Source organism: Veillonella sp. CHU110 (assembly GCF_003992255.1).
Lineage (GTDB): Bacteria > Bacillota > Negativicutes > Veillonellales > Veillonellaceae > F0422.
Map to the genome: position 1 here is coordinate 57,672 of NZ_RQVA01000004.1, position 57,671 is coordinate 115,342.

A 57,671-nucleotide genomic window follows, 5' to 3' on the forward strand; every position below is an offset into this window, starting at 1 on the left:
ATTACCAAAAATATCTTCAAATCCGCCACCACCGCCAAATCCACCAAAGCCACCGCCACCGAAGCCACCATTAAATCCACCAGCGGAGTTTCCTCCGCCAGCAGTAAAGGCATCATGACCGTATTGGTCATATTGTGCTTTTTTAGTGTCATCAGACAATACTTCATAGGCTTCATTCACTTCTTTAAAGTTCTTTTCTGCCTCTTCTGGATTGTCTCGATTTACATCTGGATGGTATTGACGTGCTTTCTTACGAAAGGCTTTCTTAATTTCATCTTGGGATGCATTTTTGTCGACGCCAAGGACGTCATAATAATCACGAGCCATTATCTATGTCCCTTCTTATTATTTTTTCTCTTCGTCAACTACTGTGTAGTCAGCGTCTACTACATTATCATCTTGTTTAGGAGCTTCTTGTCCACCTTGTTCGCCTTGAGCTTGCGCTTGTTCGTACATTTTAGAGGACAATTCGTATAAAGGAGCTGTCAATGCTTCGCTATCAGCTTTAATTTTTTCAATATCGCCAGACTCAATAGATGCTTTTAACGTTTCTGTCGCTTTTTTAACAGCTTCTAATTGTGCTGCATCAGCTTTACCTTCAAAGTCTTTCACTGCTTTTTCAGCTTGGTATACCAAGTTATCAGCATTGTTTTTCACTTCTACTTCTTCTTTTTTAGCTTTATCTTCAGCTGCATGTGTTTCAGCTTCTTTTACCATGCGGTCGATTTCTTCATCGCTTAAACCGGAAGATGATGTAATTGTGATTGCTTGCTCTTTACCAGTACCAAGATCTTTTGCTTTTACATTAACGATACCGTTAGCATCGATGTTGAATGTAACTTCGATTTTAGGTACTCCACGAGGAGCTGCTGGGATGCCGGACAATTCGAAACGGCCCAATGTTTTGTTAGCTGAAGCCATGTCGCGTTCCCCTTGCAATACATGGATATCAACGGAAGGTTGGTTATCTGCTGCTGTGGAGAATACTTGAGATTTAGATGTAGGGATTGTTGTGTTGCGGTCGATAATTCGAGTGAAGATACCACCCATAGTTTCGATACCTAAAGACAATGGAGTTACGTCAAGTAACAATACGTCTTTTACTTCACCTACTAATACACCACCTTGAATCGCAGCACCGATAGCTACACATTCGTCAGGGTTGATGTTTTTAGTTGGTTCTTTACCTAATTCGCGTTTGATCGCATCTTGTACTGCAGGAATACGAGTAGATCCGCCTACTAACAATACTTTGTCAATTTCAGAAGCAGATAAACCAGCATCTTTCATTGCTTTACGAGTAGGCTCGATAGTTGCTTCTACTAAGTCACGAGTTAATTCATCAAATTTAGCACGAGTTAAGGTTACGTCTAAATGTTTAGGGCCTGTTGCATCAGCTGTAATGAATGGCAAGTTGATTTGTGTGCTTGCTACGCCAGACAACTCAATTTTAGCTTTTTCAGCAGCTTCTTTTAAACGTTGATCAGCTAATTTATCGTTGGACAAATCAATACCAGTTTCTTTTTTAAATTCACTGATTAAATAATCCATAATGCGTTGGTCAAAGTCGTCACCACCTAAATGGTTGTTACCAGATGTTGCCAATACTTCAAATACGCCTTCACCTAATTCAAGGATGGATACGTCGAATGTACCACCACCAAGGTCGAATACAAGGATTTTACCGTCTTCACCTTTGTCTACACCATATGCTAACGCAGCTGCTGTAGGTTCGTTGATGATACGTAATACTTCTAAGCCTGCTACTGTACCAGCGTCTTTTGTTGCTTGACGTTGAGAGTCAGTGAAATATGCAGGAACAGTGATAACTGCTTGTTTTACAGGTTCCCCTAAATGAGCTTCAGCATCAGCTTTAATTTTTTGTAGAATCATAGCAGAGATTTCTTGTGGTGTATAGGATTTACCTTCTACATTCACTTTGTAATCTGTGCCCATATGACGTTTAATAGAAATGATTGTGTTTTCAGGGTTGGAAACCGCTTGACGTTTAGCCAATTGACCTACTAAACGTTCGCCATTTTTTGCAAAACCTACTACGGAAGGAGTCGTTCTAGCTCCCTCTTGGTTTGTAATAACAGTTGGTTCGCCGCCTTCCATTACTGCGAAACAAGAATTTGTTGTACCTAAGTCAATACCAATTACTTTTGCCATTTAACATGACCTCCTAATACTTCTTCTAATATGTTTATTATAATAATTAATTATCCGTTATGGACTACTTTCACCATGGCTGGACGTACCACGCGGCCTTCTACAGTATAGCCTGTTTGTAATACTTCACACACAGTGTCATCTTCCATATCTTCAGCTGGAACACGCATGATAGCTTGATGGAAATTTGGATCAAATGGTTGTCCCACAGCTTCAATGACTGCTAAACCTTGTTTTGATAGGCTTGCCATCAAGCTTTGTTGAATCATTACAAATCCTTCCATGAAAGCCTTCGTTTCTGGCGTTTCAGGTGCTGAAAGTGCTCTTTCAAAATTATCTAATACTGGGAGTAAATCTTCAATAACATGAGATTTAACAAATACCCCTAATTGTTCTTTTTCTTGGTTCGTACGACGTCTGAAGTTTTCAAAATCTGCTTGCAAACGCATGTATCGTTGCTCCCATTCTTTCGTAGGGTCTACTGCTTCAGGAGCTTCCTCTTCCAAAACTTCCACTTCAGGAGTGACTGTTTCTTCTTGTTTATTTTCTTCCATACTTCACCTCTTTACAGCTTCTTTTTCTGTTCTTGTAATTCTTCCATGCACTTATTAATATAGGCTAGGATGCCCATAATACGGCCATATTCCATTCGTGTAGGACCTACAATAGCGAGGGTACCTACTTGATGAGGAACATTGAAACTTGCTTGGATAACACTGATATCTTTCACCAGTTCGTTGGAGTGACCTATTTTTACATCGATAGGACTACTAGAGTTTGGCGTTAATAATTGGGTTAACTCATCTTGTTGTTCTAATAAGGCTAACAGTGGTTGGGCCCGTTTAATATCGTTAAACTCTGGTTGTTCTAATAAGGATGTAGTTCCTATTGTATAGAAGAGTTTTCGCTTAGCAATGGCTCGATATAATGTGTCACAAAAAACTACATACGTTGTATCTTGTAAATCTAAAGTTACCCGCATTTTGTCTAAGTTTTCTTGCGTGATATCCTGGATGGATACATCATGGAGCACACTATTAAAGCGATGTGCATGCATAGCTAAGTCTTCTGTATTAATAGGTTCTGTAAAATAGATTGGTTCATTATCCAAGGCGCCTGTATTCGTTACCACCACCATGACCGCTCGATGTTCATCAATAGGAAGAACATGAATATAGGTTATGGTAGATGAATCATGGGCGGGAGCTAAAAACATACTCACATTATGACTGATTCTAGAAATTAGCTTTGCTATCTCTACGAAGAAATCATCTAGTTCTTGTTGATGAGCCTGCCATAACTCTTGAATTACAGGAATATCTTCAGCTGCATCATCTTCAAATCCTTGTAAGGTATCTACATAGTATTGATAACCTTTAGCCGAAGGTATGCGACCCGCTGATGTATGAGGTTGTTCAAGAAAGCCAAGATCTTCTAAATCAGCCATCTCATTTCGTACCGTCGCAGGACTGATACCTAAATCATAATTCTTTGCGATTGTACGAGAACCAACAGGTTCGGCTGTTTTAATGTAATCTTGAATGATAGCACGCAGAATGCGTTCTTTCCTTTCATCCATAGTATCACCTCGTTATTATTAGCACTCACTAAGGTTGAGTGCTAACTACAAGATATATAGTATCACATTTACAACATATGTCAAGTGAAAAATTGGTGAAAGTTCAGTAAATACCGTATTAGTCAAAAAAACAAACTTTTTGATTGTTTGGTTTGGTGAGGTATGTCATAGTGTGATTTTAGCAAAGGGAAGAGCACGGCACATTCCTCCGCAAACTGATCCTACGGTAGGTTTGCTCCGGAACATGCCGTGTTCTTCTGGGTTCTCATCAATTAGTATATTAACTTGACATACCTCACCAACGCATCCACTCGGGTGGAAGTTTGGGCGCGAGCGTTGTATTGATCTTCTGGTAGTTCTTACATAGTTCGTTAAATCGGCATACTCAACCAACACATCTAATCTGGTGGAAGTTTGAGGGCGAGCGTTGCTGTGATTCTCTGCATTAGCTCTTACATAGTGCTTTATATAGACATACCTCACTAACGCATCTACTCGGTGTGAGATTTAATCGATGTATACTCCCTTTTAAAATTGTATCGTCATAGAATTGATAGTATAATGATATTACGATTATATATTGGCATCTATTAACATATTAGGCTTTGTAAGATGCCAGGCCTTAGCTTAGCCTTGTTTTAGATTAATGATTTCTATAAAGGAAAGGTAGTATATGAAATTTATTGTATTACAACGTGATGACATTGAAAATTTTATACATGTCGAGCAAGCACAAATTCATGATTTAATAAACGAAGATCATCAGAACGAATTAGCACACATATTGGACTACACCAATCACATGGAGCAATTACAGTTCATAAAAAAAAGTAGTACACTCCTACCTAAAGGACTACGACTGCTGTATATCCCACCATTGAAAGAACTTGGTATCACTACAGGTGAAACTTCAGTTACACTTGAGTGGACTGGACTTGAAGAAGATACGTTATACATCATACAAGATGAAGAACCACTTAAACTACGTATTACGAATCCAAAAGCTGGGGTGTTTTATAAAACCCTCGCATAAAATACTTCTTCGTTACTATTCAATGCATCATTCAAAATAAATACAAAAGACCAGTACAAGACATCAAGCATGTAACTTGTACTGGTCTTTTTATGTATTATGATACTCATAATTTCCTGAGGAACGACATTACGCGTAGCAGATCTTGTGGCTCTCGTTATTACCTAAATCACAGAAACATAAGAAAAGCGCGACATGTTCCGGAACAAACCTACCGTAGGATCAGTTTGTGGAGGAATATGTCGCGCTCTTCCCTTTGCTTAGTTAACCACTAGCCACAAGATTGCATAGTATCACAAGTGACGTTTTACTGGAATGGATTCCCCAATCGTTGTAATACATGCTCGAACTTCTCTTTTGGCTTCGCATTAGTGCTATACCATTCTAAGAGCTCCGAGATTTTTTGTTCTGCTTCTTCTGGGGATAATCCTTCTAGCAAGGTAATTGCTTTTCGAGGTAAGGCACCGCTTGTACCACCTGCTACTAAGGTAAAGCCATTTGGTTTTCCCACTAGGCCGATATCTTTAATCATGGATTCAGCACAGCATCGTGGGCAACCGCTGATGCCGATGCGAATTTTGTTCGGCATATCTTTGCCGTAATGTTTTTGGTCTACCATGGTCGCCATCGGAATGGTTTCTATAAAGGCATGGCTACATCCATCTGTACCTCGGCATGCCACAATGGAGTTCACCGATTTATGTTGTACTTGCACCACTCCATCTGGTAAGTGCTCCAAGATGGATTCTTTTTGTTCTTTTGTAATATCATAAATTTGAATGCCTGTAGGAACGATACGGAACTTTCCATTATGTTCTTTCGCTAGGCTAAAAATTGCCTCCATTTGTTCGTACGTGAACTCACTAAATAAGGCATGTAAAATAACTGCTGTTTTCATAAAACTCTCCTAAATTAACTGTATGGGCGTACATTCCTACTTAGGACGTAAGGAACTGACTAAACACATAATTGCCGTGCTTGGCCCCTTCCTTAGTGAGACGATATGCATCATCTTCATAAACAAGCAATTGTTTACGTATTAGATCTGTTACAACAGATCCATATATATTGTGAAAGTCTAGATTAAATCGACTTTCAAACAAACTAGGTACCAATCCCCACTTCGTACGCAACGCAAGAAAGCAAAAATCTTCATAGTCACGAGGGCTGGTGATGATTTCTTCCTCTATGCTAGGACTTTCACCCATTTCAATTTTATGGATGTAAGGCACCACGTAAGGGGTATTCTGAAAGCGCCGATTCCCCACGAAGGAATGAGCACCGGCACCAAAGCCGATGTAATCAGCGCCATGCCAATATTTGATATTATGACGACTGAAAGCCCCATCTTTACCAAAACTAGCAATTTCATATCTATCGAACATCTGTTTTTCTAACCCTTCTACAAGGTAGTCGTACATCTGTTCGCATATATCTTCAGATGGTAAAGTGACCGAATGGTCCATAACTTGGCGATGCAATAATGTACTAGGTTCCACTTGCAGGCCATAGATAGAGATATGATTTATGGGCAAAGACTGAATGACTTCTAGATTATAAGAAACGTCATCCAATGTTTGTTCCGGTAATCCATAAATCTGATCAATACTAATATTGCGGAAGCCTACCTCATGGGCATCTAGAACAGCTTGCTGTGCCATCTTTGCCGTATGAGTACGGTGCAATACACGCAAATGGTCATCACGAAATGTTTGCACACCAAAGCTGATGCGGTTAATTCCTAGTTCATGCAATTGTTTCAGGTATTGTGCATCCACCTCACCTGGATTTGCTTCTATAGTAATTTCTACATCGTTGTCGATGGTGTAATATTTGTACACCGTTTCTAAAATACGACTTAGTTCCTTGATAGACAACACTGTCGGTGTACCACCACCGAAGTAAATCGTATCGAAGGGCTCTGTCCCCAACAGGGATTGACTAAACTCAATTTCTTGGCGTAACGCATAGGCGTACACATCAAAATAGTCTTCTAATCCTTGGTACGATGGGAAATCACAGTAGGTACACTTTTGACGGCAAAAGGGAATGTGGATATACATTCCCCTATGACCTACTGGAATACGAGTTGTATGCATTAGTTTTCTACTTTCAAAATCGCCATGAACGCCTCTTGTGGAATCTCTACAGACCCTACGGCTTTCATACGTTTTTTACCTTCTTTTTGTTTTTCTAGCAATTTACGTTTACGGGAAATATCGCCACCGTAACATTTTGCCAATACGTCTTTTCGCCAGGCTTTTACCGTTTCACGAGCTACAATTTTTGTACCTACTGCCGCTTGGATTGGAATTTCAAAGTTTTGACGAGGAATCAATTCTTTCAATTTCTCAGCTAGGGCACGGCCACGTAATTGAGCGCGATCTTTGTGAACGATAATACTCAAGGCATCGACAGGATCTCCATTTAATAAGATATCCATTTTCACCATTGGAGATTGTTGGTAGCCAATCAATTCGTAATCCAAGGATGCGTAGCCTTTCGTAGCAGATTTCAATTTATCGAAATAATCGTAAATGATTTCCCCTAGTGGCAAATGATACACGATGGATACACGGCTTTCATCAATGTATTCCATGCTGATGTATTCCCCGCGTTTGTCTTGTGAAAGTTCCATAATAGCCCCTACATAATCCTTAGGGACGATAGTGGTTGCCTTTACGTATGGCTCTTCTACATAATCAATTTCAGTTGGCGGTGGTAATTTAGCAGGGTTGTCCACTTCGATGACTTCTCCATTTGTTTTGTATACCTTATAGTTTACACTTGGAGCCGTCGTAATCAAGGATAGATTATACTCCCGTTCCAAACGTTCTTGAATGACATCCATGTGTAATAGTCCAAGGAAACCGCAACGGAATCCAAATCCTAGTGCCAAGGATGTTTCTGCTTCGTATTCTAAAGCAGCGTCGTTTAGGTTTAATTTTTCTAAGGCATCACGTAAGTTTTCGTAATCTTTGGAATCTGTTGGGTAAAGACCACAATATACCATGGACACAGCTTTACGGTAACCTGGTAATGGTTCTTCCGCTGGATTATCGGCTTTTGTGATGGTATCCCCTACACGGCAGTCACGAACGTTTTTAATACTTGCTGCTACACAGCCTACAGAGCCACATGGTAATTCTTGGACTGGTAATAAATGCGGTGTAAATACGCCTAATTCAGTGACCTCAAAATCCTTAGAACTGTGCATCATACGGATGGTATCTTTTACTTTCAAAGACCCTTCTTGCACACGCACGTATGCAATGGCACCTTTGTAGGAGTCAAAGCGAGAGTCAAAAATTAAGGCACGTGCTGGTTTATCAGAATGATCTGGTGGAGCAGGAATTTTTTCTACAATCGCTTCTAAGATATCCTGAATACCAATGCCAGACTTAGCACTGGCCAAAATTGCGTCAGATGCATCTAAGCCGATAACGTCTTCGATTTCACGTTTTACACGTTCAGGATCTGCGCTTGGCAAATCAATTTTATTAATGACAGGAATGATTTCCAAATCATGTTCCAATGCTAAATACACATTGGCCAAAGTTTGCGCCTCTACACCTTGTGCAGCATCCACCACCAACAAAGCCCCTTCACAAGCTGCCAAGGAACGGGATACTTCATAACTGAAGTCCACATGACCCGGTGTGTCGATTAAATTTAATGTGTATTCTTGTCCATCTTTTGCAGTGTGCAATAAACGAACGGATTGGGCTTTAATCGTAATGCCCCGTTCCCGTTCTAGGTCCATGGAATCTAAGACTTGGGCTTGCATTTCTCGTTTCGTCAAAGATCCAGTTTCTTCGATTAAACGATCCGCTAGCGTGGACTTACCATGGTCAATATGAGCAATGATACAAAAATTACGAATATGTGATGTACTCATGACTTCCCTTTCTAACAAACAATATCTATTACACCACCACCAAGAACTCGACTACCTTCGTAGAATACGACAGATTGCCCCGGTGTAATGGCGCGTTGTGGTTCCGTAAATTCAACTTTCATAGTACCGTCCTCTGTGAAAGTAACAGTACATGGTGATGGTTTCGCGGCATATCGAATCTTACCTTCTGCTTGTAATGATGTGGGCACAACTCCGTCTAGGAAGTTATAGTTTTTACACAACATTGTGCGAGAAAATAAACTTTCATTAGGACCAACGATAACCTCATTCGTTTCGCCATCTAATTTTACAACATAGAGAGGGTATGCATAGGCAATGCCCAAGCCTTTACGTTGTCCAATTGTATAATTGTATAATCCATTATGCGTACCTAACACCTCACCATTTTCATGGACAATGCGCCCTGATTTAGGTTTCGATTTCGATGTTTTTTCGATGAACCCTTGGTAATTGTGATTCGGCAAGAAACAGATATCTAAGCTATCTGGTTTATCCCATACAGGCAATTCTTTTTCATGAGCCATTTCGCGAGTTTTCGTTTTTGGTTGATTCCCCAAAGGAAAGACTAAATGTTTTAAAATATCTTGGGTTAACGTATACAATACATAACTTTGATCCTTCGTTGGATCGTCACCTTTATGTAATTCATACCGCTGTGCTGCTTCATTGTACATAACCTGCGCATAATGACCTGTCACCATGTGTGTAGCCCCTAAGGATAGGGCACGTTGTAATAACAAATCGAATTTAATATTGCGATTACAGAACACACATGGGTTCGGAGTACGACCGTTAGAATATTCTGTGATGAAATAATCTACCACATTGTCTTTAAAGATGTCTTTCGCATCCACCACATGATGTTCAATACCAAGAAAATCGCACATTTTCTTCGCATCCACCACAGCTTGGGGAATTTCATCTTCCTCCGTGTCGCTTACCCATAAACGCAAGGTAATACCAAATACCTTATACCCTTGTTCTAATAACATTGAAGCGGTTAAAGAACTATCTACGCCACCGCTCATAGCTACTGCATATACTTTGTCCATATTATCTCCTACCATCAAATTGATACATCAAAACAGATTGAAAGTCTGAAGATGTATAATTGAACAAAAAATTATACTTATACATATCACTATATTATACCGTATTTTAAGGAACTATGACAATATTATAAACCTATAATTGGCTTAATTATCCGTTTCTCATAATAAAAAACCACCTACATAAGTAGGTGGTTTTAATGCTTCTCGGTGGGTGTCGCTTACCCCACATCTCAATCCTATTTCTAGTTGTGTAGAGGCCACAAATTTTCTACCTCGAGAAGTTCTTGTAGCTATTCTACCAAAATGTTAGTGATTGGTAAAGCTTTTTTAATACACTATACAGAAAATATCGGTACAATTTTTATCAATAAAACTCAAAGTTAAATTAATCAATACCATATAATGCTTGCTTCATCCTTGCAATCATTATTTGCAATCATTTCTTTGACTTTTATTAAAGCTTTGAAAAAAAATAATTCCGGATAGATTGGATCTAAGCATTCAACCGTAAAGTTGAGAGTTGTTTTATCTACTGAAAATGTCCCATAATCTGTTCCATTATTAGGGTAATAATTATATGTTACCATATTCTCTGTTTCATATTGTTTTTGTAGTCTTACCATTCTGTATAAACCTTTTTATATTTTAGAGCTTTGTAACTTTTCCAACTCTTAAACATTCAGTTATTCATTAAAGCAACAATAAATAATTAGACTTTTCCCAGTTCATCTTCTAATTCTTTTAACTTTTCTCTTGCTTTATTAATATCTTGTTTTACTAAGTTGGCAAACCTTTTAACGATTTCCCATTCATCTTCGTGCAATCGGATTTGATGACCTTGTCTAGCCTCGCTATATCCTTTACGCCACCCAACTTTACGGCCTGCACCTTCTCGTGTTCCACCTCTAGGCATCCTTATCTCCTCTCAGCGTTTTAGTTATGTTATTTTTATAATGCTACTTTACCGAAAGAAGTTCATATAGATAAAAATTATTTTATATCCTCTGCATAATTACCTATTTTAACCCTCCTTAATTTTCACTGCTCTTTTCATATATTCACGGGTTAATGTCTCAATTATAACTATCATCTGATGTATCAATTTTTTCTAACATAAGATTTTAACATATTCTTGTGGCAATTCATCAATACTAGAATAATAGTGACTTCTAGCATCACAGCTTGGTATATAATTATTTTCATACTTTGGATTTAAAATCTTAACTATATGAGCGTCTAATCCTAAGTACACCTTTTCATATATACATTATATCATATTAATAAACTAATTTAGAATACATAACCCTTATCTATGCCCCTTATCACCTTACTATATCTTTATATATAAAAAACCATCTACCTAGGTAAGTGGTTAGTATCCAAACTTTTTAAACATAGCTTCTATTTCAGCTTGATATTTTTCATCCTTTTGTAATCGCTTAAATACATTATCAATTCTTTTTTGACTTTCCCTACACTCTTCTTCAGTTAAGAACCGCTCTGGATAATTATTGAAATCATCAAGATAATCATATTTTATGTTATCTTTACTATTTATTGGTTTGTTAAACATACCGCAACACCCTCTTTGTATTCATTTCTTTTAATACTAAAGCAACAACCTCATGTATTTCTGGTTGTCTGTTATTTATGCTTTTATTATATAAAAAGTCAAACATTCTGCCAAGATAATCCAGATCACCTTTAAGCCCCCTCTATTATTAAAGGACCGCTTCTTGCTACATACTCTTTTGTCAAATCACTATCATCTTTCATGCAACACAAAAGGACGCCTATTTCTAAGCGTCCTTATTCCTATTCTGTTTCTAACATCCGTTTCGCTCGTTCTTTGTCTTTCTTCAAGATTTGAGAAAACTCTCTAATGATTTGCCATTCTTCTTCTGTAGCCCTTAATTGGCGTTGCTTTCTTAGCTCTCCACCTGTTAATGGTCTACCTGCACCTTCTCGTGCTCCGCCTCTTGGCATAATGCCCTCCTACTGAATATTCCAATGTATATAATAAAATCCTATGCTTACATAGACTTTCATATAAATCAGTTAGTTACCCTCTATGTTTCAATATTTCCTCAGCAGCCCCCAAGATTCCTAGCATGGAGTGCTCAAACACAAGTCCGCCTTGCATAAAGATGGTATACGGTGGTCGTACTGGTCCATCTGCGCTCAGTTCGATAGAAGATCCTTGTACAAAGGTTCCACCAGCCATGATGATTTTATCTTCGTAGCCAGGCATATCTCCTGGGATAGGGTGAACATGAGCATCTACAGGGCTGTAGGCTTGCATGCCACGGCAGAAGTATTCCATTTCTTCTGGTCCATGCAAGTTAATAGCTTGGATCAAGTCAAAACGAGGTGCATCGACTTTTGGAAATACTTCATATCCCAATAAGGTTCCCACTGCCGCTGTATAGACCGCTCCTTTCAAGGCTTGTAATACCACATGAGGTGCTAAGAATAATCCTTGGAAGAATAAGCGATATCCAGGTGCGTAGGATCCCATATGGTCACCCAAGCCTGGAGCTGTCAATTGATATCCCACTTGTTCCACTAGGTCATCTCGACCTACCACGTAGCCACCGGTAGGCGCAATACCTCCACCAGCATTTTTAATGAGGGAGCCTGCCATAATATCGGCTCCTACTTCTAGAGGCTCTCTAGTTTCTGTAAATTCACCATAACAATTATCCACAAAGGTTATGGTCTCAGGATTCACTTCTTTTACAGCTTTCACAATGATACCAATGTCTTCTACAGATAAAGGTTCTCGCGTACTATACCCTCTAGATCGTTGGATCACCACCACACGAGTATCTTTTGTAATAGATTGGCGAATGCCCTCTAAATCGTAAGTGTTATTTACCAAAGGAACTTCTTTATAGATGAAACCTTGCTCTGTTAACGATCCTGGCACATGACGTGAGGCACCGATGACGGATTGCATCGTATCGTATGGTTGTCCTACGGCATAGACGAACTCTTTCCCTTTCGATCCATTGCCCAAGATAGCTTGCAAGGTTGTGGCTAATGCATGGGTGCCAGACACGAAATGAGGGCGCACGATGGCACGCTCTCCTTTAAATACGTGAGCAAATACTTCGTCTAGTTTCTCACGACCCACATCATTGTAACCATAGCCACTGGTGCCATTAAAATGATAATCTGAAAGTTGGCACTCTTTAAATGCTTCCAGTACTTTTTTTGTATTATATAACGCCACAGGCTCAAATTTTTTGAACTCTTTTTCAGCTAACTCAAGAGCCTGTTGACGGATTTCTTCTACAGTCATTCTATTCCTTTCTTTAAACTAGCTTGAACTAGTTCCATAGCTTCCTCATAAATGCTTTCTTCACTGCGATTCGGAGTGATAGAAATCCACTGAATATACGGCATCCGTTTATACCACGTAATTTGCCGCTTTGCAAATTGCCGTGTATGTTGTTGGACTAATTCAATAGCCCGTTCTTTCGAATATTCCCTGTGAAAGTAAGGGATAATCTCTTTATATCCAATGCCTTTAAAAGCCTGTGAATCTGGTTTCACACCAGATTGCAAAAGCTGTTCTACTTCCTCGAATAAACCATCTCGAACCATATACTCTACTCGAAGGTTAATCCGTTCGTATAGTTCTTCTCTGGATCGTTCTAAGCCGATTACAGGTCCATGAAAGACTAATCCTTCTTTTGACGGCGTTAATAAGGCATGTCCCTCACCAGCTAAGACACACTCGATCGCACGGTATAAACGATGTTTATCTTGGAATGGTAACGTAAGACCTTCTTTTTCAGCCAATTCATTGGCATAGGCTTGTAAACCTTCTAATCCAGAGGTATCAAAGATGTTATCTAATTCATGGCGCAGACTTTCATTGCGAGGTACATCTAAAAAGTCGTACCCTTCTAGCAAGGATTGCACATACAGCCCTGTCCCACCGGATAAAATGGGGAGCTTACCATTTTTGTTAACGGCATCTATAACAGTGTTAGCTTGTGCATTGAACTCTGCCACACTGTATGAGTCATTAGGCTCGTGGGTATCGATGAAATAGTGAGGAACTCTGTTCAATTCTTCAAGGGTAGGTTTGGCAGTGCCAATGGTCAACCCTTTATAGATTTGGTACGCATCTCCAGATAGTACGGGAGATTGTAAGGTTTCCGCCATCTGCAAGGTAAGGGCTGTTTTTCCCACTGCGGTAGGCCCCAAAATAGTGATTAACTGGTTCATCTTACCTCCTTTCATAGATACCATAGGCAATGGAACTATATTTACCACCCACCATTTCTATGGGTGGAATACCTTTAAATAGACGACTGCTTTTGCGCTCTTTAATGACCAAACGTTTCGATTTTTCCAAGCCGAGTTCTACAATGTCTGGAGATATCTTAGATTCTAGTAAATGACCACGCCACTGCAGAAACTGAGGACTTTCATAAACAGGATTTTCAAACATAGGGTCCAAATAGATAACATCATACCGATTAGGTTCTATCTGTTTTAGGTAATCCTGATAGTTACAAATAACCAATTGAATACGGCGCAACGCCTCTGTTACATTAGGATTTTTATGCTGAAAGTGTCGAAATCCGTAATTTGTAATATACCCTAAGATAGGATGTCCTTCAATAGCCGTATGACGTGTTAACTGTGGACAACCATAGCTGATAACAGCACTATCTGAGCCTAAGCCGGCAGTACAATCTAAAACAGATGTGACCGTTTTATAACCAATAGCTCGCAGCAGGTGGTCTGTATGTCCACGGTCGATTTCTAATAAGCGCAAATGTGCCATAGATAGATGAAATTGATGGGGCATCCCCTCTTTCGTCACAAACGAAGGACCTTCTTTTGTGACTACTAAGGCGCCCACACAATGATGTGCATCTAACAAGTCTTCCACAGACTGGTGCTTTCGTGGCACATAGGGCATTTGTAGGAGTTGACTTAGCTCCTTAGCCTGTTCAATGAGATATGCATTTGTCTTTGAACTTGTGCTAATGAGATACATATTAACTCCGTAAAAATAATTTTCCTAATTCGTCTGGTGTAAACTTAATAATCGTAGGTCGTCCATGAGGACATACATAGGGCTTTTCCGTGTTGAATAAGTCTTGTAATAAAGCATCAATTTGAACTAAATTTAGATTATGGCCTGCTTTAATTGCACCACGACAAGAGGCATAGGCCAACATTTCATGACGTAATTGCGCCGCACTTGGGCTTTGATGATCATGCATGTAGGAAAACACATATTGTAAAATCTCTGGAACTTTGCTTTCAATAATATCCACAGGATGACCATCAATACGTAAGGAAGTGGGTCCTCCTTGGTCTACTTGGAATCCTAAATCTAACAATGCATCTCTCTGTTCTTCCGCCAATGTTAATTCTTCCTCGCTAACATCCATGTGCATAGGCATTAATAATTCTTGCATAGGGATGGACTCGGAAGATTTGCATAGTTTGTCATACCGCACACGTTCATGCGCTGCATGTTGGTCGATAATGTATAAATCGTCACCTTTTTTTGCCAAAATATAGCAAGAGGCTACTTGACCCATAGGCAGTAATCCATGATTGGCCGCTGTTCTACCTACACTAACATGGTTTACAAGGCCTTGGTTATTGTGATCTTGTAAGTCACCTATAGGAACCTTTCCTTCTATATTAGCCCCTTCTGTTTTTAGTACCTCTGTTGATACATTGGAATCCCTATACACAGTTTCCTGCCCCATAGGGTTCATATATGGCTCTACAGAACTTGGCACTAAATTAGGCCGTGATTCACGGATTGCTCTGAACCGATCTTTATCTTCCTGTGTATAACTTTTAGGCACAAAGTTTTCATTCACATCTAGTGATTCGTTAAAGTTACTTTGTTCATACACAGTGCGCTGTGGCACTGTATATCCCTTTTGACGAATCGTATCCACGAGAGCCTCTGTTTTTTCACGTATCACCGTAAATCCTTGAGAACGTCCAGTGAATACTTTATCGTAGTCGATAGCTGTAGCTATCGTTTCTTTTTGATTGTTGGTCACGTGACGCGTAGGATGTTCTAAGGCTTGTAAAATACTGTTATACACTGCTTTAAAAACCGGCTTATCGTCAGAGAATTTTACTTCACTTTTACGTGGATGTACATTGATATCCACCGTTCCTGGTGGCACGACAATTTGTAATACTACTAAAGGATAGCCACCTTTCGGCAATAGGGCGTGGTATGCCGTATCAATAGCCTTGTAGATAGCTTTGTCAGAAATGACACGTTGGTTTACGATCGTAGTCTGCCATTGACGGCTACTTTTTAGCACCGTTGGCTTGCTGACCACACCTTCCACATAAATGCCTTCTGCTTCATAAGCAATAGGAAATACATCTTCACTGATTTTAAATCCGTATAAAGCAGCGATAGTATCCACCATATTTCCATTTCCTGGTGTCATAATGGTAACTCTAGTATCTACAATACATTTAAAGGCTATATGGTTATGGCTAAGAGACAATTTACCAATCATATCTTGAATCTTATTCGCTTCTGTACGAGTAGATTTTAAAAATTTTCTACGTGCAGGGGTGTTATAGAATAAATCTTTCACCTCAATGGAGGTGCCCACCGATGTGCCACATGGATCGCAATCTACCATATGACCACCTTCGATATAAATTCGTGTGCCCATAGTATCCGTTTCCTGACGGGTCCGTAAGGTAAACTTAGATACAGAGGCAATGCTGGCAATCGCTTCACCACGAAAACCTAAAGAGGCAATATCGTATAAATCGTCGGCACTGCGAATTTTACTAGTAGCGTGACGCAATATGGCTAGCCGTGCATCTACTTCGGACATACCGCACCCATTGTCGGTGATACGCATGTATTCGATACCACCTTCTGCAATTTCTACTTCAATAGAAGTAGCCCCTGCATCGATAGCATTTTCTACTAACTCTTTGATAACAGAGGCAGGGCGTTCTACCACTTCGCCAGCTGCTATCTGATTGATAGTCGTTTCATCTAGGACATGAATGGTTGGCATTACTTGCCACCTCCTTGTTTCGCCTCTTCTTGTAAACGATATAATTCACTGATGGCCTCGATGGGTGTCATACTCATAATATCTAGCTTTAATAACTGATCTAGAACAGGTTGTGTAAATAAATCACCACTTCCAAATAGAGGTCCAGTAACACTTGGTTTTTCTTTTTTCTTAGGCATTGGTTCCGATACTACCTTTCCATCTTCCAAATGAGATAGAATTGTGTTAGCTCGATCTAGGACAGCCTTAGGAAGACCTGCCAATTTAGCCACATGGATACCATAACTGCGGTCTGCCCCACCTTTTACAATACGACGCAAAAATAGTACATCATTGCCTTTATCTTTCACAGCTACCGTATAGTTTTTCAGTTTACTATATTGGTCTTCCAGTTCAATCAACTCGTGATAATGAGTGGCGAACAAGCTTTTACAGTGGATGGTTTCACAAATATGCTCCACTACGGCACGAGCAATGCTAAGGCCATCAAAGGTAGAAGTACCACGACCGATTTCATCGAGGATGACTAGACTGTTGCACGTTGCGTGTTCTAAGATATAGGATACTTCTTTCATTTCCACCATGAACGTACTTTGTCCTGTGGAAATATCATCACTGGCACCGACGCGGGTGAAAATTCTATCTACAGGAGCAATGGTGGCTTCTCTAGCAGGAATAAATGAGCCAATCTGCGCCATAATCATGAGCAAAGCCACTTGACGCATATATGTCGATTTACCTGCCATGTTAGGACCTGTGATGAGGATAAACTCTTCTTCGGAATGGTTCAACACCACATCATTAGGAATGAACAATTCCTGTTTCAGCAAGGTTTCAATTACTGGATGACGACCGTCCTTGATGGAAATGGCTCCATTTGTCACGATAGTAGGACATACATATTTATTAGTAAAGGCCACTTCCCCTAAGCTTAAAATGACATCTAATTGTGCAATGCCACGAGCCGTTTCTTGAATTTCTTTAATATTTTCTTTTGCTATTAAGCGCAAGTCTTGGTACAAAGAATATTCCAACTTTTGAATTTGCTCTTTTGCATTGAGCATTTTTATTTCAAATTCTTTGAGCTCTGGCGTTATATAGCGCTCCGCATTGGTTAAGGTTTGTTTACGGATGAAATAATCTGGTACGAGACCTACTTGCCCTTGGGATACTTCAAAATAGTATCCGAATACTTTATTGTATCCTGTTTTAAGACGAATCCCTGTAGCTTGTTTCGCCTCTTCTTCTAAACGATGTAGCCACTCTTGGCTATTGGTAGCCAATGATCGCAATTCATCTAGTTCTGCACTGTATCCATCACGGATGACATGACCATCTTTCAACGCTAACGACGGCTGATCCACGATAGCCCGTGTTAAAAGATCACATAGGTCATCATGGGTGTGAATCATGCTATGACAGTCTTGTAGAATATTAGAGGTACAATGTTGTAATACCTCTTGAATCATCGGTAACACCCGTAACGATTCTCGTAAGGAGGCAAAATCTCTAGGAGACACACTCCCTGTTTCTACACGGCTTAGAATACGTTCAAAATCATAGACAGAAGTTAATAAAGAACGCAGTTGACTACGCATAATGGGGTTGTCGATAGACTCACCTATGCCCATTTGACGGCGTACGATGCGATGGATATCCATTAAAGGATGTTCAATCCACTGTTTCAACATGCGAGCCCCCATAGGGGTTAATGTTTTATCTAGTACATCTAGGAGCGTACCTTTTTTAGATCCATCTCGAACATTTCTGGTAATCTCCAAATGGCGCAAACAAGATGTGTCCAATATCATGCGGTCTCCCACAGATAGTTGGTGCACATAATTAATGTGAGACGTATCTGTTTTAATGACCTCTTCTAAATACAAAATGACGTACCCCAAGGCTTCTAACACGTCTTCTTCTAGCAAGCCAGCATCAGAAAAATGTTCACGACCTTTCAGACGAATACTATCCATAGTTTCTGTAGGCGTGAACGGAGACAAGGCTATGCCTGACATTTGACGTGTTAAAAAGTCTCGAATATTAGTAGGCAATTCATTACTACCAGCTAGGATAAGCTCTTTTGGTTGGTACATAGTGAAAGCATCAAATAAAGAACTTTCACTAGAACTATCCATGCGTTCCCAAATTACTTCGCCAGTAGTAATATCTGTGAACAACACAATGCGCTGCCCCCCTGTTTCATAGGTCAAGGCTAAGAAGTTATTTTCTCCATCTTTTGTTCCATTTTCACTGAGTACGGTGCCTGGTGTGATGACACGGATGACATCACGTTTTACGATGCCCTTTGCCTCTTTAGGATCTTCTACTTGCTCACAGATGGCTACCTTGTAACCTTTACTGATAAGCTTTTCAATATAGGATTCCGCAGAATGGAAAGGAACGCCACACATAGGAGCTTTATCTTCTTCACCCGCATTGCGACCTGTTAAGGTGATATTCAATTCTCGTGATGCGGTAATAGCATCGTCGTAAAAAAGCTCATAAAAGTCACCTAATCGAAAAAATAATAGTTCCTTTTCATAGCGAGCTTTAATACTAAAATACTGCTCCATCATAGGCGTTTGTTTCTTGCCCATTCTGCTAACTCCTTTCTATAATACAGTGCCGTATAATACCCAAGTTTGTCCCTTATCGATGCGTACATTAATAGTGTCTCCCACTTTTAGAGAGTCTTGTTTAGGGAATAGGACCATTTTATTACCGGATGTACGACCAAACCACATATTCTCATCAGTACGACTAGGTCCTTCTACAATGATATCGTACACCTTGCCTTCCATGGCTTGATTCAACTCAAGAGAAATCTCATTTTGCACGTCCATCAAAGCTTGTAAACGAACACGTTTCACTTCCTCTGGCACTTGCTCTTCAAATTCTGCTGCTGGTGTACCAGAACGTTTGGAATAGATGAAAGTAAAGGCCATATCATAGCGTACATCTTTCAATAATTGTAATGTTTGTTGGAAATCTTCCTCTGTTTCCCCTGGGAAACCTACGATAATATCTGTTGTAATAGTAACGCCATCAATTTTTTCACGACAATACTCCAATAAATCTTTATATTTTTCCACAGAATAATGACGATTCATACGTTTTAAAATATTGTCAGATCCAGACTGCACTGGTAAATGCAATTGTGTCACAATATTAGAAGAACGACCTAAGGCATCTACCATGCTTTTCGTCATATCTTGTGGATGGCTTGTCATATAACGAATACGCTCAATACCTGGAATGCCATCTAAGGCATCTACTAAAGTACCAAAATCTGTGCCATCTTTAAAATCCAAACCATAGGAGTTTACGTTTTGTCCCAACAAAGTGATTTCTTTAAAGCCTTTTTCACCTAGTTCACGCACATCTTTCACAATGGCCTCTACTGGACGGCTAATTTCACGGCCCCGCACGTGTGGTACGATACAGTAGGTACAGAACTTATTACAGCCGTTCATAATCGGTACCCACGCAAAGAATGTACCATTTGGTTTCGCCGCCAATTCAGGCAATACTGTATTGTCCATGTCTACATTGACTTGGCGTTTTTTTGTGCGTTGTACTTCTTTTACCATTTCATTGATATGTTGGATATTGTGTGTCCCCAATACAATATCAATGTGAGGTGCTCGTTTGAACATATCCGCTTGGTTCTTCTGTGCCATACAGCCCGTAATCGCAATGATTAAGTTTTTATTCTTTTCTTTCAAATGCTTTAACTCGCCAATACGGCCATAAATTTTATTTTCCGCCGTTTCGCGAACGCAGCAAGTATTTAAAATGATAAGGTCTGCCTCGTTTACTTCTTCTGTAGCGATATAACCAACTGACTCCAATTGATGCGCCAATCGTTCTGAATCACTTTCATTCATTTGACAACCGTATGTATAAATATAGTATGACTTCATATTACTCCTTATGTTTGTATTTCACTTTAGATGGCTCAATGGTGCCACCCACCTTAATGGCTAGTCGTTCTATAGACATGCCTGTAATATATTCAATTTCTTGACGAATAGTCTTTTGCAATGTATCCATGATTTCCTTTACAACAAATCCCAACATCACTGTTACATCTAATTGTAAAATCAATCCATTATTCACTTCTTTACTTTTTTTAATATCCATGCTGCGCACATCTGTCACACCTGGGGATTTCTCGATGCTATTCTTGATCAACGCTTGAATGACTGCATCTTCAAAGACAAGTTTTCCGTAATAACTGAAAGCTGGCCGTATGACGGATTTTTCCCATCCTTCATCCTGCTTCGTAGATAATCTAGTTCTTCGCCAGAAGGATTTAATAGGGTCGATTAAAAAGCCTTTAAAATGAGGCTTTAATTCGACTGACGGAACTGGAATAATGTGTTTGCCTTCTTTCAGACGTGCATGCTGAGCCTTTTCAATATCTTTAGGACTAGCTACATCTTCAATATGAATATAATAAGATGGTCCAGGGATTCCTAAGGCTTTCGTGATTTTTCCAATCATATTTTCCGATGTGCCTAGAATCATAAGACGTTCTGGTTGAATCTCATCCAAGGCTTTTCGTACACTCTCCACCTGTTCTTTATCCTGAAAGATAGCACGTCGAACTGCTTTGATACGATTTTCCTCTTTTTTAGCAGAAAATCCACCAACAATGCGATTATTATGAATTAAAATGCCGTCATCAATGATACATGATGCATGGTGTTCATGTGCTACCACTAATGCTCTATGACTTTTTCCTGTTCCACTAGGTCCAATAAATGCAATGACATCCATAATTCACCTCTTAGGCACCTCGAAGGGCTCTCATAAAATCCGTTACCCAATGCTCATGTATTTCATACTCACCAAGACCGATACTTTCTGGAAATCTACCCTGTATACCATGAAAATCAGACCCTCCAGATATTAATAGCCCTTTTTCTAAAGCTAGATTTTTATATCGTAAGCTATCTTCTACAGTATGGCTCGAATGATATACTTCTACGCCATCGAAGGGCAATGTCAATAATTCATGAACATAGCTTTCATTGCCCACCTGTATAGGGTGCGCTAATACAGCAATGCCACCTGCACGATGAATGAGATCTATGGCCTCACGTGGCGAATATTTTTCTTTTGGTACAAAGCAAGGTCCATTGGGGTGTAATATAGTTTCAAATGCTTCACCAACTGTTTTGACATAACCATGAGCAATTAACAGTTGTGCAATATGCGGGCGCCCAAAAGACACATCATCTGTAAATGTATCAACTAACTCTTGATGAGAAATAGCATAACCTGCTTCTACACATTTATCTAACATTTTATGAATTCTTGAACGACGTACCTCTTTAAAATGCGTAATATACTCCTGTATTTCAGGATAGTCTAATGAAAATTGATAACCTAATACATGTACTTCTTTTTCTTTATAATAGGTACTAAATTCACAACCATGAAACAATTCTATTCCCGCTGTATCCTCAGCTGTTAACTGTGTATATGCGCCTACTTCATCATGATCAGTAATTGATAAAGCATGAATTTGTTGTTGTTTAGCTAATGCAAGTAAATCTTTAGGCACGTATGTACCGTCAGAAACATTAGTATGCATATGGAAATCGACTAGCATAGACTCTCCTTTCCTCAAATATGTATATACATCATTTTATTATACCATAGAAGATTATAAATCCTGTAATCTATCGCAACTGTTCCTTCATTCGTCGCTGAATATCCCGCTTTGCATCGCGTTCAGCCATATCTTGTCGTTTATCGTAATTCTTCTTGCCCGTTACAAGGCCTACTGTTACCTTTACATAGCCATGACTATAGTGAAAGTTCAAAGGTATCAAAGAGTATCCTTTTTCTTTCACTTGTCCTAATAATTTATGGATTTCTCGTTTATGCATAAGCAATTTACGAGTCCGTTCTGGTTCATGATTAAATTGATTGCCTTGTTCATACTTACTAATATGCACTTGATAAAGGAATAGCTCGCCATTCTCTATTCTGCAAAAACTGTCTTTTAAATTAATGCGACCAGCACGGATAGACTTCACTTCTGTTCCTGTCAAGGCTATGCCAGCTTCATAGGTTTCATGAATATGAAAGTCATGTCTAGCTTTTCGATTATCTACTATGAGTGAATTTCCTTCTTTCGCCATTATCGTTTCCTCTTTTTCTTCCTACGTTCTTGTGATTTCCGTTTCTTAATGGTTTCGTAAAATGGTTTCTTCTCTTTTTTAGAGGTTGTATCTAATTTACGAAGCATAGTCTCTACTGCCTCTGTAGCATTTGTATTGGGAGTAAATCTTACTTTTGTAGTATCTCTTTTACCATGATGGCTATCATCTTGTTTATACTTTTTACTACGACCTTGTATGGTTGGTATCTTATTACCATTACTATATTTACTCGTGTTAGTAGTATCACGTCGTTGGATACGTCGCAAATATCCGTCAATATAGGCCACTTCACCCATAACAAAATCAATTTGACATGTTTCTGGATCTGCCTTCACTACTGTTACGGTAACAGGTGTGCCAAGGTGGTATTCCATACCAGTTCGTCTACCATACGCCATATAATGTGGCTCATCAAAGACATAATGATCATCGTCCATCAAATTAAACGGAACTAATCCATCAACACCATTATCTAATTCTACAAAGATCCCAAAGGCGGTTATAGAACTCACATGTCCTTCGAAGCTTTCGCCAATATATTGAGACATATATTGGACTTTTTTCATATCTAATGTATCTCGTTCAGCTTCTGTAGCTACTTGTTCTCTTTCAGAACAATGAGCAGCACCATTAGTTATATAATTCGCATCTGCAATGGGAGCCCATCGTTTTGCTTTACCTTCCAATACATATCGCAATAATCTATGCACCATCAAATCAGGATACCTACGAATAGGAGATGTAAAGTGAGTATAAATAAGTGATGCCAAGCCAAAATGTCCCACATTTTGTGAACTATATTTCGCTTGCTGCATGGACCGTAGCACCATAATTTGAGCAACTGGCTCAATCTCTGTTCCACTGACAGATTGTAATAGGTGTTCAATATGGCATGGTTCCACTTGATCAGGTAGTCTTACAGGGTATCCCGCATGATGTAACACGGTAACTAATTGTTCTAATTTTGTATCCTTAGGTTCTTCATGTATACGATACACAGAGGTATCTAATCGTTCACTTAAAAATGTGGCTACTGTCTCATTAGCCAATAGCATGCATTGTTCAATCAATTTTTCAGCAATAGTCCGTTCTTTTTTTACAATGCGTTGTGGGACACCGCTGTCATTTAGTAATACCTTATATTCTGGGAAATCAAAACTAATCGCTCCTGCTTGTTGACGCATTTTCATCAATTGATATGCCAATGTTTCCAATGTACGTATCATACCCATGAGTGGCATCAAATCATCAGGAATCACATGTTCTTCTAATGCTAAATAAATTTCCTTATAACTACAACGACGTGTAATATGAATGATAGATGGCTTAATAGTGTATTGTACCACCTTACCGTTTGGGTCCACTTCCATAATACAAGACATCGCATAGCGATCTTCTTTGGCTTGTAATGAACAGATGCCATTGGATAACTCCACAGGTAGCATAGGAATCACACGGTCTACTAAATAGACGCTAGTACCACGTTTATAGGCCTCTCGATCAATGGCTGACCCTACAGGCACATAATGGCTAACATCAGCAATATGTACACCTAATTCAATATTGCCACTCTCTAATATTTTGGCATGTACAGCATCATCTAAATCTTTTGCATCTTCTCCATCAATCGTTACCATCTGGATATGTCGTAGATCCAGCCGATGAGCGTCACTTTCTACTGTGAAAGAAATTTGACCTGCTTCTTCTTGTACCTCTCTGGAAAATTCCTTGGGCAAATCATAAGTAGCCATTACCGACAATACATCAAGATCTGGTGTAGAACTATCTCCTACAATTTCAACAATTTTACCTTCTGCTTTACGATGCAATTCTGGCCAAGATGTAAGTTCAACTACTACGGTAGCACCACTTCTTGCATCCATGCTTACGTCTAACGGAATATAAATATCCTGTCCCAATCGTTCATTATGAGGAATGACAAAACCACTTTGTCTATGGCGTTCATAAATCCCTACCACACGATTCGTATTTCTTGTGATGACACGTAGGATAACTCCTTCTGCTTTTTTTTCACTTGATCCCTTACGTGTAATTTTATATTCCACTACATCATCATGCATGGCTGTTCCTTCACAGCCATTAGGAATAAAGATGTCAGACAAAGCATCTTCTGAAGGAATCACAAATCCAAATCCTTTTTTGCTTCCTTTATATACTCCCGTTAAACGGGGATCATCCATTTTATTATAGTGAGCATATTCTCCATCTTGTATCATAATAAATCCTTCTTGCTCTAATTGATATAAAATGGAAAAATATTCTTCTATTTCCTCCCCTTTGTATCCTAATATGTAAGGTACATCCTCAATATGATAGGATTCAGGGGATATTTCTTTAAAAAAGTCTAATATTTCTTCTCTCATAACACCTCTTATAGTCCATAAAAAAAACCTACCATAGGGTAGGCTTTCTCATGTATTAATACGAACTTAGTACTAAATCTAGGCCTAAGCTAACTAATATAAATAATGTTGCTAAAATCACTGTGCAGCGGGATAAGAAACCATCTACACCACGTTCTTTTCCTCCGAATACAGAGTCAGCAGCACCAGATACAGCACCACCCATGCCAGCACTCTTACCAGATTGTGCCACAACAACTACAATCAATAGAATAGAAATAAGAATTTCTACAACCATTAAAAAATCTCTCATAAAAAACATCCTTTCTATATCATCTGTCCTGACTAAAGTATACTTCCATTTTTTTCTTAACTCTTTGTAATGCATTGTCTATGGATTTAACTGAACGATTTTGTTCTTCTGCTATTTCCTGATAGGATTTTGCATCCATATATCCACGCAAGACGTCCCATTCTAAAGGACTTAATACAGCTTCCATCACTTCTTTAATTAATCGATATTGTTCTCGATTAATAACAACTTCTTCGGGATCTAAGTTTTTTTCTGTTTCTAACACTTCCATCAAAGTTCGTTCAGAATCATCAAAGGCTGGTTTATTAAGTGAGATATAAGAGTTGAGAGGCATATGTTTTTGCCGATTGGCACCTTTAATAGCCGATATGATTTGTCGAGTAATACATAATTCAGCAAAAGCTTTAAAGTTCACTTGATGCCCTGGCTCAAAATCACGCGTCGCTTTGTATAAACCAATCATTCCTTCTTGGATAATGTCTTCACGATCAGCCCCCATGAGAAAGTAGCTTCTAGCTTTTGAACGAACAAAATTTTTATAACGCTGCACAATATAATCAGAAGCAAAATGATTATTTTCCTTTTGATAAATCGAGACAACTTCTTCATCAGTTAATGAAGTAAATCGCTCAAATTCAGATACTGCTTCAGTTTCATAGGACATGTGATTCCTCCTGATACGTAGTACTAGAAATGATACTTTATAGTATACACTATCTCTATAAAAATGTACATATTACATTTGACTTTCACAGAATATATCTATATAATTATAAGACAATAATTACATATGGGGACGTAAAGGTTTCGACAGGTATGGATGTATCTTAGAAAGCGAGCTGGTGTCTCACTCGACCATAAATCAGTGAAACTTAAATTAAACGCAGAAGAAAATTTTGCATTAGCTGCATAAGCTACGTCACACCTTCTCTCGCCCGTGGAGAGGGATGTGGCGTCAAACTACGGGCTAGCTAGTTCTATCTGCTCAATTAGAGCTAGTTAAATCTCATGAGCTAGGATAGCTTAGGTTGTTGGTGTCCAAACACTATCCGAAATTTAAAACATCAACTGCGCTCGGAGAGGTCTAGGGGGCAACATGTCTGGACAGGGGTTCGACTCCCCTCGTCTCCACCACAATACTAAATAAAATAACCGCTTATTCATAAGTGTTCGCAAGTGTTCGCGAATACGATGAATAAGCGGTTTTTGTTATTTTTATTTCTTTTTTATGTTCGTAAGTGTTCGTATAGTTTAGGTGATTTTGCCAATTCAAACTAGAATATATGACGTACTCCGACTTTAACTTGCCAGTTTTGTTGTACTCGATCACGTGTGGATCGTTGCGCTTCAACATACACCTGTTCTGTCTTAGCTCGATTCATATAGGAGAATCCTAAGCCGTAAGTGAACCAATGACCTTTGTAAGAAAGCTGCTGTGTACTGCTTTCATTAAATGTAATGGTTCTATTACCGAGGAATTCTTTTTCATACATCACTTTCACATATGGATTCCAGGCAGTGCCAGATGCCTTATCCACACCTGCCCGTACTCCGATGCGACCGACTAGACTATGCATAGATCCTAATTGACTATGTAATCCATTGGATATATCCATGCTATATCCTTTGCTAGCTTCGTACGTAAGTTGTGCCTCTGGTTGTATAAATAGACCTTCACCATCTTTGCCAGATCTGTACATCCGTTTTCCCAGTTCCACAGATGCAAGGAAAGAGTTTGCATGCATAGTGGTTGATCGTAAGGCTTCGTTAGAATAGTTAACCAAGTAGAACTCACCACGAGAACGTCTCACTTTACCCACTACATCAACATACACATTGGTATCCTTGTACAATCTCGTGGAATAGAAACCAAGCTCAGTGCCTGATACCTGTGCATGTCCTTGGTATTCAGTAAGTGTTCCTTTCGACTGCATCATGCCTACAGTAAATCCACTGTAGTGAATCCATGTATCTCTCGGATGTATCCAATTGTAACCACCTTTGAGTCCCCAGTATCGTTGTTGATAACCACCACGTTCGGAAGATGTAAACTTGCCATTCGTATAGTTAGCCCATACCGTATTAGAGCGTTCCACATCTTTATGAAGATGAATTTCACCTAAGCGTTGTACCAATGTTTCCGTATTGCCTAAGTGTAAATTATATATTAGGCTATCAAATTGAATGGTCGAGTCTGCCCCTGGTGTCAATTTCCTCTTACCATCGTCCTCATAAGGGAATAGATACCAGTTATTTACATTTGCATCATTAATAGAAACAACTTTCGAATCCGTAGGTCTGCCCAGTGTATATAGGTAGGCCCCTTTTTCAATAACCGCTTTTGGAAGACTAGGCTTTTTATCATCTGTAGGAACCGCTACATGATTATCTTCATTAAGTAATGAGAATACCGCCTTATGATCCTCTACCTTGCCTAGACTTTCTACTAATTTCAACACTTCTGTGCCCGTCGATTTAGAATTTGCCATATTTTGGAAATGAATGCCATGTTCCCCTTCACTACTGGACTTAATGGTGAGTTTGTCAGTATCACCTGACCCCACATTGCCAGCCATATGGAGTACACCACCCGTTCCTGCTAAGGTATCTACAGTTAAATTGAGAGGTACCTCTGTATCACCAAATCGGACTTCTCCCGCATTAGATAGGTCCAATCGATTGATGTTGGAGTTATCAGTCATTTCCCAATAATTGCCACCATCTACGTTCACATGTATGTTACCAGTACCATTGTTGTCCGCTTTGCCAATGAGATAGGAGTCCTTCGTTAATAAATTGACATCAACTGTCCCACCATTGTTAGCAAATATATTACCGACTATGGTTGTCGTATCCTTACCGGACACAGTAATACTCGTATGTTTACCACCTGCAGCTAAGGCAGGATCTGTTGGATTACTATCAATGTTTAACTTTTTATTGAACGTTATGGTATTCGCGTTCGTATCACCGTCTGCCTCAGTTTTCGCCAGTACACCTACTTTCGTGTTTCCGTTACCACGCATCACAATCGATACATCCCCATTGAAAGTAGTATTCGTGATATTATTTGCATCTTTATGTATTTGCGAGATACCAGTTCCGGAACCTTCTGTATCTACTTTAATTGATAACGATGAATCTGCATCGGAGGTTATGGTTGTACCTGCGCCCGAATTCGCTTTATCTTTCTCAATGCGTATGCCATATCCATTGGCTAATGCCTCAGTGACAATGCTGTTCTTTCCTTTCCAATGAATGGAGTTACTTCCAGCACCAGCGTTTCTAGCGCTCATCAGATTCATTCCATAGGCGTAAGCCCCTTTTGTAGTGATATTCGTAGTATCTAAGGTTACTGTATTAGTTCCCTGATTCTCATCGCGCATATCAATACTTCTAGCCACAAAGTTAGAGGCAGTATTCACATCACTATGAGTGAGCTTCAATGTATTTTCACCATTTACAGCGCTCATTTTTACCCCATATACCCATGGTTTTCCAGCAGACGTAGAATCTGTAGTGACAGTTGTATTCTGTAGATCTACCAAGTTTTTACTACGTTTTTTATCGGAATTGGCTGCATCTGTTGTATCACTCATGCTAGAGTTTACGTCAATGCCATAGACTGCATCTTTACCAGTAGTATAAATGTTGTTCTTTGCACCGGAAAGGGTGATTCGATTTTCTCCGTGAGAATCAGCATTGATATACATACCCCATACAGTGCGACCAGTGCTCTTTGTAATGAAATCCGTATTAGCCTTCAAATTAAACTCGGAAAAACCATGATTGGAGGTAGCCGAATTGAACTGTAAAGTATAATTCGTATTATTCACGGATTCATTCGTGATGGTAGATACGAAATTCTTACCTTCTTTTGATGATACATGAAAACCACCATTAATATTCACATTCGACAAAAAGCGCATTTCTGTATCCGTATTGCCTGAGATATGACTTGTCACATTTCCATCAAAGGTAAGGCTAGATCCGCCTGTTTCTGCATCGATAGTATCCTTAGTGGAGACAGTGCGATACCGATTTTCTCCTCTATTTTCAGAACGAAACGCTGCAATCTCCAAATTATTTGTGGTTGACTCTGTATGCATGGTCAGCTCATCATGAAAATGCACGAGAGATTCCCCCCCTTGATTCGTTTGTAGAAAGAAATTATTTACGCGTTTTTCATAGGATTGTAAATTTCCTGGATTAATCGTTTGTGCGCGGGTATCCATAGTCACTTTCTTTAAAAAGTTCACAGTAGATACTGGCTTCGTCACTTCACTCGAACCTTGTCCGACTACTGTTACCACATTGAACATAGGATAAAAGTTTCCATGATATGTTTTATGGGTTATAACATTGAAATTTGTATTCGCATCAAAATTAAGAATCGTTTCTGACCGATCAACCAGCTTACTGTTTGAGTTATACACGTGTACCCCATTTTGCCAATCTATGGATGTACCATCATCAACATGAATGAAATGAATCGTCCCATCCGATGCTATTGTCGTTTCCGTAGTGGGTTTCGTCCGAATGTCATTGGGATACGTCATATTTCGATTCGTAATAATTTCATTAACTGTATCGCCGTTCTTTATATACTTAGTTTTCGTCCCTAAGATAGTTCCATCAGCATACTTATACTCATACTTAATGTTTGTAGCACTATTTTCAGTAATGGTGCCCCCATTCTTAGCTAAAGTCTCATCGAGGGAAATCGTATCTACCGTTTTCCAATCATTTCGAGTTACCGTGTCTACAGTAAAGCCTTCCCCTCTAGCTAATAAAGGAACTGCCGCCAATACTAGTAATGCTAAATGTTTATGTTTCACACGTATTCTCCTCTCTTTTTTGAATCTATGTGTCCAACCTAGGTTAAAGTTATCTTCATTCTACTCCTTTTTTATGACTTTATCTAGTTAAAATGTACACTTTTCATGTTATATGACTAAATAGTATACGTATACTTTCGCTTTTGAGTATATTGGTTTCTATAAATACACATTCTTTCCTCTTTTACCTATGACAAAACGACTCATCAAGGTATCCTCGATGAGTCGTTCTCTCTAATTCTATGTAGTTCAATGTGTGCAATTAAATGCTATATCCATCTTTCAACAGACGAAGTAATTCTTGTACAGAGGTAGTTACCTCATCAATTTTCACCGTGCTTGTAGAACCATCTTTACGAACACGTAATTCAACTTCACCAGATTCGATGGTATTTTTGCTCACTGTGATGCGTACAGGGTAACCGATAAGGTCGGCATCTTTAAATTTAACACCTGCACGATCTTTACGATCATCCAATAAGACATCAACGCCAGCTTGTTTCATCTCTTTATACAAACGTTCGCTCACTTCCATTAAGGCCTCATCTTTCGCATTAATTGGAACGATAACAACCTCGAATGGAGCAATCGCTACTGGCCAGATGATACCATTTTCATCATAGCTTTGTTCAATAGCAGCCGCCAATGTACGGCCTACACCGATACCATAACAACCCATTTGGAATGGCGTTGGGCGACCACCTTGGTTCAATACTGTGGCATTCATAGATTCGGAGTACTTCGTACCCAATTTGAACACTTGACCTACCTCGATACCTTTGTCGATGCGAAGTTGACCACCGCATTTAGGGCATGGATCATCAAGAGTAATCAAGCGGATTGGTGCCACGATTATGTCATCTACATTGAAATCACGCTTAGGGTTGATATTGATATAATGAGCATCTGCTGTATTAGCACCGCCACATACATTATGTAAATTCATCACTGTTTCATCCACTACAATGGCGAACTCTTCTGATTGGGAAAGACCTACAGGGCTAATGAACCCAGCTGTTAATCCTACACGAGCTAAGTCTTCTGGGGTTGCCATTTCTGGCTCAATGCCACCTTCTACAGCACGTTGTACAGCAATTTCATTCACTTCATGGTCACCGCGAACGATGGCAAGAATCACTTTACCTTCAATGTTGTAGACTACTGCTTTAATTGTTTTTTTCAATGGCAATTGCAACATATCCGCTACCGCTTGAATTGATTTAGCATCTGGTGTAGATACTGTTTCCAATTCTTTAACTTCTTCTGCATTCACTTCTAATGCTTTTGGTTGGCCAATTTCAATATTCGCCGCATAATCACATTTCGTACAGTGGATCACATCTGCCTCACCAGATTCCGCCAAAGCCATGAACTCAAAGCTGCCAGAACCGCCAATAGCACCATTATCTGCTTCTACAGGTTTACACGTTAATCCACAACGTTTGAAAATGTTCGTATATGCTTCATACATATCCCAGAAAGATTTGCTCATACCTTCTTCATCGATATCAAAGGAGTAGGCATCCTTCATAATAAATTCACGGCTACGCATCAATCCATAGCGTGGACGGCGTTCATCTCGATATTTATTTTGAATTTGATATAAACTCAAAGGTAATTGGCGATAGGAATTCACTTCTCCACGCACTAGATTAGTTACCATTTCTTCATGAGTTGGTCCTAGACAATATTCACGGCCATGACGATCAGAAATACGCATCATTTCAGCACCATACGCAGCCCAACGACCAGATTCTTCCCATAATTCACTAGGTTGAAGAATTGGCATCATGATTTCTTGGCTGTTAATAGCTGCCATTTCCTCACGGATGATTTCATTAATTTTATGAATACTGCGCCATGCTAATGGTAAATAGGTATATAAACCACCAGCTACTTTACGAACAAAGCCAGCGCGCAACATTAATTGTTGACTAATTACATCAGCATCGGATGGCATTTCACGTAATGTTGGTGCATATAAGCGACTTGCTAACATAACATACTCCTTTATATTTCTACTTTTCTTCTAACGTTAAAAGATATTGATCGATTTCAGCAAACAAGGTATCTACTAATTCTTGTTCAGGTACAGTTTTTAGTACTTTTCCTTTTCGGAAAATGATACCTTGTCCATTCCCACCAGCAATACCAAAATCTGCTTCTCGTGCCTCTCCTGGACCGTTAACGACACAACCCATAACAGCCACACGGATTGGTGCTTTGATAGATTTCAATCGCTCTTCCACAATATCTGCCATATTAAATAGGTTCACTTGGCATCGTCCACAAGTAGGACAAGATATCATCATAGCACCAAAGGTACGAAGTTCCAAAGAGCTTAAAATAGTTTTGGCTACTTCTACCTCATGGATCGGATCTCCAGTTAGAGATACACGGATTGTATCACCAATACCATCTGCTAACAGCGTTCCAATACCAATAGAAGACTTAATAGTACCTTGTTTAATAGTCCCTGCTTCTGTGACACCTAAATGCAATGGATATGGTATTTTACTAGATAGTTTACGATACGCCTCAATCATTAAAGGCACATCTGTAGCTTTAATGGAAACTTTCATTTGATCGTACTCTAAAGATTCCAGAATGCGAATGTGTTCCAAAGCGGTCTCTACCATACCATCAGCTGTAGGATGCCCTCCGTGAGCCTCTAATACATGTTGTGGTAAGGACCCCGCATTGACACCAATTCTGATAGGAATCAATTTAGGTTTAGCTTTTTCTACGACTTTTACCACATTATCGATACTACCTATATTACCTGGGTTTATGCGAAGCCCATCAATCCCACTGTCAATAGCTTGTAACGCTAAGCGATAGTCAAAATGGATATCTGCAATCAAAGGGATCATAGCGCGCTCTTTAATATCTTTAATAGCTTTGGCTGCCGCCATATCAGGAACGGCTAGACGAACTAATTCACATCCTGCTGTAGCAAGTCGATTAATTTCTTCAATAGATTGCTCTACTTTTACAGGGTTCGTGGTAATCATAGATTGAATGCTGACTGGTGCATGATTTCCAATATGTACGGTACCCACTTGAATGCCTTTTGTTGGTTTACGTTCTATCATAGTATACCTCTAAAATAATCGTAGAATATCTTGGAATGTAGAATATACAAACACTAATAATAATAACCCTACACCAGTCATTTGGATGTATTGTAACGCTTTTTCTGGCAACTTACGACCCGTAATACCTTCTAGGATTAACAATACTAAATGTCCACCATCCAATACTGGAATTGGCAATAGATTGATAACACCTAGATTTAAACTTAGTAAAGCCGTAAATAAGAGCAAACTAATAAAACCATGTTGAGCCACTTGACCAGCCATTTGTGCAACCCCGATTGGACCCGCAACATCACCTTTACTATGACCTGTTACAATATTCCATAATCCTTGTAACATTTCCATAATGGTAGACCCTGTATGTGTCACAGCATATACGGCGGATTCACCTATACCGTACTGTTTTACATCCATTACTGGATTAATACCAATCACAGCTCTATCTCCAGATTCACGAGGAATCACTGTAGTAGAAATGATTTCACCTTTTCTATCAAGTGTAACAGATACTACATGATTACTATGACCTTGCAAAGACTGGCTTATATCTTTCCACTCTTGAATAGACTGTCCATTAATAGTTAAAATTTTATCACCTTGTTGGATACCAGCCTCTGCCGCTGGGTTTCCAGCAAAAGTATCGCCAATCACTGGCTCATGCGACGGCACTGTTGTTCCATGAAAAGCAAAGATACAAAAATAGATAACAATAGCTAACAAAAAATTAAATGTAGCACCAGCAGCAATAACTATGAATCGTTGCCATACCGGTTTGTTATTAAATCCTCGTTCTCCCACATCTTCAGATGGATCCATACCTGCAATTTTATTGAATCCACCTAGAGGTAACAGGCGGATCGAATACAATGTCTCGCCTTTTTGTTTTTGAATTACATTGGGACCAATACCGATGGCAAATTCATCTACACGCATGCCACAGGCTTTGGCTGTTAGAAAGTGTCCTAATTCATGAATCATAACAATAACACCGAATACGAAGACAGCTCCTAATATAGTAATTAACATGCACTTCTCCTTTGTATTTCTTTCGTAGCTTCTAATCTAGCCCATGCATCCATAGAGAGTACATCTTCAATCGATGTAGGTACACTATTATTCATACGACTAAGAACAGTAGAAACTATCTCATATATATGTCCATAGGTAATCTTTCCATCCAGCAATGCATACACAGCCATTTCATTAGCTGCATTGAATACAGCTGGTGCATAACCGCCTTCTTTCCCTACTGTGAAAGCCAATCGAAGAGCTGGAAAATCATCCCAACGAGGTGCCATAAACTGGAGGTCCAATCCCTTGGTAAACTCTAAATGTTCCATTTGTAATGGATACCGTTTTGGGTAGGTCATTGCGTATTGAATCGGTTCTCGCATATCTGGATTCCCTAATTGTGCCAATATAGCTCCATCTTTCATTTGAATCATAGAATGCACAATACTTTGTGGATGTACCACGACATCAATACGATCATAATCGAAGTTAAATAACCAATGCGCTTCAATGACTTCTAACCCTTTATTAAATAGAGTGGCAGAATCAATCGTAATCTTACTTCCCATATTCCAAGTTGGATGAGCTAAACAATCCTTGGCTGTGGCTCCATAGAGATCTTCCGATTTCCAATTACGTAAAGCGCCACCTGAGGCTGTGACAATTAATTTCTCAACATTATTTCTATCTTGTCCTTCTAAACATTGAAAAATCGCACTATGCTCACTATCAATAGGTAGTATAGAAACACCGTATTGTTCGGCTGCTTCTGTAATTAAAGAGCCACAAGCTACTAACGTTTCTTTATTGGCAAGTCCAATTGTCTTCTTTGCTCGAATCGCAGCCATTGTGGGTTCAATACCTGCTGCCCCTACAACGGCAGTCACTACCATCGTTGCTTCTGGCAAAGTAGCGGCTATAGACAAAGCTTCTTTACCACTGACAATTTCTGTAGCTCCTTTATAGCGTTCTTTCAATATAGCATAGGCTTGTTCATCTACAACACCAGCTATAGTCGGCTGAAACTCTGCAATTTGCTTTTCCAATAAATCAATATTGCGATGCGTGACTAAAGCAACTACTTTAAATTGATCTGGATGTTGACGAACTACATCTAAGGTTTGTGTTCCAATAGAACCCGTAGAGCCCAAGATACTAATCGCTTTCATATAAGCCTCCCTAAGAGCTAATCATTACAGCATAAGAATATATGCCAATACTAATGGTGTCGCAAATAATACACTGTCGAATCGGTCCAATACACCACCATGACCTGGCAAGACACTGCCAGAATCTTTTTTATTGGCCAATCGTTTCAACTTAGATTCAAATAAGTCGCCTAGTGGAGCCATAATACCTACAATAATACCGATACCAGTACCTATTGTGGTAGGTAATCCTAGACATATAGATCCAATCCATCCTGTAAGAACACAGCCGATAAATCCGCCGATAAATCCTTCTAAGGTTTTATTAGGACTAATATCCGGCACTATACGTCTAGAGCCCCATTTCTTGCCTACAAAATATGCAAATGTATCACTCGCCCATATAGATAATAAAAGCAACCAAATAACAGACTCTCCAAATGAAGACTGTCCTGCATAATATGTAGTATTCTTATATATTTGAGTATCACGAATCGCCATCAATGCCACGAAACCACTGGTCACATAGAGAATTCCACTCACCGTAGCACATATAGATTGTATACTTACTTTAGAATTACCAAATGTATAGAAAACTCCCAAACCTAATATAATTCCAATGGCAAAGAATAATGCCAGTGCATATTGGCCAAATAGTAATGATCCGCACACTAAAACTACATATATGAGCCCCCATATAGGTAAGACTTTAACTTTCATATGTCTACACAAAGACCCAAATTCTACCCAACCTATGAATGCCAAAATAGACATCATCAAATTGAAGATAAACCCTCCATATGAAATGGCTATTGCCAATACTACAATACCTATCAAGGCTGTTATAAGGCGAGTTTTTAACATATTATTTCTCCTCTTTTAAACCACCAAATCTACGCTCCCTTTGTTGGTATGCATAGATAGCTTCTTCCAACACTGCCGGGGTAAAGTCTGGCCAATGTAATGGGGTAAACCAAAATTCCGCATATGCCAACTGCCATAATAGAAAATTACTAATGCGTGCATCATTGCTTGGCCGAATTAATAGGTCTACACGATCAAATTCTTGTGTATCTAAATAAGAAGAAATCAATACTTCATTAATATCATCTTCACTGAGTTTACCTTTAGCAATATCCTGAGTGATACGCTTCATCGCTCTTGTGAGCTCATCTCTTCCCCCATAGTTAATAGCTAGTTGCAAGGTAATCCCTTTATTATTTGCAGTTAATGCTTCTGATTCATGAATGATGTCTTGCAATTCAGAAGAAAGCTTTGAAATATCCCCAATAAATCGAATTCTAACTCCTTCGGCATGCATTCTCTTAACATTAGATAGTAAATATTCTTTTATAAGTGCCATTAATAGGCTAACTTCTTCTTCTGGTCGCTTCCAGTTTTCAGTAGAAAACCCATATACCGTTAAGGCTTTTACCCCAAAGCCTTGTGCAGCTTTTACTATATCCTTAAGGACTTCAGCTCCTGCTCGATGGCCCATACTGCGCGGCATACCACGTCGTTTTGCCCAACGCCCATTTCCATCCATAATAATGGCAATATGATTAGGAATATTTGTAGGATCGATAGTCTGGGGCTCTTTATGTTTAGTTTTCTTCCATAAGTTTTTTAGCATACTGTACCTCATTCGACTGCACCACATACGACTTTGCCACATGACTGGCTACCATAGGATGAAAGAGAACAATCTCCCATATACCATCCAATACTATGACTCGGCCTACATAACATTCTTCGGAAGAAACGGAAAAGAATCGATTATAGTTCTTTTCTATTTTTGTAGTAAAAGGGATAGAGGCAGCCTGCAAAAGAGACTGTGCAAGCTGCCATGGAAATCCCAAAATTGATGTATGTTCCATTATACAGACATAACATCCTTTTCTTTTGTATCACGAAGTTCATCAATTACTTTGATTTTTTTATCAGTCAATTTTTGAACTTGCTCTTGTCCATCTTTTGACACGTCTTCAGTAATTGTTTTCGCTTTTTCTTCTTTTTTAATTGCATCATTAGCATCACGACGAATATTGCGGATTGCAACTTTTGCATCTTCTGCTTTTTTGCTTACTACTTTTACTAATTCTTTACGACGCTCTTCCGTTAATTGTGGAATTGCTAAGCGAATAGAATCACCATCGTTATTAGGGTTTAATCCTAAATCAGATGTCAAAATTGCTTTTTCAATTGCACCAATCATAGTTTTATCCCATGGTGCAATTAAAATCATACGTGGATCTGGAGCAGACACATTAGCAACTTGATTAACAGGAGTAGGAGCTCCGTAATAATCTACCATCACAGAATCCAACAAGGATGTGTGAGCACGACCTGTACGTATATTAGCAAATTCATGCTTTAAAGCTTCAATTGTTTTATCCATACGCGCTTCTTCGCGAGTAATAATCTCTTTAATTTCCATTAGTATCACCTTTTATTTTACGATAGTACCGATAGCTTCTCCTTTAGCAGCACGTGTAATATTGCCAGGAATATCCATACTAAACACAACGATTGGAATATTATTATCTTTACATAACGTAGTAGACGTAGAATCCATGACTTTCAACTCTTTACTAATCACATCCATATACGTTAATTCATCAAATTTCACTGCATTAGGGTTTGTTTTTGGATCAGAGTCATATACACCATCAGCAAATTTTTTCGCCATTAAAATTGCATCAGCTTCAATTTCTGCAGCCCGTAAAGCGGCTGTTGTATCTGTAGAGAAATACGGATTGCCTGTACCTGCAGCAAAGATCACAATACGACCTTTTTCTAAATGACGAATAGCACGACGACGAATATATGGTTCAGCTACTTCTTGCATTTCAATCGCAGTTTGAACGCGTGTCGCTACACCTGCATTTTCAAGAGCGTCTTGTAATGCAATTGCATTCATTACTGTGGCAATCATCCCCATATAATCTGCAGAAGCTCGGTCCATACCTTTAGCACTGCCAGATAGGCCACGCCAAATATTACCACCACCTACAACGATTGCAATTTCAATACCACTTTCTTTGGACAGTTCTGCAATTTCTTGTGCCAATGGTTCTACTACTTGTGGATTGATACCAAACCCTTGATCTCCTGCTAAAGCTTCACCACTTAGTTTTAATACGATACGTTTGAATTTACGTTCACTCATGACCTTCTCCTTATGACGCTTCTAACAAATAATTCAAAAATAAGAGAACACTCGCGGTGTTCTCTTATCTCCGTACTTATTTACCTACAGTAGCCATAACTTCTGCAACGAAATCGTCTTGTTTCTTTTCGATACCTTCGCCTAAAGCATAGCGAACATAACGACGTACGTTAATGTTTTCACCGATTTTAGCGATTGCTTCATTAATCATAGCTTGTACAGTTTTTTCACCGTCTTTAATGAAAACTTGTTCTAATAGGCAGTTTTCTTTATAGAATTTTTCAACGCGACCAGCCACCATTTTTTCAAGAACTGCTTCTGGTTTTGGTTTACGGCCAGCTTTTACATCTTCTTCAGCTTCTACTTTAGCTTGTTCCATCAATACTGTTTTTTCGTGTTCGATTACGTCAGCTGGAACGTCTTCACGTTTTAAGTATGTTGGATTAGCAGCTGCGATTTGCATAGCAACATCTTTGCAAAGAGCTTGGAAGTCATCAGTTTTAGCAACGAAGTCTGTTTCACAGTTAACTTCTACTAATACACCGATACGTCCGCCGCCATGAATGTAAGATGCAACAACACCTTCTGCCGCAATACGACCAGCTTTCTTAGCTGCCGCTGCTAAACCTTTTTCACGAAGGAAGTCTACTGCTTTTTGGATATCGCCATCAACTTCTACCAATGCTTTTTTTGCATCCATCATACCTGCGCCAGTCATGTCGCGTAATTCTTTTACTAAAGCTGCTGTAATTTGAGCCATGATTTTTCCTCCTACAGATAATTAAGGTAAGACCTTAGTCTTACCTTAATTTTACACCGTTATTACTTATTTATCAATTAAGACTATGTCTATTTATATTGTTAAATAATGATCTAAGACAATTATGCTTCTTCAGAAGCGCTTTCTGTACCGAATGCGTCTTGTTCACCTTGGCGACCTTCTAATACAGCGTCAGCCATTTTACCAGCTAATAATTTAACTGCACGAATTGCATCATCATTTGCTGGAATTGGGAAATCAACTTCGTCAGGATCACAGTTAGTATCTACTGTTGCAACAACAGGAATACCTAGTTTTTTAGCTTCTGCGATAGCAATTTTTTCTTTTTTAGGGTCAACCACGAAAAGAGCACCTGGCATATTAGGCATATCTTTGATACCGCCAAGATATTTTTCCAATTTTTCCCACTCATGACGAAGACGAATTACTTCTTTTTTAGGAAGAACTTCGAAAGTTCCATCTTCAGCCATTTTTTCTAATTGTTTTAAACGTTTAATACGAGCTTCGATAGTTTTGAAGTTAGTCAACATACCGCCCAACCAACGTTCGTTAACGAAGAACATATTAGCACGAAGAGCTTCTTCTTTAATAGCTTCTTGAGCTTGTTTTTTAGTACCTACGAAAAGGATTGTTTTACCTTCTTGAGCTACACTGCGTAAGAAGTCATATGCTTCTTCAACTTTTTTCACAGTTTTTTGTAGGTCAATGATATAAATACCATTGCGCTCAGTGAAGATGAATTTAGCCATTTTAGGATTCCATCTTCTTGTTTGATGTCCGAAATGAACACCTGCTTCTAATAATTGTTTTAATGATACTACTGCCATTTTGGCACCTCCTGTTAAAAAACCTCCGCAACTCTCATCCCTCAGCAAACGCGAAATTGCGCACAGAACTGTTAGTCTAGTTGCGTGTGTATTCATACTTGGTTAGTATAGCATAAAATGTGGGGTGAAAGCAAGCATAAAATAGCCAACTCTTGTCCATTATCCAAACATCAAGCACTCATTAGGGACATATTTAACATCAATTTATAGGATACACGAAAAATACCCAATCTAAAAACTTAGATTAGGTATTCTATAGTCGTGTCCCATGAAGTTATAGATCATAGGAATACATCCCTTTAGTATTATTCTGTAATTTGTACTGGCACAACAGTAGTTGATTGTTTTGTTATTACATTGCCTACTCGTTTCGGTACCACATTGTTTTCTTGTGCTCGGTACACTGATTGATTCACTTGCGCCGGTACTACCGTCGTTGTGTGTTTGAACTCTGTATTGCCTGTGCGTTTGGGTACTACTGTATCACTTTGTGCTGCTTGTGTAGATACTTTCACAGTCGATTCTAATCCTGTGTGTTGTACGCGAGCTTGAGACCAAACGGCGCCCATTACACTAGATGTACTAATAATTGCCACTAATATTGCCATAATAAATTGTTTCATTGTATTCTCCTTGTATAACTTATATATCTTAAATTCTATCACTCAATCTATATCTATATCCTTCGATATGCTTATATGGTAACATAGGTCTAAAGATACTACAAGGGAATTTATAAACCATAATCATTCTTTTTTACGATAGACATATTGCAATTATGATATAGTTCTATGCCACTTTGAAATAATGATTCAGTTTAGCAAATTTCATTATAACAGTTTCCATTGTTTCATCATACACCTCATACAGCCACTCTCCTCAAATGTTACTCTCATATATACGCACTAGTTGCATTATACACAAACATATTTACTATCTAAATAATACATCAATCACATTAACTTAATCAATTCGCCTATACAACAAAACAACCAACTCTCTACAAGAGTTGGTTGTTTCTTTTCCTCATTTATAATATATCAATTTTCTCTCCCTCTAAGGCTTTATTAATGCTCCGTACGGCACAGAATTTACCGCACATACTGCAGGCTTCTTTATGTCCTTCTTCTGGAGCACGACTTTCACGGATACGACGTGCTTTTTCTGGGTCTAATGCCACTGCATATTGCGCTTCCCAATCAAGTTTTTGACGTGCTTCCGCCATTCGATCATCACGTTCTCTCGCATTCGGAATCCCTTTAGCAATATCTGCTGCATGAGCTGCAATTTTGAAAGCCATAATTCCTTCTTTCACATCGTTTTCATCAGGTAAAGCCAAATGTTCTGCTGGTGTCACATAACAGAGGAACGCAGCTCCATGCATTGCTGCCACAGCACCACCGATGGCTGCCGTAATATGGTCGTAACCTGGTGCAATATCTGTCACCAATGGGCCTAATACATAAAATGGAGCTCCATCACAAATTGTTTGTTGTACTTCCATATTAGCTTGTACCTGATTCAATGGCACATGACCTGGACCTTCTACCAAGACTTGTACACCACGTTCACGAGCTCTTTTTGTTAATTCCCCAAGACGAACAAGTTCTTCGATTTGACAAATATCTGTAGCATCCGCCAAACAACCAGGACGGCATGCATCGCCAAGGGAAATAGTCATATCATATTCTGCACAGATTTCTAAGATTTCATCGTAGTATTCATAGAATGGGTTTTCTTGCCCTGTCATAGACATCCAAGCAAATACTAAACTGCCACCACGGCTGACAATATTTAATTTACGTTTATGACGCTTAATCTGTTCCACAGTATGCTGCGTAATCCCACAGTGTAATGTTACAAAGTCTACCCCATCTTCTGCATGCAGGCGAATCGTAGAAATAAAATCCTCTGCTGTCAATTCGCCTAAATCTTTTTGATGGTGAATCACACTATCGTAAATAGGAACTGTGCCGATCATAACAGGACATTCTTTCGTCAACAATCGACGAAAGATACGTGTATCACCATGAGTAGATAAATCCATAATAGATTCAGCCCCTAAGGCTACCGCATGATTCACTTTTTTCATTTCTTCTTCGTAATCTGTGCAGTCTTTTGATGTACCTAAATTGACATTAATTTTTGTACGTAAAGCTTGTCCTATACCCTCAGGTTGTAAAGAAGTATGATGTTTATTACATGGTATTGTAACATGTCCCTTTGCCACCAAATCCCGTAACACTTCAACATCCATGTTTTCTTTTTTTGCCACTACTTTCATTGCATCGGTGATAATTCCTTTTTGGGCTGCTTGCATTTGTGTGTAAAACATAAAGGCTCCTTTCACTACAAAGGAGCCTATCGGTATTTTATAAAAAAGGGTATCGATACATATATCGATACCCACATAGCTGTCTGCGTGCTTCCTACGCGGGCATGATCCCGATCAGGTCAAAAGGTCAGGTACTTATAGCCCTTTCTCAGCCTATCTCATAGGCTCCCTTGCAATCCTAAATTATATTGTAATCATAGTATATCATAATTATCTTATAGTGAGAATATAGAATAAATATTATTTAAAATATATACATCCTACAATCCTAATAAGCATATTAATTAAAATTGGTCTATAGTATGACCATTTACTCATACACCACTTTCAAAAATAATATAACCTATGCAAAAATAATGATTGTAATGATAATTATTATAGATTACAATAAAAATAACCCTATGGGTTGCGTTTTAATGTGTATTTGGAGGTATATTATGCAACAAGCATGGAAAGACTTCAATACAGGTGTATGGGATAAATCCGTGGACGTACGCGATTTTATCCAACGAAACTATGTGCCTTATGTAGGCGATGATTCTTTTCTAGTAGGTCCTACAGAACGAACTACTAGACTTTGGCAACGGGTATTGGATTTATATGAGGAAGAACGACAAAAAGGTTCTGTCATCGATGCAGATACTGATGTAGCAACTCATATTACGGCACATGCCCCTGGATATATTATTAAAGAAGATGAACAAATTGTAGGTCTTCAAACTGATTATCCTTTAAAACGTGCCATGTTCCCTTATGGTGGTTTACGAACTGCTAAAAGTGCTATCGAAGAGTATGGTTACAAAATGGATCCAACTCTTGAAAGCTTCTTTAAAACTCATCGTAAGACACACAATGATGGTGTATTTGATGTATATACACCTGAGATGAGAGCTGCTCGCTCTGCTCACATTATTACGGGCCTACCTGACGCGTATAGTCGCGGCCGAATTATCGGTGATTATCGCCGCGTAGCCTTATATGGTATTGATTATTTGATCAAAGACAAAGAAGATCAATTCAACATCACCATGGGCGATATGATGCCAGATGTCATTCGTGACCGCGAAGAAATTCGAGATCAAATCCGTTCTTTAAAAGAGTTAAAAGAAATGGCTGCGTCCTACGGATTTGACATCTCCAAACCTGCTACCGATGTAAAAGAAGCGATCCAATGGCTATACTTTGGCTATTTAGGTGCTATCAAAGAACAAAACGGTGCAGCTATGTCCATCGGACGTAACTCCACTTTCTTGGACATCTATGCAGAACGTGATTTGAAATCTGGTAAATATACAGAAGAACAAATCCAAGAAATGGTGGATCACTTTATTATGAAATTGCGCATGGTTCGTTTCGCACGTATCCATGAATACAACAATTTATTTACAGGTGACCCTGTGTGGACAACTGAGTCTATCGGTGGTATGGGTACTGATGGACGTACATTAGTGTCTAAAACTGCATTCCGTATTTTACATACGTTGCAAAATCTTGGTCCTGCTCCAGAGCCAAACTTGACAGTACTTTGGTCCCCTTCCCTCCCTGAAGGATTTAAAAAGTTCTGTGCGAAGCTCTCTATTGCAACATCTTCTATTCAATATGAAAATGATGAAATCATGCGCCCTAACTCTGGCGATGATTATGCGATCGCTTGCTGCGTATCTCCAATGCGTATTGGTAAAGAAATGCAATTCTTTGGTGCTCGCTGTAACTTGGCAAAAGCATTACTTTACGCAATTAATGGTGGCGTAGATGAAAAGCTGAAAAAACAAGTAGGTCCAAAATTCCGCCCTATTACTTCAGAATACCTTGACTTCGACGAAGTCATGGAACGATTTGAAGATATGACGGAATGGTTAGCTGGTGTCTATGTGAATGCCTTGAACATCATTCATTATATGCATGATAAATATGCTTATGAAAAATTGGAAATGGCATTGCATGACCGCAAAGTGACACGTTGGTTTGCTACAGGTATCGCTGGACTTTCCGTAGTAGCCGATTCTCTATCTGCTATTAAACATGCGAAAGTAAAACCAATTCGTGATGAAAATGGTATTGCTGTAGACTTTGAAATCGAAGGTGACTTCCCTAAATATGGTAATGATGATGACCGGGTAGACCAATTAGCTGCCACTGTGGTATCTGGATTTATGAATAAAATTCGTAAACATCCTACCTATCGTCAATCTGTACCAACTATGTCACTCTTAACGATTACATCAAATGTGGTATACGGCAATGCCACTGGTGCTACACCTGATGGACGTAAAGCGGGTATTCCATTTGCTCCAGGTGCGAACCCTATGCACGGACGCGATGAACATGGCGCAATTTCTTCCTTAGCATCCGTTGCTAAAATGCCATGGCGAGATTGTTGCGATGGTATTTCTAATACCTTCTCCATCATCCCAGATTCCCTTGGTAAATCTGGCGAGTCGATGGTAACATTAGGCGACCTAGATTTAGACTTAGACCTAGGCAATATTGAACATGCCTTGGCAGATGGTTGCGAAAATCTAGCGTGCCGTGAACCTAATATTACAATTCCTGAAGAAAAGGAGTAACTATGACAAACGAACAACAAGTAGATAATTTAGTACAGTTATTAGACGGCTACAGCAAAAAAGGTGGCCATCACTTAAACGTAAACGTATTCAATCGTGAAACATTGCTAGATGCGCAAAAACATCCAGAATTGTATCCACAATTGACAATTCGCGTTTCTGGCTATGCTGTACATTTCAACAAATTGACGAAAGCACAACAAGACGAAGTTATTTCTCGTACTTTCCATCAATCCATGTAATCTAGTATGGTAGGTCGTATTCATTCCATTGAGACTATGGGAACCGTCGATGGACCGGGCATGCGATTTGTCCTCTTCCTTCAAGGTTGCCCATTGCGATGTGCCTATTGCCACAATCCAGACACTTGGGATCCCTCAACGTATGCCCAAGAAATGACTGTGGCAGATGTGTGGACACAATTTGAAAGGAATCGAGACTTTTATATCACTGGTGGCATCACTGTTACTGGTGGCGAAGCATTGTTGCAACTCCCTTTTATTATCGAACTCTTTACCTTATTCAAGGAAAAGGGAATTCATACTTGTCTCGACACAAGTGGGATTTGCTACACACAAGAACAGGCTAGTGAGTACGAAAAGCTTCTTTCCGTTACAGATTTAGTCATTCTTGATGTGAAAGAGATCGATTCCTCTATACACGAAACACTAACCGGCAAACCTAATGATGCAGTCCTAGCGTTCGCTCAATTTGTAGACGCTCATGGAACAGATTTTTGGGTGCGCCACGTGGTAGTCCCAACCATCACAGATAATCGCGATCGCTGGTATCGGCTTGGTTTCTTTCTAGGTGCCTTCAAACATTTGAAAGCCGTAGATTGTTTACCGTACCACGTCATGGGGGTGAATAAGTATGAAAGTCTTGGAATCTCCTATCGCTTAGATGGAATTCCTCCCCTCTCAAAAGCTGACGCACAGCGTGCACTCCGCGTTGTCCTATCAGGAATTCGCGACTACCGCAGACGGTTGTGGTGTCCTATTGCAGATGCTCCACAATCGTAAGCTCATACAAATACTTTTCTTGATTTTTATAAAAGCGCACTATCCTTTGTGGATGGTGCGCTTTTTTCTGTTCATATGCTGATATTCATTTCTTATGGATAGCTTTTACATATTAGATAAATAGTTGTATAATGAGGGAGTATTATTTCAGACTATCTAGCTATGATTTAAGGTTCAAGTGAATCCTATGCGCACTACTGCACCATCATAGTCTTTTGTATCTAAAGTTAGGAGGTATTTCATGGCATCGTCGTACATGCTACAATTACACCTTGGCCCTGTTGAGACGGTCATACTTTCACTCATTGCATTCTTAGTAGGTACTTTGTTACACAAGCACGTCTCTTTCCTACATCGCTGGGCGATCCCCGTGCCAGCTATCGGTGGACTTGCCGTGGCATTTCTTGTTTTTCTATTACAAGTATCTGGACTTATCTTAATTACCTTGGACAAGGCTGTTCTCGTTCCTGCTATGGTGGCATTCTTCGCCACTATGGGGCTAGTAGCGCCCGTACAAATTTGTACATCCTCTCTAAAAGCTATCCCTCGTTATTGGGGCATGAGTACCTTACTGGTGATTATGCAAATCTGCATTGGCTTAGGACTAGCGAGTCTATTTGGATTAGACAAACACTACGCTATTTTATTAGGATCTTTATCTCTTGAAAGTAGCTACTCTTTTGTATCTGCTTTAGGTCATGATTTAGGAAATGCCTTAAATGGTGAGACTGTAGCACATGGTATCATTGCATTCACTACCATTATCGGTGTATTCATCGGTGGTCCTATGGGACAATATTTAATCGAGAAATTCAATCGCTATGAAACAGCACCTCCTCCACCAGATTCACCAGCACCGACACCGGTTGGGATTATCGTCAACTTATTGTTGGTTCTAATCTGTGTCAGCATAGGCATCGGCGGTTCTCACTATTTATTAGATACCTTTGGCTTGCATATTCCTACGTTCATCGTATCCATGTTATTGGCCATTGCTATCCGTAATGGTGGCGATGCCATGGGCCAAACTTTTATCAATTCCAAAGCCATTGCCTTGTTTAGCCAAATTAGTATTACTATCTTCTTAACCACTGTGTTCATGAGCGTACCTGTGATCGCATTAAATTCTTTGACTGGACCTATGCTTGCAATTCTAGTTGTACAAGTCATTGCTATTATCCTGTTTACACGATTTATTGTATTCCCTGTACTCTGTAAAGATTACGACGGCGTTGTCATCGGCGCTGCCCTCCTTGGCCACGGCTTAGGCATCACACCAAACACAGTAGCAACTATCGCTACCCTCGGTGGTCGCTATAGAAAATCTGTAAAAGCTTTCTTAGTTGTTCCTATTACAGCCACAGTATTAATCAATGTGTTTGGTATACCTATTCTACATTGGATCATGCAGTTCTATTGGTAAATATATAATATAAAATCCCCAATCCATTCACTGGACTGGGGATTTTTTATTATAAGAATAAATTAATGATTTCTACACCAATTAATCCACATACGGCAATGACTGTTTCCACCATACACCAAGATCGTAACGTTTGTTTTACAGATAATCCAAAAAACTCTTTGAATAGCCAGAATCCTGGGTCATTTGGTGGGCTAAAGAATACAGAACCAGCGCCTACTGCGATTACCATCAACTCAGGACTTACACCTGTTAATGGAATCAACGGTGCCACGATACCGCCAGCTGTCATAGCTGCCACTGTAGCAGAGCCTACAGCAATACGAATCACCACAGCAATTAACCAAGCTAATACTAATGGAGATACATTCACTTGCATTACAAGTTCACCGATATAGGTACCCACACCACTATCGATCAATACTTGTTTTAAAGCTCCACCAGCACCTACAACGAATAGAATCATAGCTACTGTTAAAATCGCTTTTTCGGAAGTAGCCATAATATCTTTCATAGATTTGCCACGAGCAAATCCAAACGTATAGAAAGCAATAATAATAGAAATTGTCAACGCTACAGAAGGATCACCAATAAAGTTAAGAATTACCATAATACTAGATGTTTTTGGTAGATTCATCATTTTACCGATTGCTGTAGCAGCCATCAAGATAACTGGCACTAAAGCAGTAAAAATAGAAACTCCAAAAGATGGCATTTCATCTTCTGTAAAATCTTTATCATTGTGAAGACCTTCAGGGATATCTGTTTTGATGTCTTTCACAGTGTTATACAACAATGGGCCTGCCAAAATAACGGTAGGAATACCGATTAAAATACCATACACCAAGGTTAATCCAATATCTGCATTGAATAATACAGAAATCGCTGTTGGACCTGGATGCGGAGGCAAGAAACCATGTGTTACAGATAAGGCAGCTACCATTGGCATACCTACCTCTAACAATGGGATATCTGCAGATTTAGCAATGGTAAAGATTAAAGGAATTAATAAGACGAAACCGATTTCATAGAATAAAGCAATACCTACAATGAATCCAGTTAAACATACGGCCCATCTTACATTATTACGACCAAACATGTTGATCAAGGTAGTAGCAATACGTTGTGCTCCACCGCTATCGGCCATCAATTTACCTAAAATAGCGCCAAAACCTACTACGATTGTTAAACTACCTAAGGTAGCTCCTAAGCCTTTTTGGATAGTTGGGAAAATCTTATCGAGTGGTAATCCCTCCCCAAAGGCTAATAATACACAGACCAATAGCAATGATAAAAAGCTATTCATCTTTACTTTTACGATTAGGAAAAATAGTAAAATAATTCCTAATGCAAGAATGATTAATGGCATCTCTAATCTCCTTTCAAATTATAAACGACTAAATGGATGTTCCTTTTGGAACTGAACAAGACGTGCCAAATCGTCCTTCATATGGATATACAAACTTTCATAAATAGAGAAAAGTTCTTCATATACAGCTTGATGTTGCTCCTTAGGGTGATAGATACATTCAGGCTGTACTAGCTCTGCTGTATCCTTAATGTCTGACAAAGTTCCATCAGAAATAAACCCTAACACAGCGGCGCCAAAGGAGGCACCTTCACTATTATTTGGTAAGGTGATATGTTCACCGAATATATCACTCATAATTTGTACCCATAACTCAGATTTAGTGAAAGAACCACTAATGCGGATATCTTTCACCTCTTCAAACTCACGTAATGCATCAAGAACAAATCGTAAGCTATAACAAATACCTTCCATTGTGGCGCGAATCATGTAAGAGCGACTATGATTTAAGGATAAGCCTACGAATGCACCACGCAAATCAGAGTTCCAGTAAGGAGCTCGTTCACCCGTAAAATATGGCATCAATAGCAAGCCACCAGATCCAGCTGGTACATGTCTTGCTTTCATAGTCATTAAATCATAAGGATCCACCGATAATTGTTCCATTTGTGAACCATGATAATGCAGAATTCGATCACGCATCCAACGCAAAATCATGCCACCATTGTTGATAGCTCCACCAGCCACCCACATGGTATCTGTTAAATTATAGCACCAGGTACGACCTTTAGGATCCATCTGTGGCTTTTCTGTAAGCATGCGTATAGCACCAGAGGTACCTATCGTAGCACTTAACTGTCCTTTAGAAACAGCACCAATACCAACATTTACCAACACTCCATCAGTAGCACCGATGACAACTGGCGTATTCACAGGTAATCCTAAGCGCTCTGCTACGCCTGCTACTAGCTTACCACTATAGGTTGTGGATACTACCTTAGGCAGTTGTTCTTCTTGAATACCTACATAGTCTAAAATTTCAGAATCCCAAGATTCTGTGAAGGCATTAAATAAACCAGAACTAGAGGCCACAGATTTATCCGTTACCCACTCTCCTGTCATCAATCGGAACATATAATCTTTGATAGATCCAATATGAGCCATACGAGCAAAGATTTCAGGCTGATTTTCTTTAACCCATATGATTTTAGCCAATGGATACGACGCGTGTAACGGACAGCCTGTTCTAAAGTAGAATTGTTTACACTGCTCGTCTTGTTCCATGCGGTGCACAATATTGGAACTTCTGCTATCCGCCCAGGTTATCATATTCCCTAATAAATCAAACTGTTCATCTTGAGGAATAAAACTATGCATCACAGAGCTCAAAGCAATTCCGGATATAGTGACTAATTTATATTGTAACTCTTTTACTACGCCAGCGATAACTTCTTCTGCAGCATCATAAATTTGTTGAGGATTTTGCTCTGCTCGATCATACTGTGGTGTTTCTAATGGATAGAAAGCATCTCGTACAGCTACTGATTTACCTTGTGCTGTGTATGCCATGGCACGTACACCTGTGGTTCCCACATCAACGCCTATCCATACTGCTTCTCTAACTTCTGACATATCATAACTCCTATTATCCAAATAAATTCATTTGTTCATCTTCTGGCAAGTCCTGCAAACACCCTAACTCTACCATACGGTTCGCTATGGTCTGTGACATCTTCGTTCGCCGTCGCAGATCCTTAATCGATAAGAAGTCTGCTTTTTCTCGCTCTTCTACGATCAAATCTGCCACTTTTTCACCCAAACTATCCACAGCCACAAACGGAGGTAATAAAGAAGTTTCATCTTTAATCGCAAATCGTCTAGAGGCAGATGTAGCTAACTCTACATTTGCAAAATGATATCCCCTTTGTTTCATTTCCAAGGATACCTCTAAGGCTGAAATTAAATCTTTTTCCTTTGGAGATGCTTCATACTTAGCCTCTAATGCCTTTAATCGTTTAAACTCTCGTTGCTGTTCTTCTAAAGAACCCATCATAATTTTCAAGTCAAATGCTTTCGCACGAATCGAAAAATACGATGCATAAAAAGCCAATGGATAGTTGATCTTATACCAAGCAATGCGGAATGCCATCATTACATACGCAACAGCATGGGCTCTTGGGAATAAATAGGAAATCTTTTTACAAGAAGCAATAAACCACTCTGGTACATTGGCGGCACGCATTTGATCTTCATAATCTGTTTGTGATACACCTTCTTTATTTCGCTTCTCTATGCCTTTACCTTTACGCACATTTTCCATAACAGAAAAGGCTACGTTATCAGCTACACCATGATTGCGCAAAAAGTTCATAATATCATCACGAGTAGAAATGGCTTCATTCAGTTTACAGGTACCTGTTTTAATTAGTGTTTGCGCATTATCCACCCATACATTGGTCCCATGAGAGAATCCAGATATACGAACTAGATCAGAAAACGTTTGTGGCTTTGAATCTTCCAACATGGCCCGTACGAATCCTGTTCCTGATTCTGGCACAGCCAACGTTGCTACTTTGTCACCTTGTAATTGTGCAGGGGTTAAGCCTAATGCTTTCGTAGAGGAAAACAAACTCAATGTATCAGGGTCATCGAAAGGAATACTCGTAGAAGGCACCCCTGTCATATCTTCTAACATCCTGATGATGGTAGGATCATCATGGCCCAATATATCAAGTTTAGTCATACGACCTTCAATCGAGTGATAATCAAAATGGGTTGTTATAATACCACTTTCTTTTTTATTAGCCGGATATTGGACAGGCGTAAAATGATGTACATCCATGTCTCGAGGACAAACCATAATCCCCCCTGGATGTTGCCCAGTTGTATTCTTTACTTTCGTAAATCCTGTAGACAAACGTTCAATAAAAGCGCGACGTTTTTGTAAGTCATTGGCTTCTGCATATTTAAATGTATATCCTACAGCTGTTTTATCTGCGATCGTACCAATGGTTCCCGCTCTAAAGACATTGTCGCGTCCAAAAAGCTCTTCTGTGTATTTATGTGCACGTCCCTGATAATCTCCAGAAAAGTTCAAGTCAATATCAGGCACTTTGTCTCCATGGAACCCCATGAAAATAGCAAATGGAATATCATGTCCATTCGCTATGAGTGGTGTGCCACATTCTGGGCACTCTCTGCGTGGTAAATCAAATCCCCCAGCGTATTCCCCTTTTAGATAAAACTCACTCCATTTGCAATGAGGACACACATAATGTGGCTCCAATGGGTTTACTTCTGTAATATCAGCCATGGTAGCTACAAAAGAAGAACCTACGGAACCACGAGAACCAACTAAATATCCATCATCTAATGATTTTTTTACTAATTTATGGGCAATATAATACAACACACCAAAGCCATTGCCAATAATACTTTTTAATTCATAATCTAACCGATCCTGTACTGTTTTCGGTAATGGGTCTCCATAGATAGACTTAGCTTTTGCATAGCACATATCTTCAAGAGCTTTATCTGCGCCTTCAATTTTAGGCGAATAGGTGCCATTAGGAATTGGCACTATATGTTCAATACGATCATTAATTGCTCTTGTATTGGTCACAACCACTTCATAAGCAATGTCTTCCCCCAAATAAGAAAATTCCTGCAGCATTTCTTCTGTTGTACGCATGTGCATACAAGGCTTATCTTTTACATCTTTTATATCACAAGCCGTTAGCATAATTTCACGGTATTGTTTATCTTCTGGATGTAAATAGTGTACATTTCCCGTGGCAGCCACCGGTATTTGTAAAGCATGACCTATGTCAACGATGCGACGATTGATTGCTTTCAAATCTTCTTCTGTTTTCAATAGGCCTAGCTTTATAAATTCTTTATAGTATTCATGAGGTTGAATTTCTAAATAGTCATAAAATCTAGCAATATCCTGTAGCTCTTCATCAGATGCTCCATGTGCGATCGCTTGTATTAATTCTCCTTTTTTACAAGCAGATCCTAGAATGATGCCTTCTCTGTGATCAAGAATGACTTCTCGAGGTAGCCGAGGATATTCGTCAAAATAATTCAAATGACTACTGGATATCATTTTATACAGGTTGCGAAGGCCTACCATATTTTTAGCTAATATAATAATATGGTTAGGTGTTTTTTGGTCTTCTTGGTCTATTAAATATCCTTCCACCCCATAAAGAATTTTAACTCCTTTTTCAGCGGCATAAGCTTGTGCTTCTGGAAACGCTTGTACGACACCGTGATCTGTAATGGCTACAGCGGGATGGCCCCACTCCTTAGCTAGGCTAACGATATCTTTCACCGCTACAAGAGCATTTTTGTCAGACATTTTTGTATGTAAATGTAATTCTACTCGTGTTTCTTCATGATTTTCAGTGCGTACTTCTATAGATTCTGATGGAATCGGTCGGACAGACTCCATATCCAATACATAATCCTTTACATACTCTTCATCATAGATGACCTCTCCTTTAATCTGAACTTTTTTAGCAGATTTTAGGATTTTAAAAAGTTGTGGTCCATCTTCAGAGGCTCTCGTAAATCGTTTCACACACAAACTGTTGTGATCATCTACCAGATGCCCCGTAATCAAATAGCGTTTTTTGGGCTCTTCACCTTTTTCACGAGCTTTTTGTACAGCTTTACTATCTTCCTTAGGTCGTAACTCACGAATGTCTAAATTGTGAAAGGATCCAGATACTACGATAATTTCACCGGTTCTAACAAAAAAATCATTTGTTGTATGCGTATCTGGCTCATCAAATGCTTGTCCCAATAGCATCCCCTCATCAGTACTAGTTTTTTTTCTACGCTGAGGGTAAGAAGATGTAGATTCAACCTGCACCACTGGAATTGGCTTATCTCGTACAACCGGATCTTCATATAAGTTATCTAAATATGCTGAAGATTCTACCTCACCTTGACAATCGAGATACATGTCCATTTCATCTAGATACTGGTCATAGGCATCTAAATTAAAGTTTTCAGGAGCACCAATCTCTATATCATGAGTCATCGTATTCCATTCAGTTTGTACTGGTAGAATACAATAGCCATTATCTGTCTCCACCAGCTTACAATCCTGTACTATCGATGCATATACGTCTTGTATGTGTAAACTCATCATTTCATCGGTAGGATTGGAACGATCAATATGCAGTTGTCCATCTTTTATAAACAAGTAAAAGTCAGCTTGACCTTTTCCTTTTCGTACCAAATGATATCGTTTCATACTACCTCAATTATGCTTTATCGCTTATTGTTTTCGCTCTTTTTAGGCTGCTCTTTTCCCTTTGTTTGAGACCCCTCTTGTTTCTGATCTTCTTTCGCCTCTTTCACATCTTTTTGCTTAGGTTTACCAGCTTTCACCACAACAGATTCTACTGGTTCATAGTAAGAGTTAAATGTATACGTAGCTGTACGACCATCACCATAGGTAATTGTTCTAGTCGTATCTACAGAGATTCCTGCATGTCCTGCTGATTCCACAACATCTTCTGTGGCATTAGGATCTACGCGTTCTATCACTTGATTTGGAACTGTACGTTCATTACTTTTCGTAATAGACACAGACTGCGGAACATCCTCTTTAGCTCCTAATATTGAAATTTTCACATATCCATTACCTTCTTCGGTAATCACATAAATAGGATGTGAGTATGGGTTTTTAAATTTAAAGTCAATATACCCCCATGCTACTGTCGCATCAAGGCCTACTGGGATATAGGATACTGGAGCAAAATGTGTATCTCTTTCTACAATATCCATACCTGCCAATAAAGCACTATTGAACAAAGTAGAACTGATTTGACAAATACCTCCACCAATACCAGGCACTAGACGTCCTCCAACAAACACAGGCGCATCATCATAGCCAGCTTCTGCAGTTCTCTCACCTACGACTTCATTAAAGGAGAATACACCACCTGCTGGTATATACGTTTGATGAATTTTTTGTCCTGCTAAGTGAATATTATGAGCACGATTGGTATTGGAACTATCAAAGTGAGTCGTATATGTCCCTAATACATTGGTAATACTCTCTAAATCTTTATCTTGAATTGTAGGCTGTGCAGCTTCGTTGATAACAAGATCCAATGTTTCTACATTTCCTTCTTGTAACTGTTCTTGCAATCGTTTAATAGTAGCTGGAATATCTAATTTACGTCCTACTTTTGCAGAATGATGGACAATTTTATCACCCTCTAAAGTAATTGTCGCATTTGATCCTGTTTCACCCATAGATTTTGCATATTCTAACAGGTAATTTTCAACCGTAGGTCCATCCATTTTATATCGTATAGGCAAGTTTTTTGCACCCACTATGGCTTGCATCCGATGCCATACATACTCACTTATATTAGATTCATAGCCATGATCAATACTATCAGTCAAGGTCCCTACTATATCTACGGTAATCCCCAACTCACGCAAACTCATAGTTTTCTTTGCGCCATTTGAATCTACAATTGTGATGGATTTAGTGTTAGCTTCCGATTCAACTTGTTTAATATATTGTTCTACATCTTCACGGGATTGATTAGATATAGAATGCCCATTGAGCTGTAACCCATAAATAATTTGACCTGTAGGCCATAAAATTCCTGCTGCAGATGCGCCCCCTAATAGAGCAAATGCGGCTACGATTGCTGCTATTTTTTGCTTTCTCATAAATCTCCTAACTTGCACAATAGGCTAAACATACGTCTTGAAATTGACTCATATCAAACATACCTTGTCGACTCCCTAAAGTAATTCGGTATAGTTCACGAAGTAACTTGGCCACGGCTGGAATCTGAATATCTTTCCTAGCTTCGTATGCCAGTTTAATCGGGTACGGATTCACTTGCATCCCCTTTTCCTTAAATAGCTTTTGAATTTCTGGCAGTGATAATCCGTAAAATGCACATTCGCTTACCATCAATTGCAAATGCATTTGATTATGAACATAAGCCATCGCCATATCAACAGATTTGTTCTTTAACATAGATGGAAATAAATCTAGTAAAGTACGTGCATCTTTTTTGATAAGAGCTTCCTTGAATCGAAAAATATTTTTGTCTCCAAAATCTGTTAAATGCTCTTCTAAGAATTCTCTAGTGATACTTTTATGCGTACCCAACAGTAAAAACAAACGGTCGAAATCAGTTCGTAAAAATCCTAAGGGAACATCTTTCCAAAGATCTACAGCTTCACGTAAGTAAGACATTCCTTGAGTATCAAGTTTTTTACCATGTTCTTTACAATAGGTTTGAATCCACTGAAAGAGAGCCTCTCCTTCTAGCTTTTCAAACTTATAGGATTCTACAGCTTGTAAAAATGCTTTATTCCCTTGCAATCGACCATCGATGGACTCAGGATACACAATAAGTATAGGATCTGTACCATCATATTGTATGAGAAACTCTCGTAATTGTTGCCATCCAGAGTTCGCCTTTTTCTTTGACTTATCAAATATAGGTACATGAGTTAGTAAAAATACTCTTGGCTCTCCAAACAAAGAAACTTCTTGCACATGTCCCATAATATAATTAGTACCTTGTTCCTCACGTAAAGTAAACAAGGTCCGATCTGTATAGGTACTTAAGAGATTCTGCTTTTTTTCTTCCAATAATTGTGGCTCATCTCCGTAGAGTAATGTAACCATCTTTCACCTCTTATAGTGTAAACATATTATCCTCGTCACTACCTACAATATATACCCCTTCTTCCACATCAAACCGACTGTGCAATGTATTCCAAACTACAAATTGTTTGGCCCCTTTTTGCTGATATTCTAGTAAACGTTCTGTAGAAGTCAGTCCATATATTGTATTCGCTTCACTCTTTGTATTATACACTATCTCAGTACTTTTTTCCTCTTCTTTTCTTGGATTTAGATGAAATATACGATTACCTTTTACTATGATTTCATAACCATCTTTTTTATGTGCAGATACAACTAACCAGTTAGATTGTATTCCTTCTTTTGTTTGTTCCTTCACATAGTAAGCACGCAATGTATCTATATGTACACTTCCCTTTTGATAGGCATCAACGAATAGACTATTCCACTGTTGAAATCCATTATGATGTAATACATTTATACATTGTTTCATATCACGTTGCGATATATCTCCATTCTTAGCATCTATATATAAATACGCCTCTCTATGAAGACCTGTTTTATACACCATGCAAGCTGGTCCTGAATGCAATGCGATAGGAACTATATGAATTGTTGTCATCGTGTAGGATATAATGAGCGGAACTAATCCCAATACTAAAAAACTAGCACTAGCCATTCGATTCCACCTCAGATGTATCGGTTCTTTCAGTGCCAGTAGCCAATATACATAGGCTAATCCCACATACCATAGTAAAACCAACCAAATTGGCATCGGCGGGGACCATAGTACACCTAAATCACGTATAGCCACTAGAAGAGCTACACTAGCTTTCAGAATAAAA

Annotated in this window: 49 protein-coding genes, 1 other RNA gene and 1 riboswitch (2 of these 51 cut by a window edge); of the genes, 6 read left to right on the forward strand and 44 right to left on the reverse strand. The window is 39.1% G+C overall.

Annotation, left to right across the window (positions count from 1 at the left end):
* The 4 genes in view from dnaJ to hrcA are tightly spaced (at most 50 nt apart) and all read right to left on the reverse strand, a layout consistent with a single transcriptional unit that may run on beyond the window.
* A protein-coding gene (gene dnaJ, locus EO122_RS02665; protein ID WP_127009262.1) for a molecular chaperone DnaJ crosses the window boundary here: on the reverse strand, positions 1-327 show its beginning. It extends 861 nt beyond the left edge of the window; 327 of the gene's 1,188 nt are visible here — the first part of the coding sequence; its start codon is at positions 325-327; its stop codon lies beyond the left edge, outside the window.
* A gap of 18 nt (positions 328-345) precedes the next feature.
* Positions 346-2,172, reverse strand: coding sequence for a molecular chaperone DnaK (gene dnaK, locus EO122_RS02670; protein WP_127009263.1), 1,827 nt, complete (start codon positions 2,170-2,172; stop codon positions 346-348).
* Between the two features lie 50 nt (positions 2,173-2,222).
* Positions 2,223-2,726, reverse strand: a complete 504-nt coding sequence (grpE, locus tag EO122_RS02675) for a nucleotide exchange factor GrpE (protein ID WP_062402738.1) — start codon at positions 2,724-2,726, stop codon at positions 2,223-2,225.
* An 11-nt stretch (positions 2,727-2,737) separates the two neighbouring features.
* Complete coding sequence (hrcA, locus tag EO122_RS02680; protein WP_127009264.1) at positions 2,738-3,751, reverse strand: heat-inducible transcriptional repressor HrcA; 1,014 nt, start codon at positions 3,749-3,751, stop codon at positions 2,738-2,740.
* Between the two features lie 673 nt (positions 3,752-4,424).
* Between hrcA and EO122_RS02685 the strand changes: the two genes are divergently transcribed.
* Entirely contained in the window at positions 4,425-4,784 is a 360-nt protein-coding gene (locus tag EO122_RS02685) for a hypothetical protein (RefSeq protein ID WP_127009265.1), read from the forward strand.
* Positions 4,785-5,091: 307 nt separating this feature from the next.
* On the opposite strand, the gene EO122_RS02690 is transcribed toward EO122_RS02685, so the two are convergent.
* The 20 genes from EO122_RS02690 to sigH all read right to left on the reverse strand — a co-directional run bounded on the left by EO122_RS02690 (position 5,092) and on the right by sigH (position 26,323).
* The gene (locus EO122_RS02690; RefSeq protein WP_127009266.1) at positions 5,092-5,682 is read right to left on the reverse strand and encodes a nitrite reductase; all 591 of its coding nucleotides are present in this window, start codon (positions 5,680-5,682) and stop codon (positions 5,092-5,094) included.
* A gap of 40 nt (positions 5,683-5,722) precedes the next feature.
* Positions 5,723-6,883 carry a radical SAM family heme chaperone HemW gene (hemW, locus tag EO122_RS02695; RefSeq protein ID WP_164725934.1) on the reverse strand — a complete coding sequence of 387 codons (1,161 nt, stop codon included), beginning with the start codon at positions 6,881-6,883 and terminating at the stop codon, positions 5,723-5,725.
* Positions 6,883-8,682 (reverse strand): translation elongation factor 4, encoded by a 1,800-nt coding sequence (lepA, locus tag EO122_RS02700; RefSeq protein WP_062403449.1) that lies wholly within the window; start codon positions 8,680-8,682, stop codon positions 6,883-6,885. Before lepA ends, hemW begins: the two co-directional genes overlap by 1 nt.
* Before the next feature lie 11 nt (positions 8,683-8,693).
* Entirely contained in the window at positions 8,694-9,755 is a 1,062-nt protein-coding gene (gene mnmA / locus EO122_RS02705; protein WP_062402723.1) for a tRNA 2-thiouridine(34) synthase MnmA, read from the reverse strand.
* Positions 9,756-10,144: 389 nt separating this feature from the next.
* Positions 10,145-10,342, reverse strand: coding sequence for a hypothetical protein (locus tag EO122_RS02710; protein WP_127009267.1), 198 nt, complete (start codon positions 10,340-10,342; stop codon positions 10,145-10,147).
* 122 nt (positions 10,343-10,464) lie between these two features.
* Complete coding sequence (locus EO122_RS02715) at positions 10,465-10,668, reverse strand: hypothetical protein (RefSeq protein WP_127009268.1); 204 nt, start codon at positions 10,666-10,668, stop codon at positions 10,465-10,467.
* A 459-nt stretch (positions 10,669-11,127) separates the two neighbouring features.
* Positions 11,128-11,328, reverse strand: coding sequence for a hypothetical protein (locus EO122_RS02720; RefSeq protein WP_127009269.1), 201 nt, complete (start codon positions 11,326-11,328; stop codon positions 11,128-11,130).
* A 242-nt stretch (positions 11,329-11,570) separates the two neighbouring features.
* Positions 11,571-11,741 (reverse strand): hypothetical protein, encoded by a 171-nt coding sequence (locus EO122_RS08200; protein ID WP_164725935.1) that lies wholly within the window; start codon positions 11,739-11,741, stop codon positions 11,571-11,573.
* Positions 11,742-11,817: 76 nt separating this feature from the next.
* Positions 11,818-13,059: a methionine gamma-lyase family protein gene (locus tag EO122_RS02725; protein ID WP_127009270.1), complete on the reverse strand. Its 1,242-nt coding sequence runs from the start codon at positions 13,057-13,059 to the stop codon at positions 11,818-11,820.
* A complete protein-coding gene (miaA, locus tag EO122_RS02730; protein WP_127009271.1) occupies positions 13,056-13,994 on the reverse strand; it encodes a tRNA (adenosine(37)-N6)-dimethylallyltransferase MiaA in 939 nt (312 codons plus the stop codon). The genes EO122_RS02725 and miaA overlap by 4 nt, the downstream gene beginning before the upstream one ends.
* Before the next feature lies 1 nt (position 13,995).
* Entirely contained in the window at positions 13,996-14,688 is a 693-nt protein-coding gene (locus EO122_RS02735) for a class I SAM-dependent methyltransferase (protein ID WP_164725936.1), read from the reverse strand.
* Between the two features lie 88 nt (positions 14,689-14,776).
* Entirely contained in the window at positions 14,777-16,804 is a 2,028-nt protein-coding gene (gene mutL / locus EO122_RS02740; protein WP_127009273.1) for a DNA mismatch repair endonuclease MutL, read from the reverse strand.
* Complete coding sequence (gene mutS, locus EO122_RS02745) at positions 16,804-19,404, reverse strand: DNA mismatch repair protein MutS (RefSeq protein ID WP_127009274.1); 2,601 nt, start codon at positions 19,402-19,404, stop codon at positions 16,804-16,806. The genes mutL and mutS overlap by 1 nt, the downstream gene beginning before the upstream one ends.
* A gap of 15 nt (positions 19,405-19,419) precedes the next feature.
* Positions 19,420-20,730, reverse strand: a complete 1,311-nt coding sequence (gene miaB, locus EO122_RS02750) for a tRNA (N6-isopentenyl adenosine(37)-C2)-methylthiotransferase MiaB (RefSeq protein WP_127009275.1) — start codon at positions 20,728-20,730, stop codon at positions 19,420-19,422.
* A gap of 1 nt (position 20,731) precedes the next feature.
* A complete protein-coding gene (locus EO122_RS02755) occupies positions 20,732-21,589 on the reverse strand; it encodes a hypothetical protein (RefSeq protein ID WP_126937207.1) in 858 nt (285 codons plus the stop codon).
* Positions 21,590-21,599: 10 nt separating this feature from the next.
* The gene (locus EO122_RS02760; protein ID WP_127009276.1) at positions 21,600-22,427 is read right to left on the reverse strand and encodes a PHP domain-containing protein; all 828 of its coding nucleotides are present in this window, start codon (positions 22,425-22,427) and stop codon (positions 21,600-21,602) included.
* Between the two features lie 70 nt (positions 22,428-22,497).
* A complete protein-coding gene (gene smpB, locus EO122_RS02765; protein WP_126937205.1) occupies positions 22,498-22,962 on the reverse strand; it encodes an SsrA-binding protein SmpB in 465 nt (154 codons plus the stop codon).
* Positions 22,962-25,367: a ribonuclease R gene (gene rnr, locus EO122_RS02770; RefSeq protein ID WP_127009277.1), complete on the reverse strand. Its 2,406-nt coding sequence runs from the start codon at positions 25,365-25,367 to the stop codon at positions 22,962-22,964. Before rnr ends, smpB begins: the two co-directional genes overlap by 1 nt.
* Positions 25,368-25,422: 55 nt before the next feature.
* A complete protein-coding gene (gene secG, locus EO122_RS02775; protein WP_127009278.1) occupies positions 25,423-25,659 on the reverse strand; it encodes a preprotein translocase subunit SecG in 237 nt (78 codons plus the stop codon).
* Between the two features lie 19 nt (positions 25,660-25,678).
* Positions 25,679-26,323: an RNA polymerase sporulation sigma factor SigH gene (sigH, locus tag EO122_RS02780; protein WP_126937202.1), complete on the reverse strand. Its 645-nt coding sequence runs from the start codon at positions 26,321-26,323 to the stop codon at positions 25,679-25,681.
* Between the two features lie 128 nt (positions 26,324-26,451).
* Between sigH and ssrA the strand changes: the two genes are divergently transcribed.
* Positions 26,452-26,793, forward strand: a transfer-messenger RNA (tmRNA) gene (ssrA, locus tag EO122_RS02785).
* 140 nt (positions 26,794-26,933) lie between these two features.
* Here the strand turns inward: ssrA and EO122_RS02790 are convergent.
* The 14 genes from EO122_RS02790 to thiC form a co-directional block, all read right to left on the reverse strand.
* Complete coding sequence (locus EO122_RS02790) at positions 26,934-30,497, reverse strand: autotransporter outer membrane beta-barrel domain-containing protein (protein WP_127009279.1); 3,564 nt, start codon at positions 30,495-30,497, stop codon at positions 26,934-26,936.
* A 262-nt stretch (positions 30,498-30,759) separates the two neighbouring features.
* Complete coding sequence (locus EO122_RS02795; RefSeq protein ID WP_127009280.1) at positions 30,760-32,496, reverse strand: proline--tRNA ligase; 1,737 nt, start codon at positions 32,494-32,496, stop codon at positions 30,760-30,762.
* A gap of 19 nt (positions 32,497-32,515) precedes the next feature.
* Positions 32,516-33,592, reverse strand: coding sequence for a flavodoxin-dependent (E)-4-hydroxy-3-methylbut-2-enyl-diphosphate synthase (ispG, locus tag EO122_RS02800; RefSeq protein ID WP_127009281.1), 1,077 nt, complete (start codon positions 33,590-33,592; stop codon positions 32,516-32,518).
* Positions 33,593-33,601: 9 nt separating this feature from the next.
* Complete coding sequence (gene rseP / locus EO122_RS02805; protein WP_127009282.1) at positions 33,602-34,621, reverse strand: RIP metalloprotease RseP; 1,020 nt, start codon at positions 34,619-34,621, stop codon at positions 33,602-33,604.
* Complete coding sequence (locus tag EO122_RS02810; protein ID WP_127009283.1) at positions 34,615-35,775, reverse strand: 1-deoxy-D-xylulose-5-phosphate reductoisomerase; 1,161 nt, start codon at positions 35,773-35,775, stop codon at positions 34,615-34,617. Before EO122_RS02810 ends, rseP begins: the two co-directional genes overlap by 7 nt.
* Before the next feature lie 24 nt (positions 35,776-35,799).
* Positions 35,800-36,618 (reverse strand): phosphatidate cytidylyltransferase, encoded by an 819-nt coding sequence (locus EO122_RS02815; RefSeq protein WP_127009284.1) that lies wholly within the window; start codon positions 36,616-36,618, stop codon positions 35,800-35,802.
* Between the two features lies 1 nt (position 36,619).
* Positions 36,620-37,387 (reverse strand): isoprenyl transferase, encoded by a 768-nt coding sequence (locus EO122_RS02820; RefSeq protein ID WP_126938345.1) that lies wholly within the window; start codon positions 37,385-37,387, stop codon positions 36,620-36,622.
* Positions 37,359-37,631: a hypothetical protein gene (locus tag EO122_RS02825; RefSeq protein ID WP_127009285.1), complete on the reverse strand. Its 273-nt coding sequence runs from the start codon at positions 37,629-37,631 to the stop codon at positions 37,359-37,361. Before EO122_RS02825 ends, EO122_RS02820 begins: the two co-directional genes overlap by 29 nt.
* The gene (gene frr / locus EO122_RS02830) at positions 37,631-38,191 is read right to left on the reverse strand and encodes a ribosome recycling factor (protein ID WP_127009286.1); all 561 of its coding nucleotides are present in this window, start codon (positions 38,189-38,191) and stop codon (positions 37,631-37,633) included. The genes EO122_RS02825 and frr overlap by 1 nt, the downstream gene beginning before the upstream one ends.
* Positions 38,192-38,203: 12 nt before the next feature.
* Positions 38,204-38,923: a UMP kinase gene (gene pyrH, locus EO122_RS02835; RefSeq protein ID WP_126938348.1), complete on the reverse strand. Its 720-nt coding sequence runs from the start codon at positions 38,921-38,923 to the stop codon at positions 38,204-38,206.
* Positions 38,924-38,999: 76 nt separating this feature from the next.
* Positions 39,000-39,683 carry a translation elongation factor Ts gene (tsf, locus tag EO122_RS02840; protein WP_126938349.1) on the reverse strand — a complete coding sequence of 228 codons (684 nt, stop codon included), beginning with the start codon at positions 39,681-39,683 and terminating at the stop codon, positions 39,000-39,002.
* Between the two features lie 122 nt (positions 39,684-39,805).
* Positions 39,806-40,531 carry a 30S ribosomal protein S2 gene (gene rpsB / locus EO122_RS02845; protein WP_126938350.1) on the reverse strand — a complete coding sequence of 242 codons (726 nt, stop codon included), beginning with the start codon at positions 40,529-40,531 and terminating at the stop codon, positions 39,806-39,808.
* Between the two features lie 305 nt (positions 40,532-40,836).
* Positions 40,837-41,154: a hypothetical protein gene (locus tag EO122_RS02850; RefSeq protein ID WP_127009287.1), complete on the reverse strand. Its 318-nt coding sequence runs from the start codon at positions 41,152-41,154 to the stop codon at positions 40,837-40,839.
* Between the two features lie 407 nt (positions 41,155-41,561).
* Positions 41,562-42,866, reverse strand: coding sequence for a phosphomethylpyrimidine synthase ThiC (gene thiC / locus EO122_RS02855; RefSeq protein WP_127009288.1), 1,305 nt, complete (start codon positions 42,864-42,866; stop codon positions 41,562-41,564).
* A gap of 74 nt (positions 42,867-42,940) precedes the next feature.
* A riboswitch (TPP riboswitch) is annotated at positions 42,941-43,048 on the reverse strand.
* Positions 43,049-43,303: 255 nt separating this feature from the next.
* Here thiC and pflB point away from each other — a divergent pair.
* The 4 genes from pflB (at position 43,304) to EO122_RS02875 (ending at position 47,878) form a co-directional block, all read left to right on the forward strand.
* Positions 43,304-45,433, forward strand: a complete 2,130-nt coding sequence (pflB, locus tag EO122_RS02860; protein WP_164725937.1) for a formate C-acetyltransferase — start codon at positions 43,304-43,306, stop codon at positions 45,431-45,433.
* Positions 45,434-45,435: 2 nt separating this feature from the next.
* A complete protein-coding gene (grcA3, locus tag EO122_RS08380; RefSeq protein WP_126938357.1) occupies positions 45,436-45,675 on the forward strand; it encodes an autonomous glycyl radical cofactor GrcA3 in 240 nt (79 codons plus the stop codon).
* Positions 45,676-45,681: 6 nt separating this feature from the next.
* Positions 45,682-46,455, forward strand: a complete 774-nt coding sequence (gene pflA / locus EO122_RS02870) for a pyruvate formate-lyase-activating protein (protein ID WP_127009289.1) — start codon at positions 45,682-45,684, stop codon at positions 46,453-46,455.
* A 241-nt stretch (positions 46,456-46,696) separates the two neighbouring features.
* Complete coding sequence (locus EO122_RS02875; RefSeq protein ID WP_127009290.1) at positions 46,697-47,878, forward strand: sodium/glutamate symporter; 1,182 nt, start codon at positions 46,697-46,699, stop codon at positions 47,876-47,878.
* A 49-nt stretch (positions 47,879-47,927) separates the two neighbouring features.
* Here the strand turns inward: EO122_RS02875 and EO122_RS02880 are convergent, their stop codons facing one another.
* The 6 genes in view from EO122_RS02880 to EO122_RS02905 are tightly spaced (at most 18 nt apart) and all read right to left on the reverse strand, a layout consistent with a single transcriptional unit that may run on beyond the window.
* On the reverse strand, positions 47,928-49,247 hold the full coding sequence (locus EO122_RS02880; protein ID WP_127009291.1) for a gluconate:H+ symporter: 1,320 nt from the start codon (positions 49,245-49,247) through the stop codon (positions 47,928-47,930).
* A gap of 18 nt (positions 49,248-49,265) precedes the next feature.
* On the reverse strand, positions 49,266-50,819 hold the full coding sequence (locus tag EO122_RS02885) for a gluconokinase (RefSeq protein WP_127009292.1): 1,554 nt from the start codon (positions 50,817-50,819) through the stop codon (positions 49,266-49,268).
* A gap of 13 nt (positions 50,820-50,832) precedes the next feature.
* Entirely contained in the window at positions 50,833-54,453 is a 3,621-nt protein-coding gene (locus EO122_RS02890; RefSeq protein WP_127009293.1) for a PolC-type DNA polymerase III, read from the reverse strand.
* Positions 54,454-54,470: 17 nt separating this feature from the next.
* Positions 54,471-55,892, reverse strand: coding sequence for a VanW family protein (locus tag EO122_RS02895; RefSeq protein ID WP_127009294.1), 1,422 nt, complete (start codon positions 55,890-55,892; stop codon positions 54,471-54,473).
* Between the two features lie 7 nt (positions 55,893-55,899).
* The gene (gene holA / locus EO122_RS02900; RefSeq protein WP_127009295.1) at positions 55,900-56,868 is read right to left on the reverse strand and encodes a DNA polymerase III subunit delta; all 969 of its coding nucleotides are present in this window, start codon (positions 56,866-56,868) and stop codon (positions 55,900-55,902) included.
* Positions 56,869-56,878: 10 nt separating this feature from the next.
* Positions 56,879-57,671, reverse strand: partial view of a ComEC/Rec2 family competence protein gene (locus EO122_RS02905; protein ID WP_127009296.1) — the final stretch only. 1,421 nt of this gene lie beyond the right edge of the window; the window shows 793 of its 2,214 coding nt (coding positions 1,422-2,214); the start codon falls outside the window, past its right edge — the gene reads right to left on this strand; the stop codon is at positions 56,879-56,881.

Coding starts and splice junctions, on each gene's coding strand:
- lepA (WP_062403449.1), bottom strand. CDS start 8,682: ATGAGTACATCACATATTCGTAATTTTTGTATCATTGCTCATATTGAC.
- miaA (WP_127009271.1), bottom strand. CDS start 13,994: ATGAACCAGTTAATCACTATTTTGGGGCCTACCGCAGTGGGAAAAACA.
- EO122_RS02715 (WP_127009268.1), bottom strand. CDS start 10,668: ATGCCTAGAGGTGGAACACGAGAAGGTGCAGGCCGTAAAGTTGGGTGG.
- tsf (WP_126938349.1), bottom strand. CDS start 39,683: ATGGCTCAAATTACAGCAGCTTTAGTAAAAGAATTACGCGACATGACT.
- EO122_RS02710 (WP_127009267.1), bottom strand. CDS start 10,342: ATGGTAACATATAATTATTACCCTAATAATGGAACAGATTATGGGACA.
- EO122_RS02760 (WP_127009276.1), bottom strand. CDS start 22,427: ATGCTAGTCGATTTCCATATGCATACTAATGTTTCTGACGGTACATAC.
- EO122_RS02725 (WP_127009270.1), bottom strand. CDS start 13,059: ATGACTGTAGAAGAAATCCGTCAACAGGCTCTTGAGTTAGCTGAAAAA.
- EO122_RS02825 (WP_127009285.1), bottom strand. CDS start 37,631: ATGGAACATACATCAATTTTGGGATTTCCATGGCAGCTTGCACAGTCT.
- EO122_RS02685 (WP_127009265.1), top strand. CDS start 4,425: ATGAAATTTATTGTATTACAACGTGATGACATTGAAAATTTTATACAT.
- EO122_RS02875 (WP_127009290.1), top strand. CDS start 46,697: ATGGCATCGTCGTACATGCTACAATTACACCTTGGCCCTGTTGAGACG.
- rseP (WP_127009282.1), bottom strand. CDS start 34,621: ATGTTAATTACTATATTAGGAGCTGTCTTCGTATTCGGTGTTATTGTT.
- EO122_RS08200 (WP_164725935.1), bottom strand. CDS start 11,741: ATGCCAAGAGGCGGAGCACGAGAAGGTGCAGGTAGACCATTAACAGGT.
- dnaK (WP_127009263.1), bottom strand. CDS start 2,172: ATGGCAAAAGTAATTGGTATTGACTTAGGTACAACAAATTCTTGTTTC.
- miaB (WP_127009275.1), bottom strand. CDS start 20,730: ATGAAGTCATACTATATTTATACATACGGTTGTCAAATGAATGAAAGT.
- hrcA (WP_127009264.1), bottom strand. CDS start 3,751: ATGGATGAAAGGAAAGAACGCATTCTGCGTGCTATCATTCAAGATTAC.
- grcA3 (WP_126938357.1), top strand. CDS start 45,436: ATGACAAACGAACAACAAGTAGATAATTTAGTACAGTTATTAGACGGC.
- EO122_RS02850 (WP_127009287.1), bottom strand. CDS start 41,154: ATGAAACAATTTATTATGGCAATATTAGTGGCAATTATTAGTACATCT.
- EO122_RS02690 (WP_127009266.1), bottom strand. CDS start 5,682: ATGAAAACAGCAGTTATTTTACATGCCTTATTTAGTGAGTTCACGTAC.
- mnmA (WP_062402723.1), bottom strand. CDS start 9,755: ATGGACAAAGTATATGCAGTAGCTATGAGCGGTGGCGTAGATAGTTCT.
- EO122_RS02755 (WP_126937207.1), bottom strand. CDS start 21,589: ATGGATGTCATTGCATTTATTGGACCTAGTGGAACAGGAAAAAGTCAT.
- mutS (WP_127009274.1), bottom strand. CDS start 19,404: ATGGGCAAGAAACAAACGCCTATGATGGAGCAGTATTTTAGTATTAAA.
- EO122_RS02895 (WP_127009294.1), bottom strand. CDS start 55,892: ATGAGAAAGCAAAAAATAGCAGCAATCGTAGCCGCATTTGCTCTATTA.
- EO122_RS02720 (WP_127009269.1), bottom strand. CDS start 11,328: ATGTTTAACAAACCAATAAATAGTAAAGATAACATAAAATATGATTAT.
- frr (WP_127009286.1), bottom strand. CDS start 38,191: ATGGAAATTAAAGAGATTATTACTCGCGAAGAAGCGCGTATGGATAAA.
- pyrH (WP_126938348.1), bottom strand. CDS start 38,923: ATGAGTGAACGTAAATTCAAACGTATCGTATTAAAACTAAGTGGTGAA.
- EO122_RS02880 (WP_127009291.1), bottom strand. CDS start 49,247: ATGCCATTAATCATTCTTGCATTAGGAATTATTTTACTATTTTTCCTA.
- secG (WP_127009278.1), bottom strand. CDS start 25,659: ATGAGAGATTTTTTAATGGTTGTAGAAATTCTTATTTCTATTCTATTG.
- holA (WP_127009295.1), bottom strand. CDS start 56,868: ATGGTTACATTACTCTACGGAGATGAGCCACAATTATTGGAAGAAAAA.
- sigH (WP_126937202.1), bottom strand. CDS start 26,323: ATGTCCTATGAAACTGAAGCAGTATCTGAATTTGAGCGATTTACTTCA.
- rpsB (WP_126938350.1), bottom strand. CDS start 40,531: ATGGCAGTAGTATCATTAAAACAATTATTAGAAGCAGGTGTTCATTTC.
- rnr (WP_127009277.1), bottom strand. CDS start 25,367: ATGAGAGAAGAAATATTAGACTTTTTTAAAGAAATATCCCCTGAATCC.
- EO122_RS02795 (WP_127009280.1), bottom strand. CDS start 32,496: ATGTTAGCAAGTCGCTTATATGCACCAACATTACGTGAAATGCCATCC.
- EO122_RS02885 (WP_127009292.1), bottom strand. CDS start 50,819: ATGTCAGAAGTTAGAGAAGCAGTATGGATAGGCGTTGATGTGGGAACC.
- EO122_RS02890 (WP_127009293.1), bottom strand. CDS start 54,453: ATGAAACGATATCATTTGGTACGAAAAGGAAAAGGTCAAGCTGACTTT.
- thiC (WP_127009288.1), bottom strand. CDS start 42,866: ATGTTTTACACACAAATGCAAGCAGCCCAAAAAGGAATTATCACCGAT.
- pflB (WP_164725937.1), top strand. CDS start 43,304: ATGCAACAAGCATGGAAAGACTTCAATACAGGTGTATGGGATAAATCC.
- grpE (WP_062402738.1), bottom strand. CDS start 2,726: ATGGAAGAAAATAAACAAGAAGAAACAGTCACTCCTGAAGTGGAAGTT.
- ispG (WP_127009281.1), bottom strand. CDS start 33,592: ATGATAGAACGTAAACCAACAAAAGGCATTCAAGTGGGTACCGTACAT.
- mutL (WP_127009273.1), bottom strand. CDS start 16,804: ATGCCAACCATTCATGTCCTAGATGAAACGACTATCAATCAGATAGCA.
- EO122_RS02810 (WP_127009283.1), bottom strand. CDS start 35,775: ATGAAAGCGATTAGTATCTTGGGCTCTACGGGTTCTATTGGAACACAA.
- pflA (WP_127009289.1), top strand. CDS start 45,682: ATGGTAGGTCGTATTCATTCCATTGAGACTATGGGAACCGTCGATGGA.
- hemW (WP_164725934.1), bottom strand. CDS start 6,883: ATGCATACAACTCGTATTCCAGTAGGTCATAGGGGAATGTATATCCAC.
- smpB (WP_126937205.1), bottom strand. CDS start 22,962: ATGGCGAAAGAAGGAAATTCACTCATAGTAGATAATCGAAAAGCTAGA.
- EO122_RS02815 (WP_127009284.1), bottom strand. CDS start 36,618: ATGTTAAAAACTCGCCTTATAACAGCCTTGATAGGTATTGTAGTATTG.
- EO122_RS02820 (WP_126938345.1), bottom strand. CDS start 37,387: ATGCTAAAAAACTTATGGAAGAAAACTAAACATAAAGAGCCCCAGACT.